The sequence below is a fragment of the Saccharopolyspora galaxeae genome, from assembly GCF_016526145.1.
Lineage (GTDB): Bacteria > Actinomycetota > Actinomycetes > Mycobacteriales > Pseudonocardiaceae > Saccharopolyspora_C > Saccharopolyspora_C galaxeae.
The window spans coordinates 922,747-978,279 of sequence record NZ_JADDUE010000001.1; the positions used below are offsets into that span (position 1 = coordinate 922,747).

Below are 55,533 nucleotides of genomic sequence, written 5' to 3' on the forward strand. Positions count from 1 at the left end.
CCCGCCCGTCGGGTGAGTCTCCGCGGACTCACCGCTCGCTGCGGACGAAAGGACCGATGTCGCTGCGGAATCGTCCGCTGCCGCCACCTCAGTGCTATGCGCGGCAACGTCCTTTTCGGTCGCGTCGACAACGAGGCGCAACGCGACCGTCGCTTCCCCCGCACGACCGGACCGCGAGCCTTCGCGCTCCGCGATGTCCCCGCACGACCCGGCTTTCCCCGCCGACACCGCACCAGGCCTCGGAAACGCCTCGGTCGACGGCTCCGCGCAAGCGACATCAGCGCCGGACATCGCTGCGCGGTAGGCGATCGATTCGGCGCCGGAATCCGTCGTCTCGTCGGAGTCGGCCGAGAGCACCGTGGGGAACACCAGCTGTCCCGCCATCGCGCCCGCGGCCGCGAACAGCTCCGCGCGCGCCTGCCTGCCCGCGACGCCGAGCACCAGCAGCCGCGCGCACGCCCGCTGCTCCGGCGTGAGCCCGTTCAGCAGGTGGTGCAACCGGACCGGCATCTCCGCGGGCAGCGGTGTGCACGGCGAACCGAGCGCGATGGTCAGCCGCGCAGGCTCGAACGCCAGCCGGTCGGCCGAGACGGCGGTCGCCGCCTGCGCGGCGGGCAGCATGGCGAGTCCGGCGGGAACCACCTTCGCCACGACCTCGTGCGGTCCCGGCTGCGGCCCCGGTGAACGAGCCCACCGGTACTGCAACGGCGCGGACGCGATCCAGCCGTCCGGCGGGGCCGCTGCCAGCAGCGGCAGCGACCGCCGGTCCGGCAGGTGCCGCAACAACGCCGCGAACGGTTGCCACCGCGGATTTCCCCGGTCGTCGCTGACGAACACGAACTCCGGCCGGCCGCCTGCCTGCCCGCCGTGCCGGATCAGCCCGGCACTGCTGGTGAGTTCCTGCCCGACGAGTTCGGCGAGCCTGCCCAGCCAATCCGCGGTGATCGTGGCCGGATCGGCCGGGACGAGCTGCATCCGGTCCCGCAGCGCGCGCGGGAACCGCCGCAGCAGCGCAGCGACCTGGTGCGGCGCGATCGGTTCGCCGCCGGGGGAGCCGAGCACCAGCCTCGGGTGTTCGGCCGAGACGGCGACCGCGTGGCTGACCACGTCCTCCGCGCTGCTGGCCGAGCCCGAGATCGCCAGCCCCGCCGGAACCGGCCGGGTGTGCAGCCCGCCGTCGGTGACGACGCCGCGCGGCAGCTGGTTCTCCCAATCCGGCCGCGGATAGCGGGCACCGTGCAGTTCGCACCGGCGCCCGCCGGTGAACCGCACCCAGCCGTGGTGGTCGGCACCCGCGAAGATCGAGCCGCCGAGCACGAACGTCACCGGCCCGTCCGGGGCGTAGATCTGCGCGGCGAACTCGCGGGAGACCTTCTGCGCCAGCGCCCGGCCGCGCCCGTCCACCGCACCGGCCCCGGACATCGCCAGGAACAGCCTCGGTTGGTCCGAAGTGGACGGTCGGCGGCGGGCGGCCGCGGTCAGCGCGAGCCTGCAGGCGTGCCGCAACGCCTGGCGGAACGTCCCGGAGCGGATCGCGGGCGCCGAGGCCAGCACCAGCCCGTCGCCCGCGGCGACCGGGATCGAGCGGAACAACCGGCGTTCGGCCTCGTCGCCGGTGGATTGCAGGATCAGCACCGTCGCCCCGTGCGGTTCGACGGTCAGTTCGCGGACCCGGATCGGGTCGGGTTCTGCTGGCATCGGCCCGCTCTCGTTCTCGCGCGCTCGGAGGATCGCGCCGCGGCGCCGCGCCGGGCTCGGCCGGTCGGCGAGCGGCGGAGAATCGGCTGCGGCGCCCGCGGACACCGCAAGGCAGCAATGATCGCACTACCGACCGCGCGGGCCGCCGGTCGTATCGCCCCGACGCCTTGTCGCCTAGCGCGACCTGCTCCACTCGGGGCCCTCCGCCGCGGCGCGGTGATCGCATCGGCAACCCGGCGCGGCCGTTCGCGGCCTGCTCACGCGATGTGCTCGGTGGCCCCCTCGGCCTGCGCGCAGCGGCAGCCGGCCGCGGGCTCCCATTCCTTCGTCACGCGCCCGTCGTCGAGCGTGACGATCCGATCGGCGTAAGCGGCCGAACGCGGATGGGCGGAGAACAGCACGACCGTCTGGCCGAACTCGTCGGTGCAGCGGCGCAGCACGCGCAGCATGTGCCGCGCGGTGACGGCGTCCAGCGCCCCGGTCGGTTCGTCGGCCAGCAGCACGTCCGCCCGCTGCACCAGAACCCGCGCCAGCGCGACGCGCTGCTGCTCGGGCCCGGCCAGCTGGTGCGGCCTGCGCTCCAGCAGTTCCCGCACCTCCAGCGCGTCCAGCACGCGGTCCAACCGCGACCGGTCCGGGCGGCGACCGGAGATGTCGAACGGCAGCAGCAGGTTGTCCTCCGCGGTCAGCTCCGGCAGCAGGTTGCCGTGCTGGTAGACCACGCCGATCCGGTCCCGGCGGAACTCGGTGAGCTCGACCTCGCCGAGCCGCCCGAGGTCGGTGCCGCCGACCCGCACCGCCCCCTCGGTGGGCCTTTCCAACCCGGCCAGGCAGCGCAGCAGCACCGATTTGCCCGCTCCGGAAGAACCCAGCACGGCGGTGCAATGGCCCGGTTCGGCGCGCAGGCTGATCCCGCGCAGCGCGGTCAGGGCGCGTTCGGTGCCGAACCGCTTGCTGATCCGTTCGGCGACCGCCCCGCCTCCGCCGAAGTTCGTCGGAGTTGCTCCGGACACAACGTCCTCCTCGCGTTCGTTCGATCCGGCGCGCCACCGCGCCTGGCCCGGACCACGGTCCTCTGCCGCAGTGCAGGCGGGGATCGGTCCTTCGGCCGGAAGAGCCGGACTTTCCGCCACTGCGCGGCTCTGCCACCCGTGGGACGCGCGGCCCGCGCGGACGTTGTCGTCGACCGGATGACCTAGGCCGAAAAGCCGCATGCGCACTGCTGGTCAGCGGCGACCGCGCACGCAGGCACCGCTGTCCTTCTGCGGGGAATGCACTGAAAAGTCGGAGCGGGGCCGCGGGCGACTCGTCCCGCGGCCCCGTCGCCGCACCGCACTCGGGGTGCTTCTCCGGGCCGTGCCACCGCGCGGGGCCGCAGCAGCGGCGGCCGCGAACGCGCGGGCGATTCGTACCGGCCGCGGCTCCACGCACTTCGGGGGGTTCGGGGCTGGGAGTCGCGGCGGGTGCGGGCAGGCACCGGGATCGGAACGGGGGGGGTGTGGTGGGGAGGTCCTGCAAACCTCCGGCTTGCGATGGCGCCCGGGCTCAGGCCGAGGCGGCCAGCCAGGTCGACCGTCCCGCTCGGGTGGGGACCCAGCATCCGCCGGCCTGCCCGGAGTGTTCCGGTTCCGGGTCGGCCAGTTCCAGCGCCTCTGCGATGACCTCGTCGGCCGGACCCACGGTGCGCCACAGCACGGTCTTGGGGAACAGCACGTCCGGTTCCTCGCCCGGGATGCGCGCCGCGTCGGCGTCGTCCTCGCCGTATAGCTGCACGATGTCGATCACGCCGTGGTGCGCCCGGATCCCGACGACGGCGATCAGCGAGCCGTCGGAGGCCCGGGGATGGGCGAAGTGGAAGTCGCGGGCGATCAGTGCCTGCAAGCCGTCCGTTATCTCTTTCATGACGCCACCGAGGGTTGTGCGAGAGGGCTGGTCGGAGCTGTTGCGGGCGCCAGGCGGGTTCAGACGATCAGGTCGTCGAACTCGCCGTCCTTGGCACCCGACAGGAAGGCCGCGATCTCATCTCGGGTGTAGATCAGCGCGGGGCCGTCGGGGTAGCGGGAGTTCCGCACGGCGATCTCGCCGTCGAGCAGCGACGCCAGTTCGACGCAGTTGCCGACCGAGCCGCTGTAGGCGCTCTTGCGCCAGGCCGCCTCGGGCACGTGCTGTGCGGTCATTCCGTTGCGGATCTCCGGCATCGAAGTACCCAGCCTTTCCCCGACTTGCTTGCAACGACCATCTGCACGTGCATCCGGTCGTGCAAGGACCGTATCACTGAACAATGGAATGATGAATGCACGTGCAGGCGCACGACTAGCCGGGGTGGTCACGATCCGGTGGTTATTGATCACGCACTGCGGTCGGCGATCCGACCGAATCCCAGATTAATCCTGCTCGGCCGATCGATTGTGTTCGCGCGAGGTAACGCAGCGAAGCTCAGGCCTGCGGAACGTGTGAGGTAAATCTCAGTCGAGGAGGTTCTTGCGGGCTGCTTGCAAGGTCTTGCGAGTGGCCTCCGGGGTCTGCGCGTCCACGGCGAGCCGGTGGCTGACCTTGCTGTAGATCTCCACGTCTTCCGGCTTGTCCAGGTAGAGCGCGCCGCAGAGGTGCTCCAGGTACACGATGTCCGGGATCTCCGGCTCGGCGAAGCGCAGGATGGAGAACGCGCCCTCGGCACCGGAGCGGCCCAGATCGAACGGCAGGACCTGCAACGACACGGTGGCCAGCTTGGTGATCTCCAGCAGGTGTTCGATCTGCTCGCGCAGCACCGCGCGGCCGCCGATCGGGCGGTGCAGCACCGACTCGTCGATCACCGCCCACAACTTCGGCGCGTTCGGCTGGTTGAACAGCCGCTGGCGGTACATCCGCAGGCCGACCCGGCGATCCACCTCTTCGTCCACGGCCTCCGGCATTCCCTGGCTGGCGATCGCGCGGGCGTACGCCTCGGTTTGCAGCAAGCCGGGGACGAACTGGATCTCGTAGGTCTGGATCCGGGAAGCCGACTCCTCCAGTCCCACGTAGTCCTGGAACCAGGACGGGACGAGGTCGCTGTAGCGGTGCCACCAGCCGGGCTGGTTGGATTGGCGGACCATTTCGAGGAACGTCGCGCGCTCGGTCTCGTCGGCCACGCCGTAGAGGGTGAGCAGATCGGCGACGTCGCGCTCCTTGAAGCCGACGCGGCCGAGCTCCAGCCTGCTGATCTTGGAGCCGGAGCCGCGGATCTCGTAGCCCGCGTCGTCCCGGGAGATGCCGCTGGCCTCGCGCAACCTGCGCAGCTGGCCCCCCAGCACCAGGCGACGAGCGGTGGGGCCGCTGCCCGCGGCTCCATCCGTGGTCACGTCCAGACCTCCCGCATTCCGCACGGTCGTTCCCATGGACACTTCGTCGTGCCGTCGGCACTGTCCGTTACCCAGGTTCCGGATTATCCACCGTCCGGATGACCCAAGATCCAGACGGCGAAGTCTAGCCCATCATGCCCTACCGGTTGCACCGGTTGTAAAGCGTTCGAGCAGGTCGCAGGCGGCATGATCAACAAGTGCGATGTTGCGCACATCCCCGCGGGTGGTTCGTTCCGGCGGCGCAACGGCCCTGCGGTGGGGATCGTTAGGCTCGGGCCCGTGCTCACCGTCTCGACCGTGAACGTCAATGGATTGCGGGCCGCCGCCAAGAAGGGCTTCGTCGAATGGCTGGCAGGCACCGGCGCCGACGTGATCTGCCTGCAGGAGACCCGGGCGGAACCGGACCAGCTCACCGCTTCCGTCCGCGAACCCGAGGGCTGGCACACCGTGCTGGCGCCCAGTTCCGCCAAGGGCCGAAGTGGCGTGGCGGTGTATTCGCGGGCGCGGCCGGAGAGTTCCCGCGTCGGTTTCGGCAGCGCGGAATTCGACGACAGCGGCCGCTACGTCGAAGTGGAGCTGCCCGAAGTCGTGGTCGCCAGCCTGTACTTGCCCAGCGGCGAGGTCGGCACTGCGCGTCAGGACGAGAAGGAACGCTTCATGGCGGAATTCCTGCCGCACCTGGACGCGCTGCGCACCCGCGCGGCGGAAGGCGGCAAGGAAGTGCTGGTGTGCGGCGACTGGAACATCGCGCACCGCGAGGTGGACCTGAAGAACTGGAAGGCGAACCGCAAGAACGCCGGGTTCTTGCCGGAGGAGCGGGCCTGGATGGACCGCGTCTTCGACGAACTCGGCTACGTCGACGTCGTCCGTTCGCTGCACCCGGAAGGCCCCGGCCCGTACTCGTGGTGGTCCTACCGCGGCAAGGCGTTCGACAACGACTCCGGCTGGCGGATCGACTACCAGGCCGCCACCCCGGGCCTGGCCGCTCGCGCCTCCGAGGCGTGGGTGGAACGGGCTCCGAGCTACGACAAGCGCTGGAGCGATCACGCCCCGGTGACGGTGACCTTCGACCAGCCTTGATCAGCAGGGGAGCAGTCGCTGTACTGCGTCCAGTCGGGCGTCGGTCCGGGCGGACGGCATCGCTGAGCTGTAGGAGCGGCCACGCTCCAGGGCTTCCCGTGCAGCGTCGAACTCGCCTGCCCGTGCGTGGGATTCGGCGAGCCAGGAGAGGTAGAGGGCTACCTCCCGGGCGTGCTCAGCGGGGTACGTGGCGATGGCGGAGGACAGCAGCGGCGCCGCCTTGTCGGGTTTGCCGAGTTCGATCAGGCAGCGTCCCGCCATGACGTCGATCTCGGCTCTGTTGAGCCAATACACCCACTCCGGTTCATCCGCCCCGCGCCGTTCATAGGTGTCATCGACCATGTCCAGTGTTCGCCAGGTGGCTTCGATGTCTCCGGCCTTGGCGGACGCCCATGCGACACGTTCCAGCAAGAGCGCGCGGACCAGCGGAGTAGCTTCCTGCGCTCCCATAATCGCGGTGCGAGCGAGCAGCGCAGCGTCCGCGGGATTACCGACGTTCGCTATTTGGTAGCTGAGGCTGGATAGGAGTTGGGCTCCTAGAACCTTGTCGCGGGCCTCATTCGCCGCTGCGACACCTGAAAGGTAGAAGCGCTCTGCCTGCCGGTATTCGCCCGCGTCACTGGCTACCCAGCCTGCTAGCTGGGCCAGCTCTCCCACTGCGGTGAACAGCCTCCGGCCGACAGGTTCTGTGAAGCTCGCTGAGCGGATCAGGCTCTCCGCCTCGCCCAGTTCCTTGAAGATGACCGGGCCTAGCTCATCGCTGCTCACCGTGTCGTCAAGGTATCTCAGATCCACTACGCGAGCTTCTAGCTCGCTGGCGAGGGAATTGCCGACCTTCCGGCCCGAACGGGTGTGCACGGCCATCGGAGAGGTCGAAACAAGCCACTCGTGCGCGACACGGAGCGGGTCTCCTGGAGCAGGGCTCAGCGGCATCCCTAGTGCCTGCTCGTACGCAGCCACCACGTCGGGAACGGCTGAGCGCTTACCGGTCTCGACCATCGAGAGATGAGCCTTGGTGAAGTGCGTCCGCTCAGCCTTGCGGTTCAGGCTCAGCCCTGCTGCCTCCCGCGCGGCGCGGAGATCTGCTCCAGTGCTCACGGCTCCCCCTTGTGAACCCTTGTGAACGGCTAAACCCTACCGCGCACGGCGCGTGACTCCGAAACTACTTACAGGACGGGCCGTCGAAAGGAGTCATGCCGGAATTTGCAGGGTCCGGATCTATCTCTGATCCCGTTGAACCAACTCGAAGGCGCAGCGCGGGCGATCATCCGCGAAGCGCTGGATCCAGAAGGGTTGAGCATCCCTGAGCGCGAGCTACGAAAGCGGATTGTTGCCTTGGGGCGGCTCTATGAGTTGAAAGAGGTGAACTGAGCCTGGTCACTTTCCATGCTGACCAGCCGATCCCCCTTCAGCGCTTTCGGGAGGAGCAAGAGGCCCCTGTCGGGCAGGGGCCTCGATCGCTCAGCTCTCGTCCACCGTTTTATTGATCTTCCGGGCGAGTTCCAGGTCGTGTTCGGTGATGCCGTCGGCGACGTGCGTCGTCGAGGTGACGGTCACGTACTTGTAGTCGTGCACCCGAATATCGGGGTGATGGTTCAGGTTGTTCACGATGAACGCGATCACGTTCACGAGCTGAATGGCACCGTTGAACCCCTTGCGCTCCCAAGTGCGCGCAATGGCGTTCCCAGCACGGCTCCAGCCTTCGATCCCGGCAAGGGCTTCGTCGACAGCGGCCGTGCTCAGCGACTCAGGCAATCCGACTCCTTCGTACGACGGTGGCGAAGACGATATCAGCTTCCGCGGCGAGCGCGCCGCGCGATCTTTCGTTGAGGTATGTCCGCGAAAGTTCCGCCGCGCAAATTCTTTAATTGAATGTCGTGGGCCGAGGTGCGCCGCAGAGGACTCCGGAGTTCTACCCGTCCGCACGGTTGTTCCGGCCGGACAGGGTTGCCATGGTGAGTGCGTGGACTTCGACGACGACGCATTGCTCGCCGAGCGCACTCCGCTGCCGGACGCCGTGGGTGGCCGGTTGCGGGAACAGCTGGTTTTCCTGGCCGAAGTGGACAAGCTAAAAGCGGTGCTGCGGCAATCGCCGCTGGCCGCGGTGGATCGGCGGGAGAACGACGCCGAGCACTCGTGGCACTTGGCGCTGATGGTGACCGTGCTCGCCGAGCACTCCGACGAGCCGATCGACGTCGGGCGGACCGTGCAGCTCGTGGTGGTGCACGACCTCATCGAGATCTACGCGGGCGACACGCCGCTCTACGACGACGCGGGCAGGGAAAGCCAGCAGCAGCGCGAAGAAGCCGCCGCCGACCGGTTGTTCGGCCTGCTGCCGTCCGACCAGGCGAAACACTTCCGCGAGCGGTGGGACGAATTCGAGGCTCGCCGCACTCCGGAGGCGCGGTTCGCCAAGGCGATGGACCGGATGCAGCCGCTGCTGCTGAACTGGCTCGCGCAGGGCGGCACCTGGCGCACTCCGGGCGTCACCGCGGACACCGTGCGCGAGCGCAAGTCGGTCATCGGCGACGCATCGGCTCCATTGTGGACAGCCGCCCGGGAGGTCATCGCCGAAGGCGAACGCCGCGGCTGGGTCGAACCCGGCGGCTGAATCCGTGCTTCGCGCCGCCGAGCCGTCGGCCACGCCAGAGCCGCGTGGACGGGCAGCTGAGTTGATCTTTGCCGGTATTGCCACTCGGGCGGGTGAGTGGTCGTTCTCACCCTGACGTCCTTCCGGGTTCACCGTATCGAGCTAAGCGTGCGCGCTCACCAGGAGCGATCAGTGACAGACGGGCTGTCAAGGGTACCCGGTGTCGGGGGGTCGCAGGGGGAAAATAGGATCTTTGCGTCGTGGCCGGTTTACGCAACGCGATCGTGGAGTTCACCCGCGATCGGTACGGTCCGCAACCGGGTTCAGAGAGTTTGTGACCCGTACGGGTTAACCGTTAAGGGAGGCAACGCTCGTGCGTAGCCGATTTGCACGCATGACCACGCGAGGACTCGTCCTCGGGATGCTGCTGGCCACCGCGGTCCTCGGCACCGCGACCGCGCAGGCGGCCGGACCGCGCCCCGCGCTCGCCCAGGACGTCAACCCGTTCGAATCGATGGCCACCCCCGTCGGCCTCGCCGCCGTCGGCTTCGGCATCGCAGGCATGGTCGCGGGAGTGCTGCGCCGCAAGAAGGTCGAAATCCAGCCGGAGAACCAGCGCAAGAGCTGAATCTGCGCGCACCCGGTCCGCCTGTCCGGGCGCGGCTTGCGAGAATCAACGGGTGAGCAGCGACGATTCCGCCACCCAGCAGACTCCGGCAGGCCAGGCGCGGCAGTCCGGCGACGCGGCGCCCGCGCGAGTGCCCCGCGTCCTGTCCGGCATCCAGCCCACCGCCGACTCGTTCCACCTCGGCAACTACCTCGGCGCACTGCGCTCCTGGGCGCGGATGCAGCACGACAGCGACGCCTTCTACTGCATCGTCGACCTGCACGCGATCACCGTCGAGCAGGATCCGGAACTGCTGCGCAAGCGCACCCGGGTGTCGGCGGCGCAGCTGCTCGCGCTGGGCATCGACCCGGAGCGCTCGACGCTGTTCGTGCAGAGCCACGTGCCCGAGCACGCGCAGCTCGGCTGGGTGCTGGAATGCCAGGCCGGGTACGGCGAAGCCGGCCGGATGACGCAGTTCAAGGACAAGGCCGCGCGGCAGGAAGCCGACCACATCAGCGTCGGGCTGTTCACCTACCCGGTGCTGCAGGCCGCGGACATCCTGCTCTACCAGGCCGACGCGGTCCCGGTCGGCGAGGACCAGCGCCAGCACCTGGAGCTGACCCGCAACCTCGCGCAGCGGTTCAACTCCCGCTTCGGCACGACCTTCACGGTGCCCGCCGCGCACATCCCGGAGGCCGCCGCGAAGATCCAGGACCTGCAGGACCCGGGCGCGAAGATGAGCAAGTCGCAGCCCAGCGGGGTCATCGACCTGCTGGAGGACCCGAAGCGCGCGGCGAAGAAGCTGCGTTCGGCGGTCACCGACAACGAGCGCGAAATCCGCTACGACCCGGAGCACAAGGCCGGCGTGAGCAACCTGATGGTGATCAACGCGGAGCTGACCGGGCGCAGCATCGGCGAACTGCAGGCCGCCTACGAGGGCAAGGGCTACGGCGACCTGAAGAAGGACACCGGCGAAGCCTTCGTCGAGTTCGTCACGCCGTTCCAGCAGCAGGTCAACGCCTACCTGGCGGATCCGTCCGAATTGGACAAGGTGCTGCGCCGCGGCGCCGAGCGGGCCCGCGAGGTGGCCGCGCGGACCCTGCGCACCACCTACGACCGCGTCGGGTTCCTGCCGCCTGCGGGCTGACGAGATCATTCGGCGGTAGCCTCTGAGCCCGTTCGGGGCAATCCCGGACAGTCCTGGGAGGTGCACTTTGCCGGATCGCAGCCAACCGGCGCGCAGCGCAGCCGAGGCGGAACCGCCCGGCAGGCTGGAACGGCTCCGCCGCAGGCACGGGTGGCTGGACCGGTTGATCCGCTCGTACGAGCGCTACCAGAGCCAGTACGGCGATTACTACGCCGCAGCGGTCACCTACTTCAGCGTGCTCGCGCTCGTTCCGCTGCTGATGATCGGGTTCGCGGTCGCCGGGTTCGTGCTCGCGGGCAACCGCGACCTGCTGGAGCAGTTGCGCCGCTCGATCACCGAGGCGGTGCCGAACCCGTCGATGAGCGGCCTGCTCAACCAGGTCGTGGAGCAGGCCATCAACCAGGCGGGCGCGGTCGGCGTGATCGGGCTGCTGGTGGCGCTGTATTCCGGGCTGGGCTGGCTGACGAACCTGCGGGAGGCGCTGACGGCCCAGTGGAGCCAGCAGTTCGAGGCGCCGCCGATGCTGCGGCGGCTCGGCTCGGACCTGCTGTCGCTGCTGTGGCTGGGGCTCGCGCTTGCGGTGTCGTTCGGGCTCAGCGCCGTCGGCGGCGGTGTCGGGCGCTGGCTGTTCTCGCTCGCCGGGATCGAGACGACGCTGGCCGCGCGGATCGTGCTCGGCGTGCTCGCGACGCTGCTGTCGCTGGCAGCGGGCTGGGTCGTGTTCACCTTGGTGCTGGCACGGCTGCCGCGCATTCCCGTGTCGATGCGCAGCGCCATGTGGGGCGGATTGTTCGCCGCGGTCGGGTTCGAGGTGCTCAAGCAGGTCGGGGTGATCTACCTGAACAGCGTCACCGGCTCGCCCGCGGCTGCCGCGTTCGGCCCGATCCTGGGGTTGCTGGTGTTCGCGAACCTGACTTCGCGGTTCATCCTGTTCGTGGCGGCGTGGACGGCTACCGCGCCGGAGAACGAGCGGACCGCGCAGCCGGCGCCTCCGCCGCCCGCGGTGATCCGGCCGATCGTGCGGGTGCACCGGCCGGGGCGCGGCGTCCTCGGGGGAGTTTTCGGGCTGGGCGCCATCCTCGGCTGGGTGCTGCGTCGCCGGAAGTGATCCGGGCGGCCCCCCGGCCTGGTTCGGGGCTAGGCCGGGCGGGCCGCGCCCCGCGCGGTCGTGGGGGACCGCGCGGGGCCGGAGCCGCCCTGCGACCGAACCCGGGGCGTGGGAACCGGTCCGGCACTCTGCTCCCCGGACCGGCTGCCCGGCGGCGCTGCCGGCGGCTCCTGCAATCGAGAATCCCGCGTCTCGCATCGCGTCGAACCCGCACGATTACCCGAGTACTACCTAGAACGACCGGGTGAGGCGCCGTGCACAGCGCGCCGGGCCAGGCGCCGTCCGGGGAGTGGTCCGCGCAGGCCGCCTCGGGCGCCGCTGCTTTTCAAGCAGAACCTGGTGCCGCTCGGACCGATCCACGGCGGGATCAGGGGTGTTCGTCGGAGGAGTCCGCGTTCCTGCGCGCGGCGGCCAGCTTGGCCCGGCGCTGCCGCAGCGCGAACAGCCCCGACACCGCGATCACCGCTGCCGCGAGCAGCGTCAACGGCCAGCCGAGCGTGCCGGACATCGCTCCCTGCGCCTGCGCGTCCGCGGAATCCGCACCGGCCTGCGGTTCGGGCGCGGCGTCCACGACCGAAGGCTTCGGCGGCTCGGACACCAGCCGCCCGACCGGCGCCGCGGCGGGCAGGCCGAACCCGTAGTCGAGCAGGTTCTCGGTCTGCTTGGACAACCGGACCGGCTTGTTCTCGCCGCGCATCAGCACCGCCACCAGCCGCCTGCCGCCGCGCTCGGCGGCCGCGGCGAACGTGTGCCGCGCGTCGTCGGTGAACCCGGTCTTGCCGCCCAGCGCGCCGGGGTAGTTCAACAGCACCGAGTTGTCGCTGCTCACCGGCATCGGCGGACCACCGGGTTTACCGGGCAGCTGGATCTGCTCGGTCCCGGCGATTCGCGCGAACTCCGGGTTCTGCATCGCGGTGCGGAAGATCACCGCCAGGTCGTAGGCCGAGGTGCTCATCCCCGGTCCGTCCAATCCGGACGGACTCGCGGTGCGCGTGTCGTGCGCGCCGAGCCGGGGCGCGAGCGCGTTCATCTTGCGGACGGTCTCGTCGACACCGCCCAGCTTGACCGCCAGCGCGTGCGCCGCGTCGTTGCCGGACTGCATGATCATTCCGGAGAGCACTTGATGCACCGTGTAGGTCGTGCCGGGTTCCAGGCCGACCTTGCTGCCTTCCTGGTCGGCATCGGCTTGGGTCGCGGTGATCGTGTCGGCCAGGTCCAGCTCGCGCAGCGCCAGCAGCGCGGTGAGCACCTTGATCGTGGAGGCAGGCCGGTGCCGGGCGTGCGGATCGCGCGCCGCGAGCACCTCCCCGCTGTCCAGGTCGGCTAGCACCCACGACTGCGCGCCCACCTGGTCGACCGGCGGTGCGGCCACACCGGGCGGCGTGATCTCGGCGCACTCGGCGAGCCGTTCGCCGCCGACGGGCTCCGGGGGCACCGGCAGCGGCGGCGGACTCGGCATTCCCGGCGCGGGCACCTCGGAGGTGTCGACCGGTGCCGGCGGCTGGACCGCGTTCGGGCACGCGGGCTGGGCCGTCGCGACGGCCGGACTCGAGCCGAGCAGGGTCAGCGCAGCGCATAGCGCGGTGCCGACGCGCAATCCGGCTTTTCCTTGCGGCACCGGCGATTCCGGTGCGGTTGGGATGGACCTGCGGACCGGGGGGAGAGTTCTCGCGGGCACCCGCCAAGGCTAGCGAAACGCGGCCTGCGCGGGATTCGTCCGTACGACTTTCGGTGTCCGCCGAGAACGGGCGGGTGCGCGGTTCGGGCACCGCGCGACGAGCGGAGGCCAGGTGCGGCCGGCGACAGCGGCGGGCGGATACTGGCAGGCGTGAAGTTCTCCCGCCGTACCGCGCTGTTCCTGCTCGCCTTCGGGGTCTGGTCGTGGCTGCTGTGGCCCGCCTTCTTCCGCAACATCTGGATCAACGAGAAGTCCTGGGCGGGCGCCTCGCCCACGGCCTTCCTGTACGTGCACTTCGTGATCGCGGCGGTCTCGCTGGTGCTCGGCACGATCATCGGCGTGCTCGGCTGGCGCGCCTTCCGCGCGACCCGCAGCTGACCGGCGTCGGCACGCAGCAGTGCACAGCACCAGCCACGGGTGGACCCGACGCCGTGGCCGAATCACCACGTCCCGATGCTCCGCAGCACCTGGGAGCGCCTGCACGGGTGGAAGCGCTGGATCACCCTGAACGGCTCCGGGCACGGGTCGGCGACCGACGTGACGATGTTGGGCAACCAGTACGGCATCCACCACCCCGGAACGCCGCTGCCCGGGGCGCGTGGTGCCGAACTGGGGAACCGCTACGTCGCCGCGTTCCTCGACCAGCAGCTGCGGCAGCTGCCTCAGCCGATCCTCGACCGCCCGACCGAGCAAAACCCCGAAGTGCTGTTCTGGCACCGGCGGTGACGGATCCGCCGGATCCGAACGCCGGTCACTTGCCGTGCGGGTCGGCGGCGTTGAGCGCGGCGACGACCTGGTCGTAGTCGCCGCGCGCTTCGCCGTAGCGGAGGAACTTCACGTTCTCCACCTGGATCTCGCGGGCTTCGGGCAGGTTCTCGAGCAGCGACATGACCTCGTCGGCGAACTCGGCCAGCGGCATCGCGTGCTCGCTGTCCTGCTGGCCCGGCAGCAGTTCGGTGCGCACCGCGGGCGGTTCGATCTCCTGCAGCCGCACGCTGGTGTCGGCCAGCTGCAACCGGATCGACTCGGTGAGCATGTGGATCGCGGCCTTCGAGGCGTTGTAGCTGGGCGTCGCCGCCAGCGGGGTGAACGCCAGCCCGGACGAAACGGTGAGGATCGTGGCGTCCGGCCGGGTCCGGAGGTGCTCGATGAACTCGGCGATGAGCCGGATCGGTCCCAGCACGTTGGTGGTGATGACCTCTTCCGCCGACCCGAGGAAGGACTCGGGCCGGTGCCAGTCCTCGACGCGCATGATCCCCGCCATCGGGACGAGGACGTTCAGCTCGGGGTGGCGGGCCAGCACCTCGGCCGCAGCGGCGCGGATGCTCGCGGGGTCGGTGGTGTCGATCCGCGCGGTGTCCAGCCCGTGGTCGGCGCCGATGCGTTCGAGCAGTTCCGCGCGGCGGCCGCCGACCACGACCGTGTTGCCCTTCGCCTGCAACCGCAGCGCGAGGGCCAGCCCGATGCCGCTGGTGGCGCCGGGGATGAAGATCGTGTTTCCGGTGATGTCCATGCCCTGAGTTTCACCGGGAAATCGGCAACGGTGCAGAGACCGGTGCTCCGGGGGACCCGCGATCCCTGGATGGGGGCGGCCGGGCGGGCCATGCTGGGGACATGGACCGTGCAGCGCTCGCGAGCTTCCTGTTCCGCCGCCGGGAGGCGCTGCGGCCCGGCGACGTCGGCCTGCCCGACGGCGCGCGCAGGCGGACACCCGGTTTGCGCCGCGAGGAAGTGGCGTCGCTGGCCGGTATGTCCACGGATTACTACACGCGGCTGGAGCAGCGCCGCGGCCCGCACCCGAGCGCGCAGCTGCTCACCGCGTTGTCCCGCGCGCTGCGGCTCACCGCCGACGAGCGCGACCACCTGTTCCGCATCGCCGGGCAAAGCGCGCCGACGTCCATGGACGCGGCGACGCACGTCGCGCCCGCGTTGCTGCGGGTGCTCGATCGCCTGGACGACACGCCCGCGATGATCCTGTCCTGCCTCGGCGAGGCGTTGGTGCAGAACCGCATGGCCGTGGCCCTGCTCGGCGACCGCTCCGGGCACACCGGCCTCGCCCGCAGCGAGGTCTACCGGTGGTTCACCGACCCCGCGGAGCGGCTGATCTACCCGGTGGACGACCGCGACCGGCAGAGCCGCGCGCAGGTCGCCAACCTGCGCGCGGCCTACGGCGTGCTGGGCGCGAAGTCGGCGGCCGGGGAGCTGGTGCGGGCGTTGCAGCGGGAGAGCGACGAGTTCGCCGAGCTGTGGCAGCGCCACGAGGTCGCCACGCGCTTCACCGACCACAAGACGCTGCTGCATCCGGAACTCGGCCCGATCGAGCTGGACTGCCAGGTGCTGTTCACCGAGGATCGGTCGCAGGCGCTGCTGGTGCTCACCGCCGCCCCCGGCACCGAGGGCCACGCCAAGCTCGAACTGCTTTCGGTGCTCGGCCACGAACGCTTCACCGACGCCTCCCGGTGATCCTGCCCGCGCGGACCTGCCGAGCATCGGGCGTTCGACGAACTCGCCGCGCACGCGCACCGCGGCCGGGAATGCGACGGCGCCCGCCCCGGAATCCGGGACGGGCGCCGTGGTGCGTTGCCGATCAGCGGCGCCGGAACATCAGCGCGCGCTTGACCTCCTGGATCGCCTTGGTGACCTGGATGCCGCGCGGGCAGGCGTCGGTGCAGTTGAACGTGGTGCGGCAGCGCCACACCCCGTCCACGTCGTTGAGGATGTCCAGCCGTTCCTCGGCGGCCTCGTCCCGGCTGTCGAAGATGAACCGGTGCGCGTTCACGATCGCCGCAGGGCCGAAGTAGGAGCCCTCGGACCAGTACACCGGGCACGACGTGGTGCAGGCCGCGCACAGGATGCACTTGGTGGTGTCGTCGAACCGCTCCCGCTCGGCGATGGACTGGGTCCGCTCCCGCGTCGGCTCGTTGCCGGAGGTGACCAGGTACGGCTTGATCGCCCGGTACGCCTCGAAGAACGGTTCCATGTCGACCAGCAGGTCCTTGTGCACCGGCAGGCCCTTGATCGGCTCGACGCTGATCGTCGTCTCGCCGCTCTTGGCGAACATGTCCTTCATCAGGACCTTGCAGGCCAGCCGGTTGACGCCGTTGATCCGCATCGCGTCGGAGCCGCACACGCCGTGCGCGCAGGAACGGCGGAACGTCAGCGATCCGTCGACGTACCACTTGATGTAGTGCAGCAGGTTCAGCACGCGGTCGGACGGCAGCGCCGGGATCCGGTAGGACTCCCAGTGCAGGTCCTCGTCGACCTCCGGGTTGAACCGCTGGATGCGGACCGTGACCATGGTCGCGCCCTCCGGGATCGGCGGGGCGTCCGAGGGCAGGTCCGCGGTCTGTTCGGTGTTCTCAACGGTTGCGGTCATCAGTACTTACGCTCCATCGGCTGGTACCGGGTCACGACGACGGGCTTGTAGTCCAGCCGGATGTCGGCCTGGAAGCCGGTCAGGCCCAGCGGCGCGTTCGGGTCCTCGGCGTCGGGCAACTGCTTGTACGACATGCTGTGCCGCATGAAGTTGGTGTCGTCGCGCGCGGTGTAGTCCTCGCGGGCGTGCCCGCCGCGGGACTCCTTGCGGGCCAGCGCGGCGTTGACCAGCGACTCCGCCAGGTCCAGCAGGAACCCGAGCTCGACGGCCTCGAGCAGGTCCGAGTTGAACCGCTTGCCCTTGTCGTGCACCGCGATCCGGCCGTAGCGCTCCTTGAGCGCCTGCACGTCGGACAACGCCTGCTTCAGCGTCTCCTCGGTGCGGTACACCGAGGCGTTCGCGTCCATCGTCTCCTGCAGCTCGGTGCGGATCTTGGCGACCCGCTCGCCGCCGTGCGCGGTGCGCAGGTGCTCGACCATGCCCTCCACGAGCTTCGCCGGGTTCTCCGGCAGCTCGACGTGCTCGTGCTCGCCCGCGTACTCGGCGGCGGCGATGCCCGCCCGGCGGCCGAACACGTTGATGTCCAGCAGCGAGTTGGTGCCCAGCCGGTTCGAGCCGTGCACCGAGACGCAGGCGCACTCACCGGCGGCGTAGAGGCCCGGGATGACGGTGTCGTTGTCCCGCAGCACCTCGCCCTCGATGTTGGTGGGGATGCCGCCCATCGCGTAGTGCGCGGTCGGGTAGACCGGCACCGGCTCCTCCAGCGGCTCCACGCCCAGGTAGGTGCGGGAGAACTCGGTGATGTCCGGCAGCTTCTGCTCCAGCACGTCCTCGCCGAGGTGCGTGACGTCGAGCAGCACGTAGTCCTTGTTCGGCCCGCAGCCGCGGCCCTCCAGCACCTCCAGCGCCATCGAGCGGGCGACGATGTCCCGCGGCGCCAGGTCCTTGATCGTCGGGGCGTAGCGCTCCATGAACCGCTCGCCGTCGACGTTGCGGAGGATGCCGCCTTCGCCGCGGACCGCCTCGGAGATGAGGATGCCGAGCCCGGCCAGGCCGGTCGGGTGGAACTGGTAGAACTCGATGTCCTCCAGCGGCAGGCCCTTGCGGTAGATGATGCCCATGCCGTCACCGGTGAGGGTGTGCGCGTTGGACGTCGTCTTGAAGACCTTGCCGAACCCGCCGGTGGCGAACACGACGGACTTCGCCTCGAACACGTGGATCTCGCCGGTCGCCAGCTCGTAGGCGACGGCGCCGGTGCAGACCTGCTCGCCGTTCTCGTCCTCGCTCATGGTGACGTCGAGGACGTAGAACTCGTTGAAGAACTCCACCCCGTGCTTGATGCAGTTCTGGTACAGCGTCTGCAGGATCATGTGGCCGGTGCGGTCCGCGGCGTAGCAGGCTCGGCGCACCGGGGACTTGCCGTGGTCGCGGGTGTGCCCGCCGAAGCGGCGCTGGTCGATCCGGCCTTCCGGGGTCCGGTTGAACGGCAGGCCCATCTTCTCCAGGTCCAGCACGGAGTCGATGGCCTCCTTGGCCATCACCTCAGCGGCGTCCTGGTCGACGAGGTAGTCGCCGCCCTTGATGGTGTCGAAGGTGTGCCACTCCCAGTTGTCCTCCTCCACGTTGGCCAGCGCGGCGCACATGCCGCCCTGCGCGGCCCCCGTGTGGGAACGGGTGGGGTAGAGCTTGGTGAGCACGGCGGTGCGGGCGCGCTGGCCCGATTCGATCGCCGCGCGCATCCCGGCGCCGCCGGCGCCGACGATGACCACGTCGTACTTGTGGTGTTGCATGGTCGCCTCCTAGGGCCGATGGCGAGGCCCAGCGGCGGGCCTCGAAGCTGCGCGGGCGGTTCTCAGCCGATGTTCGGGTCGAAGGTGAACAGCACGAACGTGCCCACACCAACGGTCAGCACGACCGAGACGTACAGCAGCATCTTCAGCCAGAAGCGGGACGCATCCTTGCGGGAGTAGTCGTTGATGACGGTCCGCAGCCCGTTGCCGCCGTGCAGCCCGGCCAGCCACAGCATCGTGAGGTCCCAGAACTGCCAGAACGGGTTCGCCCAGCGCCCGGCCACGAACGCGAAGTTGATCCGGTGCACCCCGCCGTCCAGGAACAGCATGATCAGCATGTGCCCGAGCACGAGGAACAGCAGCACGACGCCGGACAGCCGCATGAACAGCCAGCTGTAGAGCTCGAAATTGCTGCGGCGGGCGGCGGCGCGGTGCGGCGAGCGCGGCTTGTCGACCGACAGCGGTGCTTCAGTGGTGGTCATGGGTCAGCCCCCGAACAATTCCGTGACGGCGCGCGTGAGCATCGAGATGGCGGCGGGCACGATCAGCACCAGCCACAGCCCCAGCACGGTCCACAGCATCGGCTTCTGGTACTTCGGCCCGTTCGACCAGAAGTCCACCAGCATGACGCGGATGCCGTTGAAGGCGTGGAACAGCACCGCGGCCAGCAGACCCAGCTCGAACAGGATCATGATCGGGCTCTTGTACGTTTCGATGACCGTGTCGTACGCCTCGGGCGAGACCCGCACCAGTGCGGTGTCCAGGACGTGCACGAACAAGAAGAAGAAGGTGAGCACGCCCGTGATGCGGTGCGCGACCCACGACCACATGCCCAGATCGCCGCGGTAGAGGGAGCCCTTGGCACGAGGGTTGCCCTCGCGCTCGGGCGCCTCCGCCGCGGAGGCGGTGGTGCTGGCCATGGTGGAAGGCCTCCAACGTCGCTGGTGGACTTGCGGCCCGTTCGGGAACGAGGGACGACCGGTGGAGAGTCGTCAGCATCTGCATCCGCACGCCCGTCACCGGCCACCTGAACTAGGGCCTTGGACTTCTCGGATGCTAGACCCGCGTCTCGGGCGTGGCCTACTCACCTGTGCTCTGTGTGATCGACCAGACAAAGCGGCCGGGCCGGTGGATCGATGTAGAAATCAACTCGTGACTCGCGGGCAATGCGCGGCACCCGCGTCAAGGGCCCTTCCGGAGAGCCATGTCACCACATCTGCGCTGCGCATAAGCTCACAAAAGCATTGCGGGCGGTTCGGTGTTCGCGCGGGTGCGTGCTTGTGGCGGCGGGAATGCTCCATTGTCCCGCAGCGCTCGTGAAATGCGGTATTCAGCGTGGCCGAAGGGCTTCGCCGGGTTCGGGAGGTGCGGATGGTGGCGGTGGATTGGGAGTGGTTGCGCGCGAAGGCCGTGGAAGCGGCGGCAACGGCGTACTGCCCCTATTCGGGATTGCAGGTGGGCGCCGCGGCGGTGTGCGACGACGGGCGCGTGGTGTCCGGGTGCAACGTGGAGAACGGCTCCTACGGCTTGACGCTGTGCGCCGAATGCACGCTGGCCGGGCAGTTGTGCCTGACCGGCGGGGGCCGGTTCGTCGCGGTGGCCTGCCGCAGCGGTGCGGGCGAGCTGCTGATGCCGTGCGGGCGTTGCAGGCAATTGCTGCACGAGCTCGGCGGGCCGGACTGCGAGGTCGACACGCCCCGCGGCATCCGCCCCATGCGCGAGGTCCTGCCGGACGCCTTCGAGCTCTGAGCATTCCGATCTCGCTTCGCGCCGCTGCGAGCGCGGGTTCCGGCGCTGATCGCCCCGGTGGGCTTGATCGGATGCGAGACTCGGGCGTCCTCGGCGACGGTGCCGGGCGACGGCGAGGAGGTCGGTGCATGGCGCACTCGGTGATCGACGTGATCCGCACCAAGCGGGACGGCGGCAGGCTCGACGACGCGCAGATCGACTGGGTGGTCGCGGCCTACACGCGGGGCGAGGTCGCCGAGGAGCAGATGTCCGCGCTGGCGATGGCGATCCTGCTGCGCGGCATGGATCGGGCGGAGACCGCGCGCTGGACCGCGGCGATGATCGCCTCCGGTGCGCGGCTGGAGCTGACCGGCCTCGCCCGGCCGACCGTGGACAAGCACTCCACCGGCGGGGTCGGTGACAAGATCACGCTGCCGTTGACGCCGCTGATCGCGGCCTGCGGGGCTGCGGTGCCGCAGCTGTCCGGGCGCGGGCTGGGGCACACCGGCGGGACGCTGGACAAGCTCGAGTCGATCCCGGGCTGGCGCGCCCGGCTGAGCGCGGACGAGATCCGTGCGCAGCTCGACGAGGTCGGTGCGGTGGTGTGCGCGGCGACCGAGGGGCTCGCCCCGGCCGATCGCAAGCTCTACGCGCTGCGCGACGTGACCGGAACCGTCGAATCGGTCCCGCTGATCGCCAGCTCGATCATGAGCAAGAAGCTCGCCGAGGGCGCGCAGTCGCTGGTGCTGGACGTCAAGTGCGGCTCCGGCGCGTTCATGAAGGACTTGGCGCAGGCCCGCGCGCTGGCCGACGAGCTGGTCGCCATCGGCACCGCGCACGGGGTGCGCACCAGTGCCGTGCTCAGCGACATGTCGGTGCCGTTGGGCTGCGCGGTCGGCAACGCGCTGGAGGTCACCGAGGCGGTCGAGGTGCTGCGCGGCGGCGGTCCGGCGGACGTGGTGGCGCTGACCCTGGCGCTGGCGCGGGAAATGCTGGCGCACGCCGGTCTGTCCGATGTGGACCCGGCGGAGGTGCTGGCTTCCGGTGCGGCGCATCGGGTCTGGCGCGCCATGATCGTCGCGCAGGGCGGGGATCCGGATGCGGAATCGCCGCGTGCCGCGCACGTCGAGACCTTCCCGGCGCCCGCCACCGGCGTTGTGTCCACATTGGATGCGTACGCGGTAGGGCTTGCGGCGTGGCGGCTGGGCGCGGGCCGCACCCGCAAGGAGGACGACGTGCAGCACGCAGCGGGCATCCGCTGCCTGGCGAAACCGGGCGACCACGTCACCGAAGGCGACCCGCTGCTCGAACTGCACACCGACACCCCGGACCGCCTCCCCGCAGCCCGCGAAGCTCTGACCGACGCCATCGCGATCACCGCGGACGCTTTCACTCCCAGCCCGCTGATCCTCGGCACCGTCCGCCCCTGACCGCGCCTCGCCCGCCACCCGGAGATCCCCGAGTGAGCGGACTGTTGGTCCGACTGGATTGGCCGAACGGTCCGTTCGCTCCGCACGAAACCTCATCGGTTCAGAGCCTCAGCCGGCGCACCCGCGCATCGCCTGATCCGAGCGAAGTGGGGCGAGTGAACGGACTGTTGGTCCCAATAGATCGGTCGAACGGTCCGTTCACTCGGGGAGGAACGCGGCGCGTGCCGGGCGTGGAAACGCAGCGGGGCCGCGGTTCCCGGAGGAAGCGCGGCCCCGCTGTCGCGAACGTCGTCAGGCGCTCTCGGCGGCGTAGCCCTCGTCGGAGGAGTCGTCCGAACCGAGCGCCTTGTCCTCGCGCTTGGCGCTCTTCGACCGGCCGCGCCGCTGCTGCTGCTGGCGCGGCAGCGTGGTGGGCGGCGGCGGGGACTGCTGCGCGCTGCCGCCCAGGATCAGCTCCGCGAACGTCGCCATCGCCTCGTCGAGCTGGCCGGCGTGGCGCCGCTCGGTCTCCTCGTTGGCCTGGCGCACCATCGAGTCCACCGCGTCGGAGTCCGGCCGGGACGCCAGCGAGCCGCTGATCTGCGAGAGGTTCTGCGCCAGCGTGCCGCCGAGCTCGCCGAGCCCGGTCTTGACGCCCTCTTCGACGGTCTCCAGCCGGCTGCTCACGCCCTGCTCGACCGCCTCGATCCGGCCGTGCACGTTCTCCTCGACGTTGTCCAGGCGGCTGGAGACCTTGTCCAGCCGGTCGGTGAGCTGCTCCAGCCGCTGCGCCAGGCCGTCCAGCTTCTCGGTGGGGTCCACCGCGGGCCGCTGCGCGAGCTCGTCGAGCTTGCCGCCCAGCTCGTCCCGGTTGCCGGAGACCGCCTCGGTCAGCGCGTGCTGCACGCCGCTACCGGACTCGGTGACCGCGCGCTGCAACGTCTCGCGGGTGCCGTCGAGGTGCTCGTGCACGCCCTCGTCGATCTCGGCGAACCGGCCGCGCAGGCTGGTCTCCAGGCCGTCGATGCGTTCGCGCACCGGGTCGGTGACCGCGCCGGGCAGCGACTCCAGCCGGGAGTCCTGCTTGTCCAGGTGACCGCCCAGCTCGTCCAGGCGCTTGTGGATGTGCCCGAGCTTGTCCTCCAGGCCGTCCATCCGCCCGGCGACGCCGTCGAACCGCCCGGACACGCCGTCCAGCCGGCCGTCCAGCTCGGCGAACGGCTTGGCGAGCTTGTCGAACAGGCCGTCCACGGCGGTCTTGACCTCGCCGATGACCCCGTCCTGGGCGTCGATCTTGGACAGCGCTTCGTCGACCCGCTCGGTCAGCGAGCCCAGCTCGGTGCGGTCCGGCAGTTCGGACAGCCGCTTGCGGACCGACCCCAGCGATTCCAGCGGGGACATCCGGGCGTGGATCTCGTCGAGTGCGTCGAAAATCTGTTGCTGCTCGCTCTCGCGGATTTCGGCCGCACGGGTGAGCATGTTCCGCATGCGGTCGAAGGACATGTTCTCGTTCACGGTGCGGACGTCCTTCGTCGAGGGGCAGGGGAGGACCGATCGAGCGTAGCTAGTCGATCCGCGCGTTCCCAGCCGCCCCCGGGTACTTTCCGTTATTGCGGCCGGGGTTCGCACTCCGAATGGCCTCGCGCAGTTGCTCTGTTCAGCGCAATGCGGTTGTGCGGCAATGGAGTGCCCGTACTGCGCTTGAGCTGGCCGGATGACTTTGCAGGCAACGTGCGATCGGGTGGTTTTTCGCTCCGATGCGCCTGCGGACGATGCCGGTTCCGCGGTTGTAACGTGGGGTCATGTCGACACCGGTGAGCTTGGACACGATCCGCTTGGCCCCGAAAGTCCTGCTGCACGACCACCTCGACGGCGGGCTGCGACCGCAGACCGTGATCGAGCTGGCGGCCGAGGTCGGGTACGCCGACCTGCCGCACGAGGACTCCGAATCGCTCGGGAAGTGGTTCCAGGAGTCCGCGGATTCCGGCTCGCTGGAGCGGTACCTGGAGACGTTCTCGCACACCGTGGCGGTCATGCAGACCGCGGAGGCGTTGCACCGGGTGGCCGCCGAATGCGTGGAAGACCTTGCGGCCGATGGGGTGGTCTACGCGGAGATTCGCTACGCACCGGAGTTGTTCCAGGAACGCGGGCTCTCGTTGCCGGAGGTCGTGGAATCCGTGCAAGCGGGATTCCGCGAAGGGGAACGGCGTGCGGAATCGCAAGGAAAACTTGTCCGGATCGGTACCTTGCTGTGCGCGATGCGGCAGAACGCGCGCTCCGCGGAAATAGCCGAACTCGCGGTGCGCTACCGCGACACCGAGGTGGTCGGCTTCGACATCGCGGGACCGGAAGCCGGATTCCCGCCGACCCGCAACCTGGACGCCTTCGAATATTTGCGCCAGCAGAACGCGCACTTCACCATCCACGCCGGTGAGGCGTTCGGGCTCCCGTCGATCTGGGAGGCCATCCAGCACTGCGGCGCCGAACGGCTCGGCCACGGGGTGCGGATCGTGGACGACATCAAGATCGACGAGCACGGCGAGGCGCAGCTGGGCCGGCTGGCCTCCTACGTGCGGGACCGCCGGATCCCGCTGGAGATGTGCCCGTCGTCGAACCTGCAGACCGGTGCGGCGGGCTCGCTGGCCGACCACCCGATCGGCCTGCTGAGCAGGCTGCGGTTCCGGGTGACGGTGAACACCGACAACCGGTTGATGAGCCACTGCTCGATGTCCAGCGAGTTCGCCGGGCTGCACGAGACCTTCGGCTACAACTGGGCCGACATGCAGTGGTTCACGGTCAACGCGATGAAGTCGTCGTTCCTGGGCTTCGACGACCGGCTGGCGGTCATCAACGACGCGATCAAGCCGGGCTACGCCACGCTCATGGGCTGATCCGCCGCCGCGCACGGGCCATTCCCCGCGCCAGGCTGCAACGGAGTGAGCGGGCCGTTCGCCCCGCTGGACGGGTCGAGCGGTCCGCTCGCTCGGAACGGCGCGCGCCGCGCGGACTCCGCCGACACGCGCGGGCACCGCTGCGTCCGCACTGCTGGGGCGGAGCGAACGGACCGCTGGTATCCACCCGTCGCCGGGTTCAGTGCTTGCGCAGGCGCTGGTCCTCGAACTGGGCGACCAGTTCGCGCCAGGCGGCGACCTCCGCGTCGAACGGCGGGCTCGGCGGCAGCCGGTTCGGGCTCGGCCGCAGCACGAACGAGACCAGCCAGCCCAGCCGCTCGGACGGCTGCAGCGCCTCGTCCACGGTCTTGTCCCCGGCCCAGGCGGCCGCGTCCAGCAGCAGTTCCTCGGCCAGGTCCAGCTGGTTCGGCTCCACTTCGGACGGGCCTGCGGCGAGGTCGGCGTCCAGCCCGGTCAGCACGTAGGTGTTGTCCGGGTCGACCTCGACCTCCAGCTCACCCGCGTTGGCCCGCTGCGTGACCTGCGGCCAGGTCGCGACCTGCGCGAGGTCGTTGTCCGCCAGCGCCTCGCCTTCGGCCAGGTGCCGGGCGAGCGCGCGCGGCGAGGAGAACACGTCGATGCGCCCGTCGGAACCGAGGAACACCGGGTCGTCGTCGAGGTAGCAGCGCAGCGAGTAGAACTCGCCCGCGGAGGTCACGATCCGGATCGGGTCGATGCCGATCTCGTTCCAGAACGTGGGTTCGGCGTCCTCCACGGTGTCCACATCGGACTCTTCGCCGGTGGCGGGTTCCTCGTTGTCGTCGTCGCTGTCCAGCGCCTCGGCGAGTTCGGCCTCGGCGGTGGCGACCGCGTCAGCGGGCACCTCCGGAGTGGTCACCACCCCGTCCAGCGCGTCGAGCACCTCGTCCCAGCGCTCGGCGACCACCTTGCACACCTGCGCCCAGCGCTTCTGCCCGTCCTTGCCGGTGAACACCAGGGTGCCCTGGTCGAGCAGGTCGAAGCCCTCGGCGGCGTCGAGCACCTCGTGCACCGCGTCCAGCTCGCACACGTCGGCCAGCGAGCGGGCGATCTCGACGATGTCGTGCAGCTCGTTGATCGTCCAGGTGTCCGGGGTGTCCGCGACCAGCTCCGGCACGCCGACCAGGTCGAACTGGTGATCTTCGTCCGGGTTCAGCTCCACCGCCGAGAGGGCGGGCACCACGTGCCACGCCGGGTGGTCGTCGAGGTCGTGCTCGCGGGCGGTGCGCACGAACGCGGCGAGTCTCGAGGCGTCCGGGAACGCGTAGAGGGCCTCCTCGTAGCCGAGGAACGCCTCCCAGTCCTCACCGTCCTCGCGCCAGCGCGGAGCCCACAGGGTGACCAGGTCGCCCTGCGGCAGCCCCAGTTCGATGGGGACGATGTCCTGCGCCATCTTTCTACCTCCGGTGGCCGAACCAGACGTCGCCGAAGCCTACGGGGTGACCGACTCAGGCTTGCTCGCTGGTCGGGTTGCCCACGGTACCGATCCTGTCGAACCGCGCCGCAACCGATTTCCCCTCGCGAGAAGCACCTGGCAGCAGCGCCTCACGGTTGGCGGTACCGGCACCGCCGCGCCGCGTCGATCATGGAGCGAATGGATGTCACGGAGCTGTGGACGAGAATCGTGCTTTGGTTGGGTGAGCACGCACCGGTGACCGCAGCGGCCCTGCTCCCGCCCTACCCGCCGCCGGATTTCAGCGAGCTGGAACGGGAATTCGAGATCGGGTTGCCCGCGGACCTGCGGGAGTGGTGGTCCTGCTGCGGAGGCACCGACGGTGACGTCCTCGCCGACGTGCTGCCGCCGTTCTACACGCCGTACGGCGCGCAGCAGGCGTTGGAAGTGTGGAGCGCGCACCGCAAGACGTGGGCGGCGCAGTGGGAACGACCGGCCTGCGACTACTACGCGGGTTCGCCGGGGTCGAGCTACCACCCGGCGTGGATCCCCATCGCAGGCGACGGCTTCTCCGACGAGCTGGTCGTGGACCTGCGCCCCGGGCCGATGCGCGGGTGCGTGCTGGAGTGGGAGCAGGAGGCCGGTCAGGTGCAACGGCCGGAATGGCGCGACGTGGCGGCCATGCTCGGCGACGTGAACCGGGCGCTGACCGAAGGCGCACCGGCGGGTCACAGCCACCCCACCGTCACCGAGGACGGCAGGCTGGACTGGCAGATCCGCTGAACAGCCCGGTCACCACCCGTCGGGGAGGTGGAACCAGCCGAGTCCCGAGCCCGCCGAGCCGTGCTGCCGGACTCGGCACCGATGACCTGGTCAGGTGCCGATCGGATGCCAGACCGTTTTGAGCTCGGTGCAGGCGCGGAGGCGGTCGATGCCCGGCGGGGCCGTCCAGTCCGGCTCCGCGCCGTGCGGGGAGCGGACCGGCAGCACGCGCTTGATCGTGCCCGCCGCCGCGGCTTCGAGTTCGGCGCGCAGTTGCGGCGGTGCGCCGGTCGGGTCGAGCGCGTTCACGTCCGCGTGCGTGGCCAGCCACCGCGCCGGCTCGGCGGCGTGGCCGGTGAGCAGGTTGACCGCTCCGGGCGGTACGTCCGAGGTCGCGAGCACTTCGGACAGCGCGACCGCGGGCAGCGGCCGCTCGGCGGCGGCGACCACCACGCAGGTGTTGCCCGCGGCCAGCGCCGGAGCGAGCACGCTCACCAGGCCGAGCAGCGCGGACTCCTGCGGTGCGAGCACCGCAACCACACCGGTCGGTTCCGGAACGCTGAACGAGAAGTAGGGGCCTGCCACCGGATTCACGGACCCGAGCGCGGTGGCGATCTTGTCGGTCCAGCCCGCGAACCACACCACGCGGTCGATCGCGGTGTCCACGAGCGACGCCGCTGCGGCCGGGCCGACGCCTTCGGCGGCCGCGACCTCGGCGCGGAACTGGTCCCGCCTGCCCTCCATCACTTCGGCGATGCGGAACAGCACCTGGCCGCGGTTGTACGCGGTCGCGCCGGACCAGCCCGGGAAAGCCTTGCGCGCGGCGGAAACCGCGTCCCGCGCGTCCTTGCGGGACGCTTCGGCGACGTTGCCGAGGAACGCGCCCGAAGCGTCGTGCACCGGCCGCACGCGCCCCGATTCGGAACGGGGGAAGGCGCCGCCGATGTAGAGCTTGCAGGTCTTGGCGACGGCCAGCCGGGCGGGTGCGGCGGACCCGGTGCCGCTCGACGGTCCGGTGTTCTCCGCGTCCCCGGAGTTGCCCGTGAGGTCGGGATCCGCGCCGGATTCGGGGGTTCTCGCGGGAACCGCCGCTGCTTCGGCGTTCGCGCCGGCGTCGGAAGTCGCCGTCTCGGGAGTGGCCGTCTCGGAAGTCGCAGCGCCCGGAGTCGCCGCGTCCGAACTCGCCGCGTCAGAAGTCAAGGTAAGCCTCCAGTCCCGCGCGCCCGCCTTCCCGGCCGAAACCGGACTCCTGGTAACCGCCGAACGCCGCGGACGGATCGAAGCGGTTGAACGTGTTCGCCCACACCACCCCGGCCCGGATCCGCTGCGCCGCCCACTGCGCGCGCGAACCCTTCTCCGTCCAGATCCCCGCCGAGAGGCCGTACGGGGTGTTGTTCGCCTTGCTGATCGCTTCGTCCGGCGTGCGGAAGGTCAGCACCGACAGCACCGGCCCGAACACCTCCTCGCGCGCGATCCGCATCGACTGCTGCACGTCGGTGAACACCGTGGGGGCGAAGAAGAAACCCTTCTCCGGCAGCGGGCACCGGCTGGACCAGCGCTGCGCGCCCTCGGCTTCCCCGGCCGCGGCCAGCTCGGTGATCCGGTCGAGCTGCTCGGCGGAGTTGATCGCGCCCACGTCGGTGTTCTTGTCCATCGGGTCGCCCACCCGCAGCGTGCCGATCCGCGCGCGCAGCTTCGCCAGCAACGCCTCGGCGACCGATTCCTGCACCAGCAGCCGGGAACCGGCGCAGCAGACCTCGCCCTGGTTGAAGAACACGCCGTTGACCACGCCCTCGACGGCCTCGTCCAGCGGGGCGTCGTCGAACACGACGTTCGCGGCCTTGCCGCCGAGCTCCAAGGTGAGCCGTTTGCCGCTGCCGGCCAGCTCGCGCTGGATCTGCTTGCCCACGGCGGTGGATCCGGTGAACGCGACCTTGTCCACGCCCGGGTGCGCCACCAGACCGGCGCCGACATCACCGGCACCGGGCAGGATGTTGACCACGCCCGCGGGCAGGCCCGCCTGCAGGCAGATGTCGGCGAAGACCAGCGCGGTCAGCGGCGTCGTCTCGGCCGGTTTCAGCACGACGGTGTTGCCGCAGGCCAGTGCGGGCGCGACCTTCCAGGCCAGCATCAGCAGCGGGAAGTTCCACGGGATCACCCCCGCCGCGACGCCCAGCGGGCGCGGGTCCGGGCCGAATCCGGCGTAGCCGAGCTTGTCCGCCCAGCCGGCGTGGTGGAAGAAGTGCGCGGCGGCCGCGGGCACGTCGAAGTCCCGCGACTCCTTGATGGGTTTGCCGTTGTCCAGCGTTTCCAGCACGGCCAGTTCGCGGGCGCGTTCCTGCACCAGCCGGGCGATGCGGAACAGGTACTTCGCCCGTTCCGATCCGGGCATCGGAGCCCACACGTCCTCGTGCGCCCGCCGCGCAGCGCGCACCGCGGCGTCCACATCGGACGGTGCGGCGGTGCTGACTTCGGCGAGCGGTTCGCCGGTGGCCGGGTTGAGCGTCTTGAGCGGCTCCCCGCGGCCGTCGGTGAACTCCCCGTCCACGAACATCCGGTACCGCGCCTGCAGATTCGCCACCGCGGCCGACTCCGGCGCGGGCGAGTACTCCCAGAACGTCATGCGTCCACCGCCACGTGTCCGGCGGCCGAGTAGTGGCCGTCGCGTTGCGTCCGCCGCTGCATCAGCAGATCTCCCAGCAGGCTCGATGCCCCGAAGCGGAACAGCCGCGGAGTCAGCCACTCCGGCCCGGCCACCTCGTGCACCGCCACCAAGTACTTCATCGCGTCCTTCGTGTTCCGGATGCCGCCTGCGGGTTTCACCCCGCGCAGCTCGCCGGTGCGGTCCAGCCAGTCCCGCACGGTCCGCAGCATCAGCGTGGTCACCGGCAGCGTCGCGGCGGGAGAGACCTTGCCGGTGGAGGTCTTGATGAAGTCGCCGCCCGCCAGCAGCGCCAGCCAGGACGCGCGTCGCACGTTGTCGTAGGTGGCGAGCTCCCCGGTTTCCAGGATGACCTTGAGGTGCGCGTCGCCGCAGACCGCCTTCACCGCGCGGATCTCGTCGAAGACCTCGCCGTAGCGGCCGGACAGGAACGCGCCCCGGTCGATCACCATGTCCACTTCGGACGCTCCGGCGGCCACGGCCAGCTCGACCTCGGCGAGCTTCACCTGCCGCGACGAGCGGCCGGACGGGAAGGCGGTGGCGACCGAGGCCACGCCCACTCCGGAACGGCCCAGCGCTTCGACCGCCGTGGCGGCCATGTCGGGGTAGACGCACACGGCCGCGACGGGCGGGGTGTCCGGGTGCTCGGGATCCGGGCGGCGCGCCTTCGCCGCCAGCGCGCGGACCTTGCCCGGGGTGTCGGCGCCTTCCAGGGTCGTCAGGTCGACCATGCCGATGGCGGTGTCGATGGCCCAGCGCTTGGCGTCGGTCTTGATGCTGCGGGTGCCCAGCGCGGCGGCCCGCTGCTCCAAGCCCACTTGGTCGACTCCGGGCAGGCCGTGCAGGAACCGGCGGAGCGCTGCTTCGTCGCGGGTGGCGTCGGCGAGCTCCGGTTCGACCATGCGGGCAGTCTAGGTCAGCGAACGGCCGCGCTCGATGCGCCGGACCTGGCGAATTCCCGCACCGGTGCGTCGATCACGAGCCGGGCAGCGACTTGCCCGTCCCGTTCTAGCGTGCGGGGGAGCCGGTCAGCGGTCGTCGAGGATCGAGCAGGACCGGTCCCGGTGGGCGCCGGGCGGCAGGGACTTGAGCTCCTCGGCGGTGAACTCGCGGTCTTCGAGCCGGCACAGGTCGGCCGCGGCCCGCCAAGGGTCGAGCGGGATGCGGTGCGAGGCCTTGGTGCACGGCGTCCGCGGTGCGGCTCAACGCGCCCTGCACACCACCGATGCGCTGGTAGGCGTCGTGGGTCAGGAACCCGCCGAAGCGGTTCTGCCACAGCTGCCGGGGCCAACGCTTCCTCGGCATCGTCCGCCATTTCGCCTCCAGCCCTCGCGCGGCACAACCGCCGCTGACCGTTCGGGGCCGCTGACCGTTCGGGCAGCTCGGCGCGCGCTGCACACGCAAGGTAGCGAAACGATCAGCGCACGCGGGCCGGTTCGGCGTGATCCGTCGTGGTGGCCGCCGACCGGAGCTACACGAACGGGGGACGCGCGACCGCAATTTCACGGGTAGTCGGGAGAGGTGCGCCCATCTGCATCCGCGCAGCGGTTCCCGCGCGTCCGGGGCCGCGACTGACGGAGGTGAGAACCCATGAAGGCAGTGGTCTACCGAGAGCCCTTCGCGGTCACCGTCGACGAGGTCGACCGGCCCGCCATCCACCACCCCAACGACGTGATCGTCCGCGTCACCTCCACCGCGATCTGCGGTTCCGACCTGCACATGTACGAAGGACGTACCGCGGCGGAGCCGGGGATCGTGTTCGGGCACGAGAACCTCGGCATCATCGACGAGGTCGGTTCGGGCGTGGTGAGCCTCAACCGCGGCGACCGGGTGGTCATGCCGTTCAACGTCGCCTGCGGCTTCTGCAAGAACTGCATGGCCGGGGACACCGCGTTCTGCCTCAACGTGAACCCGGGGTTCGCCGGTGGTGCCTACGGCTACGTGTCGATGGGGCCGTACACCGGCGGGCAGGCCGAATTCCTGCGGGTGCCGTTCGCCGACTTCAACTGCCTGAAGCTGCCGCCGGACTCCAGCAAGGAGTCCGACTACGTGCTGCTGGCCGACATCTTCCCGACCGGCTACCACGGCTGCGAACTCGCCCAGGTCTCCCCGGGTGAGTCGTGCGTGGTCTACGGCGCCGGTCCGGTCGGGCTGATGGCGGCGTACTCCGCGCTGCTGCGCGGGGCCTCGCGGGTGTTCTGCGTCGACCGGGTGCCGGAACGGTTGGCCAAGGCCGAGGAGATCGGCGCCATCCCGATCGATTTCAGCGCGGGCGATCCGGTCGAGCAGATCAAGGACCAGACCGAGGGCGAAGGCACCGACAAGGGCGTCGACGCCGTCGGCTACCAGGCGCAGGTCGCGGACGCCTCCAAGGAGGAACCGGCCGTCGTGCTCAACTCGCTGATCCAGACCGTGCGCCCGACCGGGCGGCTCGGCGTGCCAGGGCTGTACGTGCCCGCCGACCCGGGCGGGCCCGACGAGCAGGCCAAGCAGGGCATGCTGCTGGTCGCCTTCGGCAAGCTGTTCGAGAAGGGCCAGGTCATCGGCACCGGTCAGTGCAACGTCAAGCGGTACAACCGGCAGTTGCGCGACATGATCACGGCCGGCCGCGCGGCACCGAGCTTCGTCGTCTCGCACGAGCTTTCGCTGTCCGACGCGCCCGACGCCTACCGGAAGTTCGACCAACGCGTGGAGGGCTACACCAAGGTCGTGCTGCACCCCTGACGGCGGCGGTGCACGGTCCGTCGACCTCGCGGACCGTGCACCGCGCGTGCCCGGGCCTGGAACAGCACGCCCTCGGCAGTCCGCGACCCCGACGTTGTCGTCGACGACCGCGTCGAACGGTTCTGCCCGCCGTGCTCGGCGCCGGACGACCGGTGACCCGGAGCCTGCCGACTGGTTTGATCAAGCCGATGCCGAAGCGAGGGAGCGAGCCGGCTGCACCCGGTTCGCTACGCCTCCGTCCCGTGGGCCGGGATGCTGACCTGGGTGATTAGTGTGGGCGGCCATGGACGTTCGGGTCGTGGACCATCCACTGGCGAAATCGAGGCTCTCGACGATGCGCGATGCGCGCACCGAGAACGCCGCTTTCCGCGCCGCGCTGCAAGAACTCACCCTCATGTTGATCTACGAGGCCACCCGCGACGCCGAAGTCGCCGAAGGGACCATCCACACCCCGGTCGCCCGCACCACCGCGTACCGGCTGGCGGACCCGCCGCTGCTGGTGCCGGTGCTGCGGGCCGGGCTGGGCATGGCCGACCAGGCGCACCGGCTCATCCCGGAAGCGCAGATGGGTTTCGTCGGGCTCGCCCGCGACGAGGAGACGCTGCTGCCGACGCCGTACCTGGAGTCGCTGCCGGCCGACCTCGCGCAGCACCCGGTGCTGGTGCTGGACCCGATGCTCGCCACCGGCGGGTCGATGCTGCACACCATCAACCTGCTGACCGGGCGCGGCGCCACCGACGTCACCGCGATCTGCACGCTCGCGGCTCCGGAAGGACTGCGGCGGCTGGAGGAATCCGGGCTGCCGGTTCGGGTGGTGACCGCCAGCGTCGATGAGCGGCTCAACGAGTCCGGCTACATCGTTCCCGGGCTCGGGGACGCGGGGGACCGCGAGTACGGCGCGGTGTGAACCGCGGGCCTTGCCGGAGCGCGAACACCTGGAAGTTTGCTTGGGCGGGGTGCTGGTGCCGCGCTACCATCCTGCGCATGGCCATGACGGTGCGGCTGACCGACGAGGAGAGCGACCGGCTGGCGGAGTTGGCCGCCGCCGAGGGGTGCTCCCAGCAGGAGGTCGTTCGCTCGGCGCTCGCCGAGCGCTGGGCCCAGCGGACTCGCAAGGAACAACAGCTCGGCGAGGTCGTGGCGCGGGTGCTGCCCCGCTACCGGGGTTTGCTGGACAAGCTCGGCCCCGCATGATCGATCATTGATCGGTGCTCGTTTACCTCGACGTCTCCGATCTGCTGCTGCTGGCCACCGCGGTCACCGATGGCGACATGCTGGTGCGCGACAGCGGCCTGCTGGATTCGGCCGCGTACCGGCCGCGGGCCGAGGTCCTCGGTGTGCCCGCCTACGAGACGTTGTGGCTGAAATCGGCCGCGCTGCTGGATTCGCTGGTGCGCACCCGGCCGTTGCACGCCGGGAACTGGCGGCTCGGCTGGGTCGCGGCGGTCGCCATGTGCGACGTCAACGGCTGGTGGATCGAAGCCGACGAAGACGCGGCGCTGGAGCTGGTCCGGGAGGTCGGGCGGGACCAGCGGGCCATCGCCGACATCGCGGATTTCCTGGAGCGTTGGGCGAAACCCAAGGGCTGAGCGGATGGCTGCAGCCGCTGCGAACTGCAGCGACGCCGACGCCCCCTGCGATGGAACGGGCCGGACCGATGATGTTCGCGCGGTGTTCGCACGGGCGATCTCGGCTGCTTCGTCCGATTCGTGGCAGGCTGGGAACGTGGCTCTACCAAGATCCGCGATCGGGACGGCGCTGCTCGGCGCCGCGGTCGCCGGGGCCTGTTGGCGCAGCATCCGCACGGTGCGCCAGGCGCGTTCGGTCGTGCCGCTGCGCGAAGCCCCGTCCAGCTCGGTCATCCCGGCCACCGTCACCGTGGTCGTCCCCGCCCGCAACGAAGCCGCGGTGCTCGACGACTGCCTGCGCGGCATCCGGACCCAGACCTACGGCGCCGCGGACGCGAACACGCTGCGCATCGTGGTCGTCGACGACGGTTCCACGGACGGCACCGGCGACATCGCCCGCGGGCACGCCGAAGCCGATCCGCGCGTGCGCGTGGTGCACGTCGACGGCCCGCCAGAGGGCTGGAGCGGCAAGGTGCACGCGATGCACGTCGGCGTCGAATCCGCTGAACCGCCGGGCGCGGGGGAGTGGCTGCTTTTCGTGGACGCGGACACGGTGCTCGGGCCGGAACTGCTGGCACGGCTGCTGGCGACGGCCGAAGCGGGCGATTCCGATCTCGTTTCCACACCCGGCGGACCGCCGGCAGGCCACTCGGCCACTTGGCCGCTGCTGATGCCGCCGGGGCTGCAGATGATCGGGGAGAACGCCGCGCCGGACGGCCGGGGGCGCAAGGCGTTCGCGATCGGGCACTGCATCCTGCTGCGGCGTTCGCACTACGAGAAGATCGGCGGCTGGGCTTCGCTGGCCTCGATGCGCAACGAGGACGTCGCGATCGCCACGTCGGTGCGCGATCACGGCGGCAGCACCGCCACCGTGGACGGCCTGGATCACCTCACGACCTCCGGGATGGACCCGTTCGCGCAGGGCTGGAGCTCGTTCCGGAAGAGCTTCGTGGCCGGGACCAAGGAGTCGGTGCCGGTGCTGCTCGGCGGCGGAGTCGGGCAGATCGCGCTGTCGCTGGCCGCACCCGCGGCGGTGGCGTGGGGATCGCGCGGGCGACCGGTGCTGCTCGCGGTCGGTGCGGCCGGCTGGGCGGCGCAGAGCATCGCGCACGCGCACACCGCGCGGTACATGCGGGCGAACCCGGAGCTGGCGCCGCTGGCGCCGTTCACCGGAGCGCTGTTCGGCGGCGTGCTGATCGATGGTGCGGTGCGGGTGCTGCGCGGAACGACGGCCTGGAAGGGCAGGCGCACTCAGTAAGGCGCGGTGTTTCGCGGGTGTGGCCCGTTCGCGGCGGAACGGGCCACCCGGCGGGCAGTGCGTAGGTCAGCTCTCGGCGAGCCGGGTTTCGTGCTTTCGCATGGCGATCGGTGCGCCTGCCAGGTCCTCTTCGTTGCACAGCAACTTGAGGTCGTAATACGGCGCACCTTGGCGTTCGTCGTAGTCCAGGTGGACGGCGATGACGTCCACCGGTTCACCCAGCCACGCTTGCGTTTCGCGCAGCCAATTGGCGGACCGTTCCAGCGCGGTCGGCAGATCGTCGTCGCGGAACTCGACCGGCCGGTAGGGCACGGCGTGCACCTCGTCCCGCGGATTCGCGGGCTGTGGGAGGTCCACGGAGACACCGGAGTCGTCGAGTTCGAGTTCGATCGTTTCCTCACTCACCGTGAAAGCGTAACGCTTGTGCGGTGACCTGGCCTAATGCCCTTTTTGACGAGTGCGTGCGGGCAGTGCGCACCGCGGCCGGTCACACGCCGGATCGAAACCGCGGTGCGGTGGAGAGGGGCGCCCCGAACTCGGCACGACAGTTGAGGGAAGGCGGGCCTGCGCCCAGGGCGCCCCGGTCACCGTCCGGGTGCGCGCCCCGGCGGCGATGATCACCTTACCGGGTGATCTCGGACCAAGATCAACAGGGGCTGTTTCCGGAGAATCGCGGGAAAAACTCGTCCGCGGGACGGTTGCCGCAGCAAGATCGACAGCCGGGCGACAGGGCGGTCGCAAGATCGACTTCGCCGCCCCTCGACGGACGTTCCAAGGCGCGAACTCCGGCCGCTACCGGGCTCGCACCGCCGCGGGCCGAAGGCGAGTGTGCCCCGTCCGGGCAGCCACCGGCGGCGCGTCATCCCATCAGGTTCGCGGCGACCGTGGCACCAAGCTCCCAGCACGCCGACAACGAGTCCGAGTCGGGTTGACCGGAGACGGTGACCGGCTCGGCGACCTGTTTCCACGACAGCCCCGTGGTGATCGAACCGATCGCGCGCAGCGCTCCCTCGGTGCCCTCGTTGCCGTGCACGTAGCAGCTGAACGGCCGGCCCGTCGTGGAATCGAGGCAGGGGTAGTAAACGGCGTCGAAGAAGTGCTTCAATGCGCCGCTCATGTAGCCCAGGTTCGCCGGAGTGCCCAGCAGGTAGCCGTCCGCCTCGAGCACGTCCGCGGCGGTGGCCGCCAGTGCAGCCTTGCGGATCACCTCCACACCTTCGATCTCGTCGGTCGTCGCACCGGCGACGGCCTGCTCGAACATCGCCTGCATCCCGGGCGAGGGCGTGTGGTGCACGATCAGCAGTCTTGCCATGGCCCGGAGTCTAGGTAGTCGTTCAAGGTCGGTGTGCACAACGTGCTGAGCACCGGGACTTCCGCCGCCCTGCAAGCCGGCGGCAGCCGGGTCCGGATGCGTCCGCAAGCGCGGTGCTGCGCGCCGGGCTCAGCTCGGCTCGGGTGGTCGGACCAGGTCGGTCACCGCCTGCTGAAGTTCGGCGAGGCGCTCGTCGGCGCGGCGCTTCGCCGCCACGAGTTCGGTTCCGGTCGCGGCCACCTGCTCGACCGCCTGGAAATAGCACTTCAGCTTCGGCTCCGTCCCGGACGGCCGGATCACCAGCCGCAGCCCGCCGGATCCCGTGATCAGCAACGCATCGGTGTCCGGCAGCAGATCGCGGGTGGTGACTTCCGCGCCCAGCAAGGTCGTGGGCGGGTGTTCCCGCAACCGCCGCATGAGCTGCGAAATCACGTCCAGATCGGTGACCCGGACCGATACCTGGCCGGTGCGGTGCACGCCGTGCTCGGTGGAGAGCTCGTCGAGCAGCGCGGGCAAGTCCCGGCCCGCCGCCTGCAAGGTCGCAGCCAGGTCGCAGCCCAGGACCGCCGCCGAGATGCCGTCCTTGTCCCGCACCCGATCCGGGTCGACGCAGTGCCCGAGCGCTTCCTCGTAGGCGTAGACCAGGCCGGTGCCGGATCCGTCGCCGGCGCGCACGAGCCACTTGAAACCGGTCAGCGTCTCGTCGAAGCGCACGCCGTGCCGGGCGGCGATCGAGCGCAGCATGGTCGCCGAAACGATCGTGGTCGCCACCAGCGGATCCGGGTGCTCGGCGCGGTCGAGCGAGGAAAGCACGTGCTCGCCGAGCAGCACTCCCGTCTCGTCGCCGCGCAGCATCCGCCACGAGCCGTCGGGATCGCGCACGCCGAGCGCGCAGCGGTCCGCGTCCGGATCGAGCGCTACGGCCAAGTCCGCGCCGCGCCGTTCGGCCAGCTCCAGCAACGCGTCCGTCGCCCCGGGTTCCTCCGGATTGGGAAAACCGACCGTGCGGAAATCCGGGTCCGGTTCCGCCTGCGAACCGACCCACTGCACATCGGTGAACCCGGCAGCGGTCAAAGCACGGTGCAGCGGCCGGGCACCGACGCCGTGCAACGCTGTCGCGACGATCCGCAGGTCACGCGCGCCCCCGCGCGGCAGCGAAGCCAGCGTTGCCAGGTATTCCTCCGACGCGCGCTCGTGCACCGACCAATTCCGGCGCCGTGGCACCGAATTCGCCGCCGGGGAACGCTGGATGCGCTGCTCGATCTCGGTGTCGGCAGGGCCGATGAGTTGCGTGCCGCCGCGCAGGTACAGCTTGTACCCGTTGTCCTGCGGCGGGTTGTGCGAAGCGGTGATCTGCACTCCTGCCACCGCGTCGAGCGCGCGGCTCGCGTGCGCCAGCACCGGTGTCGGCAGCGGTTCCGGCAGCACCCGCACGTCGAACCCGGCCGCGGCGAACGCCGCCGCGGTGTCCTCGGCGAACTTCCGCGAGCCGTGCCGCGCGTCGCGGCCGACCACGACGATCCCGCCGCCTTGCCCGCGTTCGCGCAGCCAATCGGCGACTCCGGCCGTGGTGCGCAGCACGACCGCGCGGTTCATCCCGTTCGGGCCCGCGCGGACCTCGGCGCGCAGCCCGGCGGTGCCGAAGGCGGGCATCCCGGACATGCGCTCGGCCAGTTCCGCCGCGCGGTCCGGGTCGGCCGCCGCCGACTCCAGCAGCTCGGCCAGCTCGGACTGCGACACCGGATCGACGTCCCCGTCGATCCACTCCTGCGCGGCTGCGGTGAGCCGGGAATCGAGGTTTGCGGTGACCACGTCGTCACTTCCTTCGGTAGCGGCCGTAGCGACGGACAAAGAATGCCCGACCGCCAGTTCGAACGAACAGCCGACATTCCCCGGCGTGTCGGCCGGCCCCATCACCAGCGCCGCCGAGGCAGGCACCAGGCCCGACCGGGGCTACTTCTCCGATGAGATCCCGCAGCGAGACGGCGCCTGAGGTGCCATTGCCGGGCGCATAGCGATCACCCGACGCAGAGCTCGAAGACTGATCAGATTCGCTCGACCAGCGAGTGCAGCAGCTTGCCCATCCGGCCTGCCGAGGCATTGCCCGCGTCCAAGACCTCCTGATGGTTCAGCGGCTGCCCGGACAGCCCCGCCGCAAGGTTCGTCACCAGCGACAACCCGAAGACTTCCGCACCGGCCGCGCGGGCGGCGATCGCCTCCATCACGGTGGACATCCCGACCAGGTCGACCCCGAGCCCGCGCAGCATCCGGATCTCGGCCGGTGTCTCGAAGTGCGGCCCGGGCAGCCCGGCGTACACGCCTTCCTCCAGCGAACCGTCGATCTCCCTGGCCAGCCCGCGCAACCGCGGCGAGTACAGCTCGGTGAGGTCCACGAAGTGCGGCCCGACCAGCGGCGACCGCGCCGTGAGGTTGACGTGGTCGCTGACCAGCACCGGCTGCCCGACCACCATGCCCTCGCGCAACCCGCCCGCGGCGTTGGTGAGCACCACGGTCCGGCAGCCCGCGGCCACCGCCGTGCGAACCCCGTGCACCACGGGATCCATGCCCTTGCCTTCGTACAGATGCGTGCGGCCCAGCAGCACCAGCACCTGCTTGCCCGCGATCGGCACGGACCTGATCCGGCCGCTGTGCCCGGTCGCGCTCGGCGGCGCGAAACCCGGCAGGTCGGACATGAGCACCTCGGCGGCAGGGCTGCCGATCTCGTCGGCGGCCGGGCGCCACCCGGACCCCAGCACGACGGCCAGGTCGTGGTGGGCGGCTCCGGTGCTCTCGGCGAGGGCGGCCGCGGCTGCGCTTGCGGTGGCGAACGGGTCGGAGGTCGCAGTAGAGGTCACGGTCGACCAGCCTAGCCACCCGCGCCCGCGCGGTCGGACCGCTCTCGCGAAGCGGACCGCCTCACGCGGGTGTGCGGAAGCTGTCCAGAGCCTCCTTGAACCGCTGATCACCCGCCTGCGCCTGGTTCGAGTCGACCCGCACGACCCACAGGTCTCCGTCCCGGGCCGTCAGGTAGGCGTAGGTGGTCCGCGGCGCCTGCGCAGCCGCTGCCCCGAGCAGGCTGGTCTGCTTGCTGACGTAGACCAACCGCCGATCCGGCTCACCGCCACCCGCGGACTCGCCCATGGCTTGGTTCAGCGAGATCTGCGGCGGCGACCCGGTCCGTTCCGGGAGCGTGTCGATGAATTCCTGCATGGTGTGGCCTTCGCGGTAGTAGCCGGGAAAGCGCTCCACGGCGACTTCGCTCGTGCCGTCCGGGGACACCAGGCGCACGGCCCTGCTCTCGGCGGGCCGCTCCCGGCTGTCCCGGAACGTGTCCCACCCCGCGGGAGCGAGCACCGAGAACGAGCCACCGTCCGCGCCGTTGCCCCCGTTCGCGTCGTCGACGTAGCGCACGGTGCGCGGAGGCTGAACGGGCGAAGCGCCCCCTGGCAGTCCGGGCAGCGGCGGCTCGCCCGCGTAGATCCGCACGCCCGCGAACCCCGCAACGGTGGCGATCAGGAAAACCACCAGCGCCGTGCAGACCAGCACCAGCACGCCCCAGCGGAACCGGCGCCGCGCTGGTGCGGGTGCCGGGGCGTCCTCGCTGAGCATGAACGGCAGCGGCCCCGGATCGGACGCCAGCGCTGCGGGCTCCGGCTCCTGCGGGGTCCGCGTCGGCTGCCGCTGCTTCTGCTGCACCGGGACCCGCACCGTCGGGGCCTCCGGGTCGATCAACATGCCGAACGGCAGGGAACCGGCCACCGGCAGCAGGTGCTGCACCCGCTTGCGCACCTCGTGCGGGGGCATCCGCGCTGCCGGGTCCTTGACCATCAGACCGCTGATCACCTCGGCGAGCGGGCCGTGCCGCGGTGGTGCCGGGACCGGGCCGCTGACCACCGCGTTGATCGTGGCCACCGGATGGTCGCCCGCGTCGTAGGGCGGTTCGCCCGTGCTCGCCGCGAAGAGGGTGGCGCCGAGTCCCCACAGATCGGCGGCAGCGGTCACCGGATCGCCGGTGGCGATCTCCGGGGCGATGAACGCCGGGGTGCCGAGCATGATCCCGGTGGCGGTGATGGTGTGCTCTGCGACGTTGCGGGAGATGCCGAAATCGCTGAGCTTGATCCGGCCGTCGTCGCCGATGAGCACGTTGCCCGGCTTCACGTCGCGGTGCACGATCCCCGACCGGTGCGCCGATTCCAGCGCGGCGGCCACGCCGTCGGCGATCACGGCGAGCTGCTGGTCGGACAGCGGGCCGTGCTCGGCCAGCACCGCGGACAGGCTCTGCGAGGGCACCAGTTCCATCACGACGAACGGCTCGCCGTCCTCGCGGGCCACGTCGTAGAGCGTCACGACGTTGGGATGGGTCAGCAGCGCGATCGCGCGAGCCTCCCGCAGCGCGCGCTCGCGCAGCTCGGCGGCCTCGGTCTCGGGCATCCCCGCGGGCAGCAGCACTTCCTTGACCGCCACCGGCCTGCGCAGGAGTTCGTCCGTGCCCGCCCAGACGATGCCCATGGCGCCGCCACCGATCCGTTGCTCCAGCCGGTAGCGCTCGGCGATCAGGCGGTTCCCGCCGGTGTCTGCTGTCTTCGGCACCCGCCCATTGTCCATTCGCGTGGCCCGGTTCACGGGCGGACCGGAAAAGTCCGGCGCCGAGTGTGGGGATCACCCTCGGCGAGCGCGTTACACCTAGTGAACTTCCCCACGCGGGCCGCGCGGTCCGTGCCCCCGCAATTCGCCCAAGGTCATTTCGTCGCAACGAAAAACGGCCGCGAACGGCGCGAACGCTGATCAGCGCGAATTATGACCACGGGGTCGGATTCGGATAAGTTGGGCGCGACCGGGACCACCGTCGGCGGGCGCGACCCGTCCGGCGACCCCGTCCCGCACGGCAGCCGCACCCGGTGGTGTGCCGAGCAGGGGTGCAGAACAATCCCGTGGGGTCGCCTGGTCCGAGGTCGACGATCACCGGCTTACCGGGAGGTGCCCTTGCTCGCGTTCGTCCTCGCGCATCTGCTGGTGGCCCTGGCTCTGCCGATGGTGGCCAGGCGCAGCACGCGAGCGGCGTTCGTGATCGCGGCGCTGCCGCCCGCCGGTGCGCTGATCTGGGTTCTGGCGCGGTCGCCGGAAGTGCTCGCAGGCAGCGCCGTCGTCGAGCAGGTGACCTGGGCGCCGCTGCTCGGGCTGGAGTTCAACTTCCGGCTCGATCCGCTCGCGCTGCTGATCACGCTGCTGGTGTCCGGCATCGGCGCGCTGGTGCTGGTGTATTCGATCGGCTACTTCCACTCCGGCAGCGGCGACGCGCGCCGATCTTCGCCGCTGTTGCTGGCCTTCGCCGGGGTGATGCTCGGGCTGGTGCTGGCCGACGACCTGCTCACCGTTTACGTGTTCTGGGAGCTGACCACGATCTGCTCGTTCCTGCTGGTCGGGCAGGCGGGCATCAGCCGGGAGTCGCGGCGTTCCGCGCTGCAGGCGCTGATGATCACCACGCTCGGCGGGCTGGTGATGCTGCTCGGGTTCGTGGTGCTCGGCGAGGCCGCGGGCAGCTACCGGATCTCCGAGATCGTCGCTCGGCCCCCGGAGGGGACACCGCTGGTGGTGGCCGCGGTGCTGATCCTGGCGGGCGCGTTCACCAAGTCCGCGCAGATGCCGTTCCACAACTGGCTGCCCGCCGCGATGGTCGCGCCCACGCCGATCAGCGCCTACCTGCACGCGGCGTCGATGGTCAAAGCCGGGGTGTTCCTGGTGGGCAGGCTCGGCCCGGTGTTCGCGGACGTGCCGTGGTGGACGGTGCCGACCGCGGTGCTCGGGCTGTTCACGATGGTGCTCGGCGGTTGGCGGGCGCTGCACGAGACGGATCTCAAGCGGCTGCTCGCCTACGGGACCGTCAGCCAGCTCGGCTTCCTGATGGTGCTGATGGGGCAGGGCACGTACGCGGCCGCGCTGGCGGGGGCGGCGATGCTGCTCGCGCACGGCATGTTCAAGGCCACGTTGTTCCTCGTGGTCGGCATCGTGGATCACGAGACGGGCACCCGGGACGTGCGCGAGCTGTCCGGGCTGGGCAGGCGGATGCCGGTACTGGCGACCACCGCGGTGCTGGCCGCAGCCTCGATGGCCGGGTTGCCGCCGATGCTGGGTTTCCTGGGCAAGGAGGCCGCGTTCGGCGCGTTCCTGGAGGGGGGCCGGGCGGGTCTGATCGTCGACCTCGTACTTGTGCTCGGCTCCGTGTTCACGGTGGCTTACAGCGCGCGAGTGCTGTGGGGCGCGTTCGCCACCAAGCCCGGAGTGGCCGCTACGAGCGCGAAACATCCCGCAGCGGTGCTGCAGGTTCCTGCGGCGATACCTGCCATCGCGGGAGTGGGGCTCGGGATCGGCTACCCGCTCACCGACGAGCTCGCGTCCTCTTACGCCGCGGTTTTCGGGCCGGGACCGGATCCGCTGCACCTGGAACTGTGGCACGGCTTCGAACTGCCGCTGCTGTTCTCGATCGTCGCGATCGCCGGTGGGCTGTGGCTGCACGCGATGCGCGTTCCGCTGACCGCGGTGCGCGGCAGGCTTCCGCGGCTCCTCGACGCGCAGCGCGGATACGAGCGGATCATGGCGCTGCTGGAGCGGATCGCGGTCGGCGTCACCGGTCGCCTGCAGGTCGGTTCGCTGCCGACCTACCTGGCGATCATCCTGCTCACGGTGCTGATCGTGCCGGGTTCGGTGCTGCTGCCGCAGCTGCGCCTCACCGAAGACATCCGGTTCTACGACAACCTGCTGCAGGTGCCGCTCGCGGTGCTGTTGCTCGTCGCGTCCGTCGCGGTGGTGCGTGCGAAGCGGCGGCTCACCGCTGTGCTGCTGGTCGGCGTGATCGGCTACGGCATCGGTGGGCTGTTCATCATCGACGGTGGACCTGACCTGGCGTTGGCCCAGTTCCTCGTCGAGACGCTGACGATGGTCGCGTTCGTGTTCGTGCTGCGGCGGTTGCCCGCGCGGTTCACCAAGGGCGACAGAGCCCGGCTGCTGCGCTGGCCGAAGCTGGCGCTGTCGGTCGCGGGCGGGGTGTTCATCGCGCTGGCCGCGGTCGTGTTCAGCGCCGCTCGCCAGTACCCCTCCGAAGTCAGCGCCTTCTACATGGACAACGCGGAGAAGGGCGCGGGTGCCACGAACGTGGTGAACGCGATCATCGTCGACTTCCGCGCGTTCGACACGGTCGGCGAGATCTCCGTGCTGGCCGTTGCCGCGACCGGCGTCGCCAGCCTCGTGCTGGCCTCCCGGCACGAGCGCAGGCGCCGCAGCACGCGCCGCACGACCAAGGTCGCCGAACCGGCCGCGCCGGGCGGGGACCGCAGCCGCCAGGAGGAGGTGCGCGAATGACCGACCCCCGGATCACCGCAGTCCAAGCAGGCAGGCCGTGGACGAACTGGGACGCACCGCGGGAACGCTGGCTGCTGACCGGCTTCCCGCGGGACGGGCGGGAACGCACCATGCTGCTCGAGCTCACCGCCCGCATCGTGTTCCCCACGGTGCTGGTGCTGGCGGTGTACCTGCTGTTCGCCGGGCACGACCGGGCGGGCGGCGGGTTCAGCGGTGGCCTGGTCGCCGGGCAGGCGTTCGCGCTGCGCTATCTCGCGGGCGGCCGGATGGACGACAGCGCGATCATCTCGCTGCGCCCGCCGGTGCTGATCGGCATCGGGCTGACCATCGCCACCCTCACCGGTTTCCTGCCCACGTTGTTCGGCGGGCAGCTGCTGGCCAGCACCACCTTCAAAACCGTCGTCCCGCTGCTGGGCGAGATCAAGTTCGTCACCAGCCTGGTGCTGGACATCGGAGTGTTCCTGCTGATCATCGGCGTGGTGCTGGACTTGCTGCGCACCCTCGGGTCCGGCGTGGAGGCCGACGCCGCCGCGGCCGCGAGGGGGCAGTCATGAGCGGCTCCGTCAACATCACGATGGCCCTGGTCATCGCGGCGCTCTACTCGGCGGGCTTCTACCTGCTGATGCAGCGCTCGCTGATGCGCATCCTGATCGGCATCGTGATCATCGGACACGGCGGCAACCTGCTGCTGCAACTGGCAGGCGGACCGCCCGGGCGCGCCCCGATCCTCGGCGACGCCCCACCGGAGCAGATGACCGACCCGTTGCCGCAGGCGATGGCGCTGACCGCGATCGTGATCACGTTCGCGCTGACCACGTTCCTGCTGGCGCTGGCCTACCGCTCGTGGACCTTGCTGGGCCACGACGAAGTCCGCGACGACGTGGAGGACCGCCGGATCCGGCGGCTGGAACGCAGGCTGGCCGAGTCCGAAGAGGACCAGGTGCAGGAAGAGGAACTCGAACGGGAGGCCACTCAGTGACCGTCCTGGTGGCGCTGCCCGTACTGCTGCCGCTGGCCGCTGCGGGCCTGTCCCTGGCGTTGGGCCGGTTCGCCGACTTCCAGCGCATCATCGGCCTGGTCGTGCTGGCCGCAATCATCGTCGACGGGGCGTTCCTGCTCTACGTCACCGATACCTACGGCCCGCTGGTGCTGCAGATGGGTTCCTGGCCGGCGCCCGCGGGGATCACGCTGGTAGCCGATCGGCTCTCCGCGCTGCTGCTGATGGTCTCGGCGGTGGTGACGTTCGCCGTGCTGATCTACTCCATCGGCCAGCGGCTCACCGACTACGGCCGCGAACGGGCGAGCACCACGTTCCACCCGATGTACATGGTGCTGTGCGCCGGCGTGTCGTTGGCCTACCTCGCCGGGGACCTGTTCAACCTGTTCGTCGCCTTCGAGATCATGCTGTCCTCGTCGTACGTGTTGATCACGCGGCGCACCACGGCCAGCCGGGTGCGCGCGGGCATGACCTACGTGATCGTCAGCCTCACCTCGTCGCTGCTGTTCATCACGATGATCGCGCTGGTGTACGCGGCGACCGGCACGGTGAACATGGCCGACCTCGGCGGCAAGGTCGTGCTGCTGCCGGAGGGCCTGCAGATCGCGCTCGGGCTGCTCATGGTGATCGTGTTCGGGGTGAAGGCGGCGATGGTGCCGCTGCACTTCTGGTTGCCGGACAGCTATCCGACCGCGCCCGCTCCGGTCACCGCGGTCTTCGCCGGACTGCTCACGAAGGTCGGTGTCTACGCGCTGATCCGCACGCAGACGCTGGTGTTCAACCACCACCGCGGTTGGGAGCTGATGCTGGCGATCGCGCTGATCACCATGCTGGTCGGCGCGCTCGGCGCGCTGGCGCAGAACGACCTGAACCGGATGTTGTCGTTCCTGCTGGTCAGCCACATCGGTTACATGCTGTTCGGACTCGGCGTCTACGACATCGTCGGGTTGACCGGCGTGATCCTCTACGTCGTGCACCACATCACCGTGCAGGCCACGTTGTTCCTGGTCAGCGGTCTGATCACGCGGCACACCGGCACGGTCGCGCTGAGCCGGATGGGCGGGCTGGCCAGAGCGGCCCCGCCGATCGCGGTGCTGTTCGCGCTGCCCGCGCTGAGCCTGGCTGGCGTGCCGCCGTTCTCCGGTTTCGTCGCGAAGCTGGCGCTGCTGCAAGCCGGCGTCGGCGCGGGCACCTGGGCCGCCTACGTGGTCACCGGCGGCGCGGTGCTCACCAGCCTGCTGACGCTCTACGCGGTGGCGCGGGTGTGGACCCGGGCGTTCTGGGGCCAGGTGCGCGCGCCGGAAGCCGACCCGGACCCGGCTGACGAACTCGTCGTCGGCACCGGGAACTCCACCCGTCCGATGATCGCGGCCACCGGCGTGCTGGTCACCGCGAGCCTGGTCATCGCCATGGTCGCGGGGCCGCTGTCCGGGGTCAGCAATCGCGCCGCCGAGGACCTGATGGACGGCAGTACCTACCGCAGCGCGGTGCTGGGAGACGCTCATGACTGACCTGTCCCGTCTTGCGCGCAGGTTGCCGCTGGTGCTGTGGCTGACGGTGGTGTGGATCCTGCTGTGGGGCACGCTCGACCTGGGCACGCTGGTGTTCGGTGTGCTGGTCGCGGTGCTGATCACGGCGTTGTTCCCGCCGCCCCCGGTGTTCACGAACATCGTGGTCCGGCCGGTCTCGCTGGTGCAGCTGATCGGCTACCTCGCGTGGGACCTGGTGGTCTCGACGCTGCGGGTGTCGTGGCAGGCGTTGCGGCATCGCGGGGACACCAGAGCGGGCATCGTCGCGGTGACGCTGCTGACCGACTCCGACCACCTCACGGCGATGATCGCCAACGGGATTTCGCTGGCACCCGGCAAGTTCGTGCTGCAGGTCGATCGCGAGCACGCCATCTGCTACGTCTACGTGCTCGGGATGCGGCCCGGTGAGGACGCCTCGGTGCGGCGCGAAGTGCTCGCGCTCGAGGCTCGGGTGGTGCGCGCGGTGGGATCTGCGCAGGAGGTCGCGCTGGTCGACCGGCACAAGAAGCTCCGGAAGGCGGGTTCCTGATGCACGTGGTGTTCACCGTGACCCTGGCGCTGCTGTGCGTGGCCGGTCTGCTGGTGCTGGTGCGGATGATCCGCGGCAAGACCACTCTGGACCGGATCGTGTCACTGGACGTGCTGGTCACGCTGATCGTGGCCGGTACCTGCGTGGCGATGGGCAGGCAGCAGGACGGGTCGAACATCGCGCTGCTGGCGGCGTTCGCGCTGCTGGCGTTCATCGGCTCGGTGAGCGCTGCCCGGTTGGTCGAGAAGAAGGAGCCGTACCGGTGAGCTGGCTCGACGTGTTGTCCGCGGTGTGCCTGATCGGAGGCGCGCTGTCCTGCCTGCTCGGTGCGATCGGGCTGCTGACGTTCCCGGATGTGGTCGCGCGCCTGCAGGCGGCGACGAAGCCGCAGACGCTGGGGCTGATCCTGATCCTCATCGGAACCGCGGTGCAGCTTGAATTCCGCTACGCCACCGGTCTGATCCTGGTGGGCTTGTTCCAGATGCTGACCTCGCCGGTCCTCGCGCAGCTCGTCGGTCGGGCGGCCTATCGCGCGGACAGCATCCGCCGGGACACGCTGCTGGTGGACGAGCTGGGCGACCGGATCCACCGGGAACGCGAACACAAGTGATGTGTTCTAGGTCACCAGCGCCGAACCTCGGGGGTCGGTCCGCGTCTTCTGGTCGATAGCTTGGCTCAACGCCCGGAGGCTCCATGCGCCCGCTGCTGATCATCGGCTCGTTGCTCGGCGTGCTGGCCGTCGCCGGGTGCGGGCAGCCCCCGCCCGGCGGGGGTGAGCCGGCTTCGGTGACGGTGCCACCGCACGTCCCTGTCGCGACGACCCCGGCGACCAGCGCCGGGCAGCCCACGCCGAGCACTGCCGAGCAGCAGGAGAGCCCGGAGTCGTCCGCCGCGTCGAGTCCGGCGCCGACCGCGACGCCGGTTCCGGGCACGACGAGCGAAACGCCGGGTGATCCGGGCGGAGACGACCCGGGCGGCGACCTCGCCTGCGGCGATGTCACGAACAAGGCCGGTGCCAGCTACTCGTTGTTCTCCCGCCGGGGAGCCGACGGCTCCTACGCCGGGTGCACCGAGGCGATCAACGTGATGTCCGCGTACATGAACCTGCCCGCCGACGAGTACGACGGCTCCAGCAGGAGCGCCACCGTGCAGGGCTACCGGTGCCAGGTGCTGCCCTCCGGCGAACGCATGAAGACGGCCTGCGACAACCCGTCGAAGGGCATGTCGATCTACACCACGGGCTGAGCGCGGCGAAGGCGTTGCGCCGATTCGGGCGACCTTGCTCTTACGGCGGCGGTGACGACGCCCGATGTGATCAAATGGCCTGGTGCGGTCCTCGGCCGCCGAAGGATCTTGCGTGGAAAGGTGTGGAGTGCGCATGGGACGCATCGGGCGACTGCTGGCGGTCCTGACGCTCGGAGGGCTTCTGCTGCTCGTCCCCGCCACGACCGGCCCCGCCGCCGACGCCGCCGGGCTCGTCCCCGCGCATGAGGTCGCGGCTGCCGCACCGCAACCGGTGGCGGCACTGCCCGCGCAGGCCCCTCCCGGGCCGGACCTCACCGGGGACAACCCGCAGCCGATGGACCAGCAGCAGCTGCTGAGCGGCATCGGCGGTGTCGTGCTGATCGCGCTCGTGCTGCTCTCGCGCAGGTGGCGCAAGAAGCCGATGTTCGGCTTCAAGTGGAAAAGCTAGCGCCGCGGGCGGTTCGCCGAAAACGGCAGCGTGGTCGGTTTTCGGCATTCTTTCCGAAGATTTCTCGCTATGGACTAGACCTGGCGGGCTAACCTGTGGGATTTTCACAACCGCGCGGGTAGTGCGCGGCGTGCTCGATGCGTCTCGTGCTCCCGGCAGGGACGGTTCGCGAACTGGGACGACGTCCCTCCGTTGCGTGGGCCGGCACCGGGAAGCCCCCCGACCGGTGCCGGCCCACACCCTCCTTTTCCGCGAGTTCGCTCCGCGCCCGATATCTTTCGCGGAAGTTGAAAGCTGAACTTCTACTCCGCGGCTGAACACCCGCTGCCGCCCGGCGCAATCCGCTGACCGGCCGACGTTTCCGGGCTCCCGCGCAGCGGCCGGCATGCGCCGCTCGTGCAGGATGGGCGCAAATGAGCACCGCCCGCATTCCCAGCCGAACGGAGCCCGCGACGGGGCCGCGCGACCGCTGCCGCGAAGCCGTCCTGCGACATCGCACCGAGTTGATCGAGCTGGCCCGCGACCTGCACGCGCACCCGGAGCCGGCGTTCGCCGAACACCGCAGCGCGGCCGAACTCACCCGGCTGCTCAGCGAACACGACTTCACCGTGCGGGCGCCGGTCGCGGGGCTGGACACCGCGTTCACCGCCGAACGCGGAAGCGGCGAGTTCGTCGTCGGGATCTGCGCCGAGTACGACGCGCTTCCCGAGATCGGCCATGCCTGCGGCCACAACCTGATCGCCGCAGCGGCCGTCGGCGCGGCACTCGCGTTGGCCGAGGTCGCCGACGAACTCGGGATCACCGTGCGCGTCATCGGCACTCCCGCCGAAGAGACCGGCGGCGGCAAGGTCCTGATGCTCGAGCGCGGTGAATTCGACGGCCTGTGGATGGCGATGATGGTGCACCCGGGCCCTGACGACATCTGCGCACCGCGTTCGCTGGCCATCAACGACCTCGAAGTGCGCTACACCGGCCGGGAAGCGCACGCCGCCGCCGCGCCGGAACTCGGCGTCAACGCGGGCGACGCGCTGACCGTCGCGCAGGTGGCCATCGGACTGCTGCGGCAACACCTCGAACCCGCGCAGCAGGTGCACGGTATCGTTACCGCGGGCGGCGCCGCGCCGAACATCGTTCCCGCGCACACCGCGGCGACGTACAACCTGCGTGCCGCCGGTTCCGCCTCCTTGGAGCGCTTGGAGAACCGCATCCGGGCGTGTTTCGAGGCGGGCGCCACGGCGACCGGCTGCACCCACGAGGTCACGCAGGTCTCTCCGGTGTACGCCGAACTGGCCACCGACGAACGGCTGTCGGAGACCTACCGCGCGGCCGTCACCGAACTCGGCCGTCGTCCCATCGGACGCGCCGAGGCGCAGCGCCGGATCATCGGCAGCACCGACATGGGCAACGTGACCCGGCGGCTGCCCGCGATCCATCCGATGATCGCGGTGGATTGCGGCGACGCGGTGAATCACCAGGCCGAGTTCGCCGCAGCGTGCGCCTCGGCATCGGGCGACCGGGCGGTGCTCGACGGCGCGATCGCGATGGCCTGGACGGCGATCACCGCGGCGACCGAGCCGGATCACCGGTCGGCGCTGGCGGCGGCCCGGAATCGCCCAGCCGGGAAGCACAGCGAGGCAGGCGCGGAGCACGGTCTCCGCGCGGCCGCGGAGCGAAACACGTCGGGAGGCGTGCCGTGACGGTAGTGGATACGGGGCCGGACCCGCGCAATTCGTCGAGCGGTGCCGCGCAGGCACCCGAACGAGGCCGCGAGCCGCGAATGCCCGGCGCGGCGTTCGGCGACATGATGTCCGGTGTGGGGTCCGACGAGCAGTCCGGCCTGGAAGATCTCGGTGCCGGCCGCGGACCGGCCTGGCTGGACGCCTGGCTCGCGGCGAACGCCGACCGCGTGCTCGCCTGGCGCAGGCACGTCCACTCCCATCCGGAGCTCTCCCGCGCCGAGCACGACACGACCGCGTTCCTCTGCGAGCAGTTGACCGGGGCCGGGCTGAGCCCGCGGGTGCTGCCCGGCGGCACCGGCCTGCTCTGCGACCTCGGTCCGGAGGGGCAGCCGCGGCGCACCATCGCGTTGCGCGCGGACATCGACGCGCTGCCGCTGACCGAGGCGACGGGTCTGCCGTTCGCGTCCGGCAAGGACGGGGTCGCGCACGCGTGCGGGCACGACGCGCACACCACGATCCTGCTGGGCACGGCGTTGGCGCTGGCAACGGCGCCGGAGCTGCCCGGGCGCATCCGGTTGATCTTCCAGCACGCCGAGGAGGTCATGCCGGGCGGCGCGCTGGACGTGCTCTCGGCCGGTGGGCTCGACGGCGTGGAACGGATCTTCGGATTGCACTGCGACCCGCGACTGCCGGTCGGCCGGGTCGGGGTGAAGCCGGGCGCGATCACCTCGGCCAGCGATCTGCTGGAGATCCGGCTGAACTCGCCGGGCGGGCACACCTCCCGGCCGCACTTGACCGCGGACCTGGTGCACGCGCTGGGCACGCTGGTCACGGGACTGCCCGCGCTGCTGTCCCGCCGCGTCGATCCCCGCACCGGGACGGTGCTGGTGTGGGGTGCGGTGCACGCGGGGGAGGCGCCGAACGCGATCCCGCAGAGCGGTGTGCTCACCGGCACGCTGCGCACCGGGGACCGGGGGACGTGGGCGGAGCTGGAGCCGCTGGTGCGGGAGCTGGTCGGCGGTTTGCTGGCGCCGCTCGGCGTCGGTTTCGACCTGCACCACCGGCGTGGGGTTCCGCCGGTGGTCAACGAGGCCGACAGCACCGAGTTGATGTCCGCGGCGATCCAGCGGGCGCTGGGTGAGCACGCGGTGACGGGTACGCCGCAGTCTTCCGGCGGGGAGGACTTCGGCTGGTACTTGGAGCACGTGCCGGGGTCGTTCGTGCGGCTCGGAGTTCGTTCCGGGCAGGCGCGGGCGCGGGACCTGCACCAGCCGACGTTCGATCTCGACGAGCGTGCGCTGCTGGTGGGAATCCGCGTGATGGTGGGGACCGCGCTGGCGGCCTTGGCGGAGTGAGCCGGCCCCGCCGGATGGCACTCACCCGATCGGGATGTATCTGTGCGGAGGTTCGCGGCCTCTATCAAGTATGACCGCGAACCTGCTCGCACGAGCTTCCCTGAGCCATTCACCTTCCCGCCCGGACGCGGACGTGCCGCGGCCGGAACCCGGCGATGCCGAGCGCTCCGATCTCCGCGATCCGGGCGCCGAGGCCGTCCCCGCAGGATCCAGGCACGGTGCGTTGACCGTGCCCGCGGCTGAGCACGTATTAGGTGCGGAGGCACTGCGCGCGTTGCTCGGTGACGGCACCTGGGTCGAGATCGTTCCCGGCGTCGCCGCACCATCCGGGCTCGCCGGGAAACCAGCGGTACGGGCCGAGGCGGCGTTGCTGCGCGCGGGACCGCACGCGGTCCTGTCCGGGCCGACCGCTGTTGCCATGCACGGTTGCACCGAGGCCGATGGTGCTGACTCCTTGCACGTGACGGTGCCTTACGACCAGCAGCCACGGCCGTCGCCGGGACTGGTGGTACGCCAAGCGTGGATCCGCGAGTCCGATGTGCTCGAACTCGACGGACTGCGGGTGTACACATTGGACGCCGCGTTGGCCGAATTGCTGTGCACCGGACCGCCGCGCACTGCGCTGGCTTGCCTGGAGCAGGCCATGGCGGTGCTCGGCGGTGCCGCGCTGCGGTTCCGATCCGCGGTGACCGAACAGGTGGCCCGCAGGAACGATCGCCGCGGTACTCGTCGTGCCGCGGAGTTGCTGGACTTGGCGCGCACCAGCCCCTCGGGTGCGATGCCGGTGGTGGCCCGGATCCACGCCGCGTCGGCGGGAGTTCAGGGATGAGCGCCGCCGGGAACGTCACATGTCGCCTTGTGATGAATGCAGTCAGATGCGTTATGTTCGGCGATGGACCCGGCTCGCCGAACCGAGCCCGTGCCGCGGTGCGACGTTTCGCGCGTAGTCGGCCCGGGCGCGTCACCGGGACTAGGAGGTCGCGAAGTGTCGCGAGAAGCCCCGCGGTCGTCAGCCGGTTCCGGGCAGGTTCAGGTGGACCACGGCACGAGACGGGCTCCCTCCGCCACGGATGCGGATACCGGGCGGTGCGCGGCGGACACGGACTCGCACGCTCCGGATTCGACGCGCGGCGGGCGGATCGAGTTGGTGCTGCTCGACGTCGGCGGCCCGATCTACGACGACTCCTGGTATCGGGAGGCGCTGCTGCGCGCGACCTGCGAGCTGGTCGCGGAGAACGGCGGCGTGCTCGTGGAAGCCGAGTTCCAGCAGGTCTACGACGCCCGGCGGCAGTCGCAGAGCGGTTCGCTGCGAACCGCGATCGCCGAGCACTTCCTCGGACCCGGGCAGCGCGAGCGGTTGTCCGACCGGGCGGAGAGCTACTGGTTCTACCCGCCTGCGGCGCTGCACCCGGATGTGCTGCCCGCGCTGCGGGAACTGTCCGAGCGGTACCGGCTGGGGGTGGTCGCCAACCAGCGCGCGGTCGTCTTGGACGCGCTGCGGCGCGATGGAGTCGCCGGGTTCATCGACTTCTGGGCGATCTCCGAGCTGGTGGGAGCGGCCAAACCGGACCCGGCCATCTTCCGGCACGCGCTGCGGCAGGCCGGGGTGGCTCCGCAGCACGCGGTGCACGTCGGCAATCGCCTGGACTCCGACGTGCGCGGTGCACAGCAGCTCGGGATGCGCACGGTTTGGGTGGTGCGCGGCGAAGCTCCACCGGATCCGACGCAGCAGCAGCTGCGCGAGCCGGACATCGCCGTGTTCTCGCTGGCGGAAGCGCCCGGGGCGGTGGACCGGTTGCAGCAGCGAGTCCGGTAGCCGGCTGCCTGTTCCCGGGCGGCCCGGAGCCGCCCTGGCCCGTGCGGAGCCTGCGCTCGCGGTCGGCTGCCGGCGATCTCCGAGTGCACTCCGGACCCGCGCAGCTTTTCGGCCAGCGGTTCCGGGGCATCGGAATCGACCACGACCGCGTCGAAGTCGGTCAGCGGCACGAGCGGAGGCGCCGCCCGGCGTTCGAACTTGAAGCTGTTCAGCCGAACCCGGGTGCCAGCGGTGCGCATGAGGGCCCACTCGACCTGCACGGACTCTTGCGGCCGGTGCAGGTAGCGGCCGTCCACGACGGTGGTGCTGGACAGGACCAGCACGTCCGAGCACAGCGCCTCGGCCATGTCGCGGATGGGCATGCCGCTGGCGCCGTACTGCTCGACGAGGCTTTCGATGCGCACGCGGCCGTGTGCGAGCACTTCCCGCCGGATCCGCTCGCGCCGCTGCTGCTGGGAGATCGTTCCGCCGTCCGCCTGGACCAGGTCGACCTCTCCACCGACGTGTGGCGATCGTGTGATCACCGCACGCGCGGTGTGCGGCGGCGGTTCTCGCCCAGCGGGGCGGGTGGAATCAGGGTCCGACGTTCCCGCAAGGACGGATCCGCAGCTTCTCCACGTAGTCCTCGGGAGCTCCCGCGGCCTCCGCCGCGTCGGCCATCACGCCGAGGTAGCGCGCGGACGGCAACCCGCCCTCGTAGGCGTCCAGCACGTAGAGCCAGGCCAGCACCGGACCGTCGAGTGTCTGCACGCGTAGCCGCAGCTTCTTGTGCATCTGCAGCTCGGAGCCTTCCCAGCGGTCGAGCTGTCGTTCGTCCTCGGGGCTGACGTCGTAAAGCACGGTGAACACTTGCTCGCCGGGGTGCTCGACGATCGTCGCCAGCGCACCTTCCCAGCCGTAGTCCTCACCGCCGAAGGTCAGCCGCCAGTCCATCAGCCAGCCCGTTCCCGCCATCGGCGAATGCGGGGCTCGGTCCATCATCTGGGCCGGGTCCATGTTGGACCCGTACGCGGCGTACAGCGGCACGTCCCACAGGGTAGCGATCGTTGTGCCGGATGTCGGAGTGGACCACGTCACCGCTTGCGCGTCGGGGTTCCGGAAACCGGCGAATCGCCGGTACCACCCGGATCGGTGACGGTCCGCGCGGCGTACGGTGAGCCCGGCGCCCACAAGGCACGGAGCACGGGAGGAACGCAGAAGTGACCCGCATCGTGATCATGGGAGGCGGGCCTGCGGGCTACGAGGCGGCTCTGGTCGCAGCGCAGAACGGGGCCGACGTGACGCTGGTGGAGCCGGATGGCCTCGGCGGTGCGTGCGTGCTCTACGACTGCGTCCCCTCGAAGACCTTCATCGCTTCCGCGGGGGCCAGGTCGGCCGTGCGCGACGCCGGTGAGTTGGGCATCCGTGCGGTCGCGGACGGCATCGAGCCCGAGGTCGCCGTGGTGCACGGCCGGGTCAAGGGGCTCGCGCTGGCGCAGTCCGCGGACATCCGCTCGCGGGTGCGCCGGGAAGGTGTGCAGGTCATCGCCGGCCGGGCGCGATTCACCAACCCGGCAACCGGCTTGGCCCAGCACCACATCGGTGTCGAACGCCTCGACGGCGGAGTGGACGAGCTGGTCGCCGACGTGGTGCTGATCGCCACCGGTGCCACGCCGCGGGTGCTTCCCGGCGCGGTGCCGGACGGCGAACGCATCCTGGACTGGCGGCAGCTCTACGACCTGCCGGAACTGCCGGATCACCTGGCGGTTATCGGGTCCGGTGTCACCGGCGTCGAGTTCGCCTCCGCCTACACCGAGATGGGCGTGAAGGTCACCATGGTCTCCAGCCGGGACCGGGTGCTGCCGCACGAGGACGCCGACGCGGCAGGCGTGCTGGAAGAGGTCTTCGCCGAGCGCGGTACCGAGGTCGTCAAGCACGCCCGTGCGGAACGAGTGGAGCGCACCGACAAGGGCGTGCTGGTGCACCTCGCCGACGGCAGGCAGGTCGAGGCCAGCCACGCGTTGATGACCGTGGGTTCGGTGCCCAACACCGGTGACATCGGGCTGGACCGAATCGGCCTGGAGACCGACGGCGGCGGCTACGTACCGGTGGACCGGGTGTCCCGCACGAAGGTTCCCGGGGTGTACGCGGCGGGCGACTGCACCGGTCTGCTGCTGCTGGCGTCGGTGGCGGCGATGCAGGGACGCATCGCGATGTGGCACTCGCTGGGCGAGGGCGTCAGCCCGATCAAGCTGAAGACGGTCGCGGCCAACGTGTTCACCCATCCCGAGATCGCAACGGTCGGGATCAGCCAGCAGGCGATCGACTCCGGCGAAGTCCCCGCGCGGACGGTGAAACTGCCGTTGGCGACGAATCCGCGGG

At 70.4% G+C, this 55,533-nt stretch carries 57 protein-coding genes (2 of these 57 cut by a window edge); 32 read left to right on the forward strand and 25 right to left on the reverse strand.

Translation table 11 applies throughout. The features are described 5' to 3' along the window. The 5 genes from INP57_RS03905 to INP57_RS03925 form a co-directional block, all read right to left on the reverse strand. Positions 1-1,698 carry the 5' portion of a hypothetical protein gene (locus INP57_RS03905; RefSeq protein ID WP_200068572.1) on the reverse strand. It extends 534 nt beyond the left edge of the window, so 1,698 of the gene's 2,232 nt are visible here — the first part of the coding sequence; it begins with the start codon at positions 1,696-1,698; the stop codon falls past the left edge of the window. A 257-nt stretch (positions 1,699-1,955) separates the two neighbouring features. Further along, complete coding sequence (locus INP57_RS03910; RefSeq protein WP_200068573.1) at positions 1,956-2,711, reverse strand: ABC transporter ATP-binding protein; 756 nt, start codon at positions 2,709-2,711, stop codon at positions 1,956-1,958. 532 nt (positions 2,712-3,243) lie between these two features. Next, positions 3,244-3,600 carry a hypothetical protein gene (locus INP57_RS03915; RefSeq protein WP_200068574.1) on the reverse strand — a complete coding sequence of 119 codons (357 nt, stop codon included), beginning with the start codon at positions 3,598-3,600 and terminating at the stop codon, positions 3,244-3,246. A gap of 59 nt (positions 3,601-3,659) precedes the next feature. Further along, complete coding sequence (locus tag INP57_RS03920; RefSeq protein WP_307849893.1) at positions 3,660-3,875, reverse strand: DUF397 domain-containing protein; 216 nt, start codon at positions 3,873-3,875, stop codon at positions 3,660-3,662. A 288-nt stretch (positions 3,876-4,163) separates the two neighbouring features. Then, positions 4,164-5,072: a Sco1979 family transcriptional regulator gene (locus INP57_RS03925; protein ID WP_200068576.1), complete on the reverse strand. Its 909-nt coding sequence runs from the start codon at positions 5,070-5,072 to the stop codon at positions 4,164-4,166. A 243-nt stretch (positions 5,073-5,315) separates the two neighbouring features. Here INP57_RS03925 and INP57_RS03930 point away from each other — a divergent pair, with 243 nt between their 5' ends. After that, positions 5,316-6,116, forward strand: a complete 801-nt coding sequence (locus INP57_RS03930) for an exodeoxyribonuclease III (RefSeq protein WP_200068577.1) — start codon at positions 5,316-5,318, stop codon at positions 6,114-6,116. Here INP57_RS03930 and INP57_RS03935 read toward each other — a convergent pair whose 3' ends face one another. Next, positions 6,117-7,214: an NsdA family TPR-like regulatory protein gene (locus INP57_RS03935; protein WP_200068578.1), complete on the reverse strand. Its 1,098-nt coding sequence runs from the start codon at positions 7,212-7,214 to the stop codon at positions 6,117-6,119. It lies immediately after the preceding gene. Between the two features lie 135 nt (positions 7,215-7,349). On the opposite strand from INP57_RS03935, the gene INP57_RS03940 reads away from it, so the two are divergent. After that, a complete protein-coding gene (locus tag INP57_RS03940) occupies positions 7,350-7,487 on the forward strand; it encodes a hypothetical protein (RefSeq protein WP_200068579.1) in 138 nt (45 codons plus the stop codon). Positions 7,488-7,577: 90 nt separating this feature from the next. Here INP57_RS03940 and INP57_RS03945 read toward each other — a convergent pair whose 3' ends face one another. Beyond that, positions 7,578-7,871: a 4a-hydroxytetrahydrobiopterin dehydratase gene (locus INP57_RS03945; protein ID WP_200068580.1), complete on the reverse strand. Its 294-nt coding sequence runs from the start codon at positions 7,869-7,871 to the stop codon at positions 7,578-7,580. A gap of 208 nt (positions 7,872-8,079) precedes the next feature. On the opposite strand from INP57_RS03945, the gene INP57_RS29330 reads away from it, so the two are divergent. The 4 genes from INP57_RS29330 (at position 8,080) to INP57_RS03965 (ending at position 11,568) form a co-directional block, all read left to right on the forward strand. After that, entirely contained in the window at positions 8,080-8,727 is a 648-nt protein-coding gene (locus INP57_RS29330) for an HD domain-containing protein (protein WP_307849895.1), read from the forward strand. Positions 8,728-9,100: 373 nt separating this feature from the next. After that, a complete protein-coding gene (locus tag INP57_RS03955) occupies positions 9,101-9,334 on the forward strand; it encodes a hypothetical protein (RefSeq protein ID WP_200068582.1) in 234 nt (77 codons plus the stop codon). A gap of 130 nt (positions 9,335-9,464) precedes the next feature. Next, positions 9,465-10,460, forward strand: a complete 996-nt coding sequence (trpS, locus tag INP57_RS03960) for a tryptophan--tRNA ligase (protein ID WP_200068728.1) — start codon at positions 9,465-9,467, stop codon at positions 10,458-10,460. A gap of 67 nt (positions 10,461-10,527) precedes the next feature. Next, on the forward strand, positions 10,528-11,568 hold the full coding sequence (locus INP57_RS03965; protein WP_200068583.1) for a YhjD/YihY/BrkB family envelope integrity protein: 1,041 nt from the start codon (positions 10,528-10,530) through the stop codon (positions 11,566-11,568). A 367-nt stretch (positions 11,569-11,935) separates the two neighbouring features. Here the strand turns inward: INP57_RS03965 and INP57_RS03970 are convergent, their stop codons facing one another. After that, positions 11,936-13,165 (reverse strand): D-alanyl-D-alanine carboxypeptidase family protein, encoded by a 1,230-nt coding sequence (locus tag INP57_RS03970; RefSeq protein ID WP_233626621.1) that lies wholly within the window; start codon positions 13,163-13,165, stop codon positions 11,936-11,938. A 231-nt stretch (positions 13,166-13,396) separates the two neighbouring features. Here INP57_RS03970 and INP57_RS03975 point away from each other — a divergent pair, with 231 nt between their 5' ends. Then, positions 13,397-13,624: an SCO4848 family membrane protein gene (locus tag INP57_RS03975; RefSeq protein WP_200068585.1), complete on the forward strand. Its 228-nt coding sequence runs from the start codon at positions 13,397-13,399 to the stop codon at positions 13,622-13,624. A gap of 75 nt (positions 13,625-13,699) precedes the next feature. Beyond that, complete coding sequence (locus INP57_RS03980; RefSeq protein WP_200068586.1) at positions 13,700-13,972, forward strand: hypothetical protein; 273 nt, start codon at positions 13,700-13,702, stop codon at positions 13,970-13,972. A 25-nt stretch (positions 13,973-13,997) separates the two neighbouring features. Here the strand turns inward: INP57_RS03980 and INP57_RS03985 are convergent, their stop codons facing one another. Continuing rightward, the gene (locus INP57_RS03985; RefSeq protein WP_200068587.1) at positions 13,998-14,759 is read right to left on the reverse strand and encodes an SDR family oxidoreductase; all 762 of its coding nucleotides are present in this window, start codon (positions 14,757-14,759) and stop codon (positions 13,998-14,000) included. A gap of 101 nt (positions 14,760-14,860) precedes the next feature. On the opposite strand from INP57_RS03985, the gene INP57_RS03990 reads away from it, so the two are divergent. Then, positions 14,861-15,709 (forward strand): helix-turn-helix transcriptional regulator, encoded by an 849-nt coding sequence (locus INP57_RS03990; RefSeq protein WP_200068588.1) that lies wholly within the window; start codon positions 14,861-14,863, stop codon positions 15,707-15,709. 124 nt (positions 15,710-15,833) lie between these two features. Here INP57_RS03990 and INP57_RS03995 read toward each other — a convergent pair whose 3' ends face one another. From INP57_RS03995 to sdhC, 4 genes are all read right to left on the reverse strand, one after another. Further along, a complete protein-coding gene (locus INP57_RS03995; RefSeq protein ID WP_200068589.1) occupies positions 15,834-16,622 on the reverse strand; it encodes a succinate dehydrogenase iron-sulfur subunit in 789 nt (262 codons plus the stop codon). Beyond that, positions 16,622-18,412 carry a succinate dehydrogenase flavoprotein subunit gene (gene sdhA, locus INP57_RS04000; protein WP_200068590.1) on the reverse strand — a complete coding sequence of 597 codons (1,791 nt, stop codon included), beginning with the start codon at positions 18,410-18,412 and terminating at the stop codon, positions 16,622-16,624. Before sdhA ends, INP57_RS03995 begins: the two co-directional genes overlap by 1 nt. Before the next feature lie 62 nt (positions 18,413-18,474). After that, on the reverse strand, positions 18,475-18,894 hold the full coding sequence (locus INP57_RS04005) for a succinate dehydrogenase hydrophobic membrane anchor subunit (RefSeq protein WP_200068591.1): 420 nt from the start codon (positions 18,892-18,894) through the stop codon (positions 18,475-18,477). Between the two features lie 3 nt (positions 18,895-18,897). Continuing rightward, positions 18,898-19,332 (reverse strand): succinate dehydrogenase, cytochrome b556 subunit, encoded by a 435-nt coding sequence (gene sdhC / locus INP57_RS04010; RefSeq protein WP_200068592.1) that lies wholly within the window; start codon positions 19,330-19,332, stop codon positions 18,898-18,900. A 451-nt stretch (positions 19,333-19,783) separates the two neighbouring features. On the opposite strand from sdhC, the gene INP57_RS04015 reads away from it, so the two are divergent. Both INP57_RS04015 and INP57_RS04020 read left to right on the forward strand, forming a co-directional pair. Beyond that, positions 19,784-20,161 carry a cytidine deaminase gene (locus tag INP57_RS04015; protein ID WP_200068729.1) on the forward strand — a complete coding sequence of 126 codons (378 nt, stop codon included), beginning with the start codon at positions 19,784-19,786 and terminating at the stop codon, positions 20,159-20,161. 128 nt (positions 20,162-20,289) lie between these two features. Then, positions 20,290-21,570, forward strand: a complete 1,281-nt coding sequence (locus tag INP57_RS04020; protein ID WP_200068593.1) for a thymidine phosphorylase — start codon at positions 20,290-20,292, stop codon at positions 21,568-21,570. Positions 21,571-21,861: 291 nt separating this feature from the next. On the opposite strand, the gene INP57_RS04025 is transcribed toward INP57_RS04020, so the two are convergent. After that, on the reverse strand, positions 21,862-23,064 hold the full coding sequence (locus INP57_RS04025; protein ID WP_200068594.1) for an apolipoprotein A1/A4/E family protein: 1,203 nt from the start codon (positions 23,062-23,064) through the stop codon (positions 21,862-21,864). 287 nt (positions 23,065-23,351) lie between these two features. Between INP57_RS04025 and INP57_RS04030 the strand changes: the two genes are divergently transcribed. Beyond that, positions 23,352-24,440, forward strand: coding sequence for an adenosine deaminase (locus INP57_RS04030; RefSeq protein WP_200068595.1), 1,089 nt, complete (start codon positions 23,352-23,354; stop codon positions 24,438-24,440). A 199-nt stretch (positions 24,441-24,639) separates the two neighbouring features. On the opposite strand, the gene INP57_RS04035 is transcribed toward INP57_RS04030, so the two are convergent. After that, the gene (locus INP57_RS04035; RefSeq protein ID WP_200068596.1) at positions 24,640-25,872 is read right to left on the reverse strand and encodes a SatS C-terminal domain-containing protein; all 1,233 of its coding nucleotides are present in this window, start codon (positions 25,870-25,872) and stop codon (positions 24,640-24,642) included. A 201-nt stretch (positions 25,873-26,073) separates the two neighbouring features. Here INP57_RS04035 and INP57_RS04040 point away from each other — a divergent pair, with 201 nt between their 5' ends. Continuing rightward, complete coding sequence (locus INP57_RS04040; RefSeq protein ID WP_200068597.1) at positions 26,074-26,655, forward strand: SMI1/KNR4 family protein; 582 nt, start codon at positions 26,074-26,076, stop codon at positions 26,653-26,655. Between the two features lie 90 nt (positions 26,656-26,745). Here INP57_RS04040 and INP57_RS04045 read toward each other — a convergent pair whose 3' ends face one another. From INP57_RS04045 to INP57_RS30470, 4 genes are all read right to left on the reverse strand, one after another. After that, positions 26,746-27,609, reverse strand: coding sequence for an aldehyde dehydrogenase family protein (locus INP57_RS04045; protein WP_200068730.1), 864 nt, complete (start codon positions 27,607-27,609; stop codon positions 26,746-26,748). Positions 27,610-27,823: 214 nt separating this feature from the next. Beyond that, positions 27,824-29,257 carry an aldehyde dehydrogenase family protein gene (locus tag INP57_RS04050; protein WP_200068598.1) on the reverse strand — a complete coding sequence of 478 codons (1,434 nt, stop codon included), beginning with the start codon at positions 29,255-29,257 and terminating at the stop codon, positions 27,824-27,826. Continuing rightward, positions 29,254-30,198 (reverse strand): deoxyribose-phosphate aldolase, encoded by a 945-nt coding sequence (gene deoC, locus INP57_RS04055; RefSeq protein WP_200068599.1) that lies wholly within the window; start codon positions 30,196-30,198, stop codon positions 29,254-29,256. The genes INP57_RS04050 and deoC overlap by 4 nt, the downstream gene beginning before the upstream one ends. 106 nt (positions 30,199-30,304) lie before the next feature. Further along, positions 30,305-30,601 (reverse strand): nSTAND1 domain-containing NTPase, encoded by a 297-nt coding sequence (locus tag INP57_RS30470; RefSeq protein WP_374220910.1) that lies wholly within the window; start codon positions 30,599-30,601, stop codon positions 30,305-30,307. A gap of 285 nt (positions 30,602-30,886) precedes the next feature. Between INP57_RS30470 and INP57_RS04060 the strand changes: the two genes are divergently transcribed. From INP57_RS04060 to INP57_RS04080, 5 genes are all read left to right on the forward strand, one after another. Next, on the forward strand, positions 30,887-32,020 hold the full coding sequence (locus INP57_RS04060; RefSeq protein WP_200068600.1) for a glutathione-independent formaldehyde dehydrogenase: 1,134 nt from the start codon (positions 30,887-30,889) through the stop codon (positions 32,018-32,020). A 283-nt stretch (positions 32,021-32,303) separates the two neighbouring features. Next, positions 32,304-32,927 carry a uracil phosphoribosyltransferase gene (upp, locus tag INP57_RS04065; RefSeq protein ID WP_200068601.1) on the forward strand — a complete coding sequence of 208 codons (624 nt, stop codon included), beginning with the start codon at positions 32,304-32,306 and terminating at the stop codon, positions 32,925-32,927. A gap of 77 nt (positions 32,928-33,004) precedes the next feature. Then, positions 33,005-33,214: a ribbon-helix-helix protein, CopG family gene (locus INP57_RS04070; RefSeq protein WP_200068602.1), complete on the forward strand. Its 210-nt coding sequence runs from the start codon at positions 33,005-33,007 to the stop codon at positions 33,212-33,214. A gap of 14 nt (positions 33,215-33,228) precedes the next feature. Next, positions 33,229-33,609, forward strand: coding sequence for a type II toxin-antitoxin system death-on-curing family toxin (locus tag INP57_RS04075; protein ID WP_200068603.1), 381 nt, complete (start codon positions 33,229-33,231; stop codon positions 33,607-33,609). Positions 33,610-33,745: 136 nt separating this feature from the next. Further along, positions 33,746-34,906: a glycosyltransferase family 2 protein gene (locus INP57_RS04080; protein ID WP_307849896.1), complete on the forward strand. Its 1,161-nt coding sequence runs from the start codon at positions 33,746-33,748 to the stop codon at positions 34,904-34,906. 66 nt (positions 34,907-34,972) lie between these two features. Here INP57_RS04080 and INP57_RS04085 read toward each other — a convergent pair whose 3' ends face one another. The 5 genes from INP57_RS04085 to INP57_RS04105 all read right to left on the reverse strand — a co-directional run bounded on the left by INP57_RS04085 (position 34,973) and on the right by INP57_RS04105 (position 40,808). Continuing rightward, a complete protein-coding gene (locus tag INP57_RS04085) occupies positions 34,973-35,311 on the reverse strand; it encodes a hypothetical protein (RefSeq protein WP_200068605.1) in 339 nt (112 codons plus the stop codon). Positions 35,312-35,765: 454 nt separating this feature from the next. Then, positions 35,766-36,218, reverse strand: coding sequence for a flavodoxin family protein (locus tag INP57_RS04090; RefSeq protein ID WP_200068606.1), 453 nt, complete (start codon positions 36,216-36,218; stop codon positions 35,766-35,768). Positions 36,219-36,347: 129 nt separating this feature from the next. Beyond that, positions 36,348-38,030, reverse strand: coding sequence for a phospho-sugar mutase (locus tag INP57_RS04095; RefSeq protein WP_307849897.1), 1,683 nt, complete (start codon positions 38,028-38,030; stop codon positions 36,348-36,350). A 233-nt stretch (positions 38,031-38,263) separates the two neighbouring features. After that, complete coding sequence (locus INP57_RS04100; RefSeq protein WP_200068607.1) at positions 38,264-39,073, reverse strand: purine-nucleoside phosphorylase; 810 nt, start codon at positions 39,071-39,073, stop codon at positions 38,264-38,266. Positions 39,074-39,134: 61 nt separating this feature from the next. Continuing rightward, positions 39,135-40,808 (reverse strand): serine/threonine-protein kinase, encoded by a 1,674-nt coding sequence (locus INP57_RS04105; protein ID WP_307849898.1) that lies wholly within the window; start codon positions 40,806-40,808, stop codon positions 39,135-39,137. Positions 40,809-41,195: 387 nt separating this feature from the next. Between INP57_RS04105 and mbhE the strand changes: the two genes are divergently transcribed. The 13 genes from mbhE (at position 41,196) to INP57_RS04170 (ending at position 53,172) form a co-directional block, all read left to right on the forward strand. Beyond that, the gene (gene mbhE / locus INP57_RS04110) at positions 41,196-43,574 is read left to right on the forward strand and encodes a hydrogen gas-evolving membrane-bound hydrogenase subunit E (RefSeq protein WP_445326509.1); all 2,379 of its coding nucleotides are present in this window, start codon (positions 41,196-41,198) and stop codon (positions 43,572-43,574) included. Continuing rightward, a complete protein-coding gene (locus tag INP57_RS04115; protein ID WP_200068609.1) occupies positions 43,571-44,128 on the forward strand; it encodes an MnhB domain-containing protein in 558 nt (185 codons plus the stop codon). The genes mbhE and INP57_RS04115 overlap by 4 nt, the downstream gene beginning before the upstream one ends. Further along, positions 44,125-44,553, forward strand: coding sequence for a Na(+)/H(+) antiporter subunit C (locus tag INP57_RS04120; protein WP_200068610.1), 429 nt, complete (start codon positions 44,125-44,127; stop codon positions 44,551-44,553). The genes INP57_RS04115 and INP57_RS04120 overlap by 4 nt, the downstream gene beginning before the upstream one ends. After that, a complete protein-coding gene (locus tag INP57_RS04125) occupies positions 44,550-46,082 on the forward strand; it encodes a Na+/H+ antiporter subunit D (RefSeq protein WP_200068611.1) in 1,533 nt (510 codons plus the stop codon). The genes INP57_RS04120 and INP57_RS04125 overlap by 4 nt, the downstream gene beginning before the upstream one ends. Then, positions 46,075-46,629 carry a Na+/H+ antiporter subunit E gene (locus tag INP57_RS04130; RefSeq protein WP_200068612.1) on the forward strand — a complete coding sequence of 185 codons (555 nt, stop codon included), beginning with the start codon at positions 46,075-46,077 and terminating at the stop codon, positions 46,627-46,629. The genes INP57_RS04125 and INP57_RS04130 overlap by 8 nt, the downstream gene beginning before the upstream one ends. After that, positions 46,629-46,895, forward strand: a complete 267-nt coding sequence (locus INP57_RS04135) for an MrpF/PhaF family protein (protein ID WP_200068613.1) — start codon at positions 46,629-46,631, stop codon at positions 46,893-46,895. Before INP57_RS04130 ends, INP57_RS04135 begins: the two co-directional genes overlap by 1 nt. Then, the gene (gene mnhG / locus INP57_RS04140) at positions 46,892-47,239 is read left to right on the forward strand and encodes a monovalent cation/H(+) antiporter subunit G (protein WP_200068614.1); all 348 of its coding nucleotides are present in this window, start codon (positions 46,892-46,894) and stop codon (positions 47,237-47,239) included. The genes INP57_RS04135 and mnhG overlap by 4 nt, the downstream gene beginning before the upstream one ends. 83 nt (positions 47,240-47,322) lie before the next feature. Further along, positions 47,323-47,874: a hypothetical protein gene (locus INP57_RS04145; protein WP_200068615.1), complete on the forward strand. Its 552-nt coding sequence runs from the start codon at positions 47,323-47,325 to the stop codon at positions 47,872-47,874. Between the two features lie 133 nt (positions 47,875-48,007). Continuing rightward, on the forward strand, positions 48,008-48,322 hold the full coding sequence (locus INP57_RS04150) for a hypothetical protein (RefSeq protein ID WP_200068616.1): 315 nt from the start codon (positions 48,008-48,010) through the stop codon (positions 48,320-48,322). Between the two features lie 413 nt (positions 48,323-48,735). Beyond that, a complete protein-coding gene (locus tag INP57_RS04155; RefSeq protein WP_200068617.1) occupies positions 48,736-50,019 on the forward strand; it encodes an amidohydrolase in 1,284 nt (427 codons plus the stop codon). A 104-nt stretch (positions 50,020-50,123) separates the two neighbouring features. Further along, positions 50,124-51,356, forward strand: a complete 1,233-nt coding sequence (locus INP57_RS04160; RefSeq protein ID WP_233626901.1) for a M20 family metallopeptidase — start codon at positions 50,124-50,126, stop codon at positions 51,354-51,356. Between the two features lie 70 nt (positions 51,357-51,426). Next, the gene (locus tag INP57_RS04165) at positions 51,427-52,185 is read left to right on the forward strand and encodes a hypothetical protein (protein ID WP_200068618.1); all 759 of its coding nucleotides are present in this window, start codon (positions 51,427-51,429) and stop codon (positions 52,183-52,185) included. Positions 52,186-52,503: 318 nt separating this feature from the next. Beyond that, positions 52,504-53,172 carry an HAD family hydrolase gene (locus INP57_RS04170; protein ID WP_295149535.1) on the forward strand — a complete coding sequence of 223 codons (669 nt, stop codon included), beginning with the start codon at positions 52,504-52,506 and terminating at the stop codon, positions 53,170-53,172. Positions 53,173-53,745: 573 nt separating this feature from the next. Here INP57_RS04170 and INP57_RS04175 read toward each other — a convergent pair. After that, entirely contained in the window at positions 53,746-54,198 is a 453-nt protein-coding gene (locus tag INP57_RS04175; protein WP_200068619.1) for a gamma-glutamylcyclotransferase family protein, read from the reverse strand. 173 nt (positions 54,199-54,371) lie between these two features. On the opposite strand from INP57_RS04175, the gene INP57_RS04180 reads away from it, so the two are divergent. Continuing rightward, positions 54,372-55,533 carry the 5' portion of an NAD(P)H-quinone dehydrogenase gene (locus INP57_RS04180; RefSeq protein ID WP_200068620.1) on the forward strand. Its footprint extends 242 nt past the window's final position, so 1,162 of the gene's 1,404 nt are visible here — the first part of the coding sequence; it begins with the start codon at positions 54,372-54,374; its stop codon lies off the right edge, out of view.

What these genes read in the sequence shown, in the direction of transcription:
- INP57_RS03915 (WP_200068574.1), bottom strand. Translation starts at nt 3,600, where the DNA reads ATGAAAGAGATAACGGACGGCTTGCAGGCACTGATCGCCCGCGACTTC.
- INP57_RS03920 (WP_307849893.1), bottom strand. Translation starts at nt 3,875, where the DNA reads ATGACCGCACAGCACGTGCCCGAGGCGGCCTGGCGCAAGAGCGCCTAC.
- INP57_RS03925 (WP_200068576.1), bottom strand. Translation starts at nt 5,072, where the DNA reads ATGGGAACGACCGTGCGGAATGCGGGAGGTCTGGACGTGACCACGGAT.
- INP57_RS03955 (WP_200068582.1), top strand. Translation starts at nt 9,101, where the DNA reads ATGACCACGCGAGGACTCGTCCTCGGGATGCTGCTGGCCACCGCGGTC.
- INP57_RS03980 (WP_200068586.1), top strand. Translation starts at nt 13,700, where the DNA reads ATGCTCCGCAGCACCTGGGAGCGCCTGCACGGGTGGAAGCGCTGGATC.
- INP57_RS03985 (WP_200068587.1), bottom strand. Translation starts at nt 14,759, where the DNA reads ATGGACATCACCGGAAACACGATCTTCATCCCCGGCGCCACCAGCGGC.
- INP57_RS03990 (WP_200068588.1), top strand. Translation starts at nt 14,861, where the DNA reads ATGGACCGTGCAGCGCTCGCGAGCTTCCTGTTCCGCCGCCGGGAGGCG.
- INP57_RS03995 (WP_200068589.1), bottom strand. Translation starts at nt 16,622, where the DNA reads ATGACCGCAACCGTTGAGAACACCGAACAGACCGCGGACCTGCCCTCG.
- sdhA (WP_200068590.1), bottom strand. Translation starts at nt 18,412, where the DNA reads ATGCAACACCACAAGTACGACGTGGTCATCGTCGGCGCCGGCGGCGCC.
- INP57_RS04005 (WP_200068591.1), bottom strand. Translation starts at nt 18,894, where the DNA reads ATGACCACCACTGAAGCACCGCTGTCGGTCGACAAGCCGCGCTCGCCG.
- sdhC (WP_200068592.1), bottom strand. Translation starts at nt 19,332, where the DNA reads ATGGCCAGCACCACCGCCTCCGCGGCGGAGGCGCCCGAGCGCGAGGGC.
- INP57_RS04015 (WP_200068729.1), top strand. Translation starts at nt 19,784, where the DNA reads ATGGTGGCGGTGGATTGGGAGTGGTTGCGCGCGAAGGCCGTGGAAGCG.
- INP57_RS04020 (WP_200068593.1), top strand. Translation starts at nt 20,290, where the DNA reads ATGGCGCACTCGGTGATCGACGTGATCCGCACCAAGCGGGACGGCGGC.
- INP57_RS04030 (WP_200068595.1), top strand. Translation starts at nt 23,352, where the DNA reads ATGTCGACACCGGTGAGCTTGGACACGATCCGCTTGGCCCCGAAAGTC.
- INP57_RS04035 (WP_200068596.1), bottom strand. Translation starts at nt 25,872, where the DNA reads ATGGCGCAGGACATCGTCCCCATCGAACTGGGGCTGCCGCAGGGCGAC.
- INP57_RS04040 (WP_200068597.1), top strand. Translation starts at nt 26,074, where the DNA reads ATGGATGTCACGGAGCTGTGGACGAGAATCGTGCTTTGGTTGGGTGAG.
- INP57_RS04050 (WP_200068598.1), bottom strand. Translation starts at nt 29,257, where the DNA reads ATGACGTTCTGGGAGTACTCGCCCGCGCCGGAGTCGGCCGCGGTGGCG.
- deoC (WP_200068599.1), bottom strand. Translation starts at nt 30,198, where the DNA reads ATGGTCGAACCGGAGCTCGCCGACGCCACCCGCGACGAAGCAGCGCTC.
- INP57_RS30470 (WP_374220910.1), bottom strand. Translation starts at nt 30,601, where the DNA reads ATGCCGAGGAAGCGTTGGCCCCGGCAGCTGTGGCAGAACCGCTTCGGC.
- INP57_RS04060 (WP_200068600.1), top strand. Translation starts at nt 30,887, where the DNA reads ATGAAGGCAGTGGTCTACCGAGAGCCCTTCGCGGTCACCGTCGACGAG.
- upp (WP_200068601.1), top strand. Translation starts at nt 32,304, where the DNA reads ATGGACGTTCGGGTCGTGGACCATCCACTGGCGAAATCGAGGCTCTCG.
- INP57_RS04070 (WP_200068602.1), top strand. Translation starts at nt 33,005, where the DNA reads ATGGCCATGACGGTGCGGCTGACCGACGAGGAGAGCGACCGGCTGGCG.
- INP57_RS04090 (WP_200068606.1), bottom strand. Translation starts at nt 36,218, where the DNA reads ATGGCAAGACTGCTGATCGTGCACCACACGCCCTCGCCCGGGATGCAG.
- INP57_RS04115 (WP_200068609.1), top strand. Translation starts at nt 43,571, where the DNA reads ATGACCGACCCCCGGATCACCGCAGTCCAAGCAGGCAGGCCGTGGACG.
- INP57_RS04120 (WP_200068610.1), top strand. Translation starts at nt 44,125, where the DNA reads ATGAGCGGCTCCGTCAACATCACGATGGCCCTGGTCATCGCGGCGCTC.
- INP57_RS04130 (WP_200068612.1), top strand. Translation starts at nt 46,075, where the DNA reads ATGACTGACCTGTCCCGTCTTGCGCGCAGGTTGCCGCTGGTGCTGTGG.
- INP57_RS04135 (WP_200068613.1), top strand. Translation starts at nt 46,629, where the DNA reads ATGCACGTGGTGTTCACCGTGACCCTGGCGCTGCTGTGCGTGGCCGGT.
- INP57_RS04145 (WP_200068615.1), top strand. Translation starts at nt 47,323, where the DNA reads ATGCGCCCGCTGCTGATCATCGGCTCGTTGCTCGGCGTGCTGGCCGTC.
- INP57_RS04150 (WP_200068616.1), top strand. Translation starts at nt 48,008, where the DNA reads ATGGGACGCATCGGGCGACTGCTGGCGGTCCTGACGCTCGGAGGGCTT.
- INP57_RS04155 (WP_200068617.1), top strand. Translation starts at nt 48,736, where the DNA reads ATGAGCACCGCCCGCATTCCCAGCCGAACGGAGCCCGCGACGGGGCCG.
- INP57_RS04160 (WP_233626901.1), top strand. Translation starts at nt 50,124, where the DNA reads ATGATGTCCGGTGTGGGGTCCGACGAGCAGTCCGGCCTGGAAGATCTC.
- INP57_RS04165 (WP_200068618.1), top strand. Translation starts at nt 51,427, where the DNA reads ATGACCGCGAACCTGCTCGCACGAGCTTCCCTGAGCCATTCACCTTCC.